Source organism: Variovorax sp. YR752 (genome assembly GCF_943372545.1).
In genome coordinates this window covers 1-55,719 of record NZ_CALRZC010000017.1, presented here as the reverse complement: position 1 = coordinate 55,719, position 55,719 = coordinate 1, and the positions used below count along the sequence as shown (strand labels likewise).

56 protein-coding genes (1 of these 56 only partly in view) are annotated in these 55,719 nt (G+C 67.9%); 32 read left to right on the top strand and 24 right to left on the bottom strand.

What is annotated here, in order from left to right; all coding sequences use genetic code 11:
• Together AAG801_RS06410 and AAG801_RS06405 are read left to right on the top strand one after the other, a co-directional pair.
• Positions 1-139: the 3' portion of a tripartite tricarboxylate transporter substrate binding protein gene (locus AAG801_RS06410; protein WP_341887666.1), read on the top strand. The gene continues 863 nt to the left of window position 1, outside the view; only the last 139 of its 1,002 coding nucleotides appear in the window; its start codon lies beyond the left edge, outside the window; it ends in the stop codon at positions 137-139.
• A 16-nt stretch (positions 140-155) separates the two neighbouring features.
• The gene (locus AAG801_RS06405) at positions 156-1,106 is read left to right on the top strand and encodes a succinylglutamate desuccinylase/aspartoacylase family protein (RefSeq protein ID WP_341887665.1); all 951 of its coding nucleotides are present in this window, start codon (positions 156-158) and stop codon (positions 1,104-1,106) included.
• A gap of 19 nt (positions 1,107-1,125) precedes the next feature.
• Here AAG801_RS06405 and kefC read toward each other — a convergent pair whose 3' ends face one another.
• Positions 1,126-2,985 (bottom strand): glutathione-regulated potassium-efflux system protein KefC, encoded by a 1,860-nt coding sequence (kefC, locus tag AAG801_RS06400; protein ID WP_341887664.1) that lies wholly within the window; start codon positions 2,983-2,985, stop codon positions 1,126-1,128.
• A 2-nt stretch (positions 2,986-2,987) separates the two neighbouring features.
• Positions 2,988-3,740: an NAD(P)H-dependent oxidoreductase gene (locus AAG801_RS06395; RefSeq protein WP_341887663.1), complete on the bottom strand. Its 753-nt coding sequence runs from the start codon at positions 3,738-3,740 to the stop codon at positions 2,988-2,990.
• A 92-nt stretch (positions 3,741-3,832) separates the two neighbouring features.
• Here AAG801_RS06395 and AAG801_RS06390 point away from each other — a divergent pair, with 92 nt between their 5' ends.
• The gene (locus tag AAG801_RS06390) at positions 3,833-4,453 is read left to right on the top strand and encodes a ParA family protein (protein ID WP_341887662.1); all 621 of its coding nucleotides are present in this window, start codon (positions 3,833-3,835) and stop codon (positions 4,451-4,453) included.
• Between the two features lie 72 nt (positions 4,454-4,525).
• Positions 4,526-4,996 (top strand): MaoC family dehydratase, encoded by a 471-nt coding sequence (locus AAG801_RS06385; RefSeq protein WP_099792714.1) that lies wholly within the window; start codon positions 4,526-4,528, stop codon positions 4,994-4,996.
• A 28-nt stretch (positions 4,997-5,024) separates the two neighbouring features.
• Here AAG801_RS06385 and AAG801_RS06380 read toward each other — a convergent pair whose 3' ends face one another.
• The 3 genes from AAG801_RS06380 to AAG801_RS06370 all read right to left on the bottom strand — a co-directional run bounded on the left by AAG801_RS06380 (position 5,025) and on the right by AAG801_RS06370 (position 6,649).
• On the bottom strand, positions 5,025-5,315 hold the full coding sequence (locus AAG801_RS06380; RefSeq protein ID WP_341887661.1) for a DUF4148 domain-containing protein: 291 nt from the start codon (positions 5,313-5,315) through the stop codon (positions 5,025-5,027).
• Positions 5,316-5,439: 124 nt separating this feature from the next.
• Positions 5,440-5,901 carry a tRNA (uridine(34)/cytosine(34)/5-carboxymethylaminomethyluridine(34)-2'-O)-methyltransferase TrmL gene (gene trmL / locus AAG801_RS06375; protein WP_341887660.1) on the bottom strand — a complete coding sequence of 154 codons (462 nt, stop codon included), beginning with the start codon at positions 5,899-5,901 and terminating at the stop codon, positions 5,440-5,442.
• A gap of 31 nt (positions 5,902-5,932) precedes the next feature.
• Entirely contained in the window at positions 5,933-6,649 is a 717-nt protein-coding gene (locus tag AAG801_RS06370; RefSeq protein ID WP_341887659.1) for a ComF family protein, read from the bottom strand.
• Between the two features lie 22 nt (positions 6,650-6,671).
• Between AAG801_RS06370 and AAG801_RS06365 the strand changes: the two genes are divergently transcribed.
• The 8 genes from AAG801_RS06365 (at position 6,672) to AAG801_RS06330 (ending at position 13,162) form a co-directional block, all read left to right on the top strand.
• A complete protein-coding gene (locus tag AAG801_RS06365) occupies positions 6,672-7,586 on the top strand; it encodes a biotin synthase (protein WP_101488726.1) in 915 nt (304 codons plus the stop codon).
• Between the two features lie 163 nt (positions 7,587-7,749).
• Positions 7,750-8,226 carry a DUF2244 domain-containing protein gene (locus AAG801_RS06360; RefSeq protein ID WP_099792703.1) on the top strand — a complete coding sequence of 159 codons (477 nt, stop codon included), beginning with the start codon at positions 7,750-7,752 and terminating at the stop codon, positions 8,224-8,226.
• Positions 8,227-8,285: 59 nt separating this feature from the next.
• Complete coding sequence (gene coxB / locus AAG801_RS06355; RefSeq protein ID WP_101490187.1) at positions 8,286-9,464, top strand: cytochrome c oxidase subunit II; 1,179 nt, start codon at positions 8,286-8,288, stop codon at positions 9,462-9,464.
• A 43-nt stretch (positions 9,465-9,507) separates the two neighbouring features.
• A complete protein-coding gene (ctaD, locus tag AAG801_RS06350; RefSeq protein ID WP_341887658.1) occupies positions 9,508-11,145 on the top strand; it encodes a cytochrome c oxidase subunit I in 1,638 nt (545 codons plus the stop codon).
• Between the two features lie 40 nt (positions 11,146-11,185).
• Positions 11,186-11,302: a cytochrome oxidase small assembly protein gene (locus tag AAG801_RS06345; protein ID WP_217493469.1), complete on the top strand. Its 117-nt coding sequence runs from the start codon at positions 11,186-11,188 to the stop codon at positions 11,300-11,302.
• 37 nt (positions 11,303-11,339) lie between these two features.
• The gene (locus AAG801_RS06340) at positions 11,340-11,969 is read left to right on the top strand and encodes a cytochrome c oxidase assembly protein (protein WP_095950886.1); all 630 of its coding nucleotides are present in this window, start codon (positions 11,340-11,342) and stop codon (positions 11,967-11,969) included.
• A 62-nt stretch (positions 11,970-12,031) separates the two neighbouring features.
• Positions 12,032-12,199 (top strand): DUF2970 domain-containing protein, encoded by a 168-nt coding sequence (locus AAG801_RS06335; RefSeq protein ID WP_099797201.1) that lies wholly within the window; start codon positions 12,032-12,034, stop codon positions 12,197-12,199.
• An 81-nt stretch (positions 12,200-12,280) separates the two neighbouring features.
• Complete coding sequence (locus AAG801_RS06330) at positions 12,281-13,162, top strand: cytochrome c oxidase subunit 3 (RefSeq protein WP_101488728.1); 882 nt, start codon at positions 12,281-12,283, stop codon at positions 13,160-13,162.
• Between the two features lie 80 nt (positions 13,163-13,242).
• Here AAG801_RS06330 and AAG801_RS06325 read toward each other — a convergent pair whose 3' ends face one another.
• Positions 13,243-13,473, bottom strand: coding sequence for a twin transmembrane helix small protein (locus tag AAG801_RS06325; RefSeq protein ID WP_062481367.1), 231 nt, complete (start codon positions 13,471-13,473; stop codon positions 13,243-13,245).
• A 27-nt stretch (positions 13,474-13,500) separates the two neighbouring features.
• Here AAG801_RS06325 and AAG801_RS06320 point away from each other — a divergent pair, with 27 nt between their 5' ends.
• From AAG801_RS06320 to AAG801_RS06295, 6 genes are read left to right on the top strand one after another with little or no spacing between them, the layout of a single operon-like run.
• Positions 13,501-14,379 (top strand): SURF1 family protein, encoded by an 879-nt coding sequence (locus AAG801_RS06320; RefSeq protein WP_341887657.1) that lies wholly within the window; start codon positions 13,501-13,503, stop codon positions 14,377-14,379.
• Positions 14,363-15,046 carry a hypothetical protein gene (locus AAG801_RS06315; protein WP_341887656.1) on the top strand — a complete coding sequence of 228 codons (684 nt, stop codon included), beginning with the start codon at positions 14,363-14,365 and terminating at the stop codon, positions 15,044-15,046. The genes AAG801_RS06320 and AAG801_RS06315 overlap by 17 nt, the downstream gene beginning before the upstream one ends.
• A gap of 22 nt (positions 15,047-15,068) precedes the next feature.
• Complete coding sequence (locus AAG801_RS06310; protein WP_341887655.1) at positions 15,069-16,292, top strand: COX15/CtaA family protein; 1,224 nt, start codon at positions 15,069-15,071, stop codon at positions 16,290-16,292.
• A complete protein-coding gene (gene cyoE / locus AAG801_RS06305) occupies positions 16,289-17,194 on the top strand; it encodes a heme o synthase (RefSeq protein WP_099792684.1) in 906 nt (301 codons plus the stop codon). The genes AAG801_RS06310 and cyoE overlap by 4 nt, the downstream gene beginning before the upstream one ends.
• Positions 17,195-17,209: 15 nt before the next feature.
• On the top strand, positions 17,210-17,833 hold the full coding sequence (locus AAG801_RS06300; protein ID WP_099792682.1) for an SCO family protein: 624 nt from the start codon (positions 17,210-17,212) through the stop codon (positions 17,831-17,833).
• Positions 17,834-17,849: 16 nt separating this feature from the next.
• The gene (locus tag AAG801_RS06295) at positions 17,850-18,680 is read left to right on the top strand and encodes a DNA alkylation repair protein (protein ID WP_341887654.1); all 831 of its coding nucleotides are present in this window, start codon (positions 17,850-17,852) and stop codon (positions 18,678-18,680) included.
• A gap of 71 nt (positions 18,681-18,751) precedes the next feature.
• Here the strand turns inward: AAG801_RS06295 and rpoH are convergent, their stop codons facing one another.
• Positions 18,752-19,693 (bottom strand): RNA polymerase sigma factor RpoH, encoded by a 942-nt coding sequence (gene rpoH / locus AAG801_RS06290; RefSeq protein ID WP_099792678.1) that lies wholly within the window; start codon positions 19,691-19,693, stop codon positions 18,752-18,754.
• A gap of 136 nt (positions 19,694-19,829) precedes the next feature.
• Positions 19,830-20,747, bottom strand: a complete 918-nt coding sequence (locus AAG801_RS06285) for a LysR substrate-binding domain-containing protein (protein WP_341887653.1) — start codon at positions 20,745-20,747, stop codon at positions 19,830-19,832.
• A gap of 124 nt (positions 20,748-20,871) precedes the next feature.
• On the opposite strand from AAG801_RS06285, the gene AAG801_RS06280 reads away from it, so the two are divergent.
• Complete coding sequence (locus AAG801_RS06280; protein ID WP_341887652.1) at positions 20,872-21,690, top strand: aminotransferase class IV family protein; 819 nt, start codon at positions 20,872-20,874, stop codon at positions 21,688-21,690.
• A 75-nt stretch (positions 21,691-21,765) separates the two neighbouring features.
• Here AAG801_RS06280 and AAG801_RS06275 read toward each other — a convergent pair whose 3' ends face one another.
• Positions 21,766-22,230 carry an Mpo1-like protein gene (locus tag AAG801_RS06275; RefSeq protein ID WP_341887651.1) on the bottom strand — a complete coding sequence of 155 codons (465 nt, stop codon included), beginning with the start codon at positions 22,228-22,230 and terminating at the stop codon, positions 21,766-21,768.
• Between the two features lie 136 nt (positions 22,231-22,366).
• Here AAG801_RS06275 and AAG801_RS06270 point away from each other — a divergent pair, with 136 nt between their 5' ends.
• Positions 22,367-23,086, top strand: a complete 720-nt coding sequence (locus AAG801_RS06270) for a response regulator transcription factor (RefSeq protein ID WP_341887650.1) — start codon at positions 22,367-22,369, stop codon at positions 23,084-23,086.
• Positions 23,083-24,882, top strand: coding sequence for an ATP-binding protein (locus AAG801_RS06265; RefSeq protein ID WP_341887649.1), 1,800 nt, complete (start codon positions 23,083-23,085; stop codon positions 24,880-24,882). Before AAG801_RS06270 ends, AAG801_RS06265 begins: the two co-directional genes overlap by 4 nt.
• 287 nt (positions 24,883-25,169) lie before the next feature.
• Here AAG801_RS06265 and AAG801_RS06260 read toward each other — a convergent pair whose 3' ends face one another.
• From AAG801_RS06260 to ftsY, 4 genes are all read right to left on the bottom strand, one after another.
• Positions 25,170-26,225 (bottom strand): DUF6708 domain-containing protein, encoded by a 1,056-nt coding sequence (locus tag AAG801_RS06260; RefSeq protein ID WP_341887648.1) that lies wholly within the window; start codon positions 26,223-26,225, stop codon positions 25,170-25,172.
• The gene (locus AAG801_RS06255; protein WP_341887647.1) at positions 26,222-29,254 is read right to left on the bottom strand and encodes a T6SS effector BTH_I2691 family protein; all 3,033 of its coding nucleotides are present in this window, start codon (positions 29,252-29,254) and stop codon (positions 26,222-26,224) included. The genes AAG801_RS06260 and AAG801_RS06255 overlap by 4 nt, the downstream gene beginning before the upstream one ends.
• Positions 29,251-30,237, bottom strand: a complete 987-nt coding sequence (locus tag AAG801_RS06250; RefSeq protein ID WP_341887646.1) for a hypothetical protein — start codon at positions 30,235-30,237, stop codon at positions 29,251-29,253. The genes AAG801_RS06255 and AAG801_RS06250 overlap by 4 nt, the downstream gene beginning before the upstream one ends.
• Before the next feature lie 457 nt (positions 30,238-30,694).
• The gene (gene ftsY / locus AAG801_RS06245) at positions 30,695-32,047 is read right to left on the bottom strand and encodes a signal recognition particle-docking protein FtsY (RefSeq protein ID WP_341887645.1); all 1,353 of its coding nucleotides are present in this window, start codon (positions 32,045-32,047) and stop codon (positions 30,695-30,697) included.
• Between the two features lie 29 nt (positions 32,048-32,076).
• Here ftsY and AAG801_RS06240 point away from each other — a divergent pair, with 29 nt between their 5' ends.
• Both AAG801_RS06240 and AAG801_RS06235 read left to right on the top strand, forming a co-directional pair.
• A complete protein-coding gene (locus AAG801_RS06240) occupies positions 32,077-33,522 on the top strand; it encodes a pitrilysin family protein (protein ID WP_341887644.1) in 1,446 nt (481 codons plus the stop codon).
• A gap of 19 nt (positions 33,523-33,541) precedes the next feature.
• Positions 33,542-34,900, top strand: coding sequence for a pitrilysin family protein (locus tag AAG801_RS06235; RefSeq protein ID WP_341887643.1), 1,359 nt, complete (start codon positions 33,542-33,544; stop codon positions 34,898-34,900).
• Between the two features lie 9 nt (positions 34,901-34,909).
• Here AAG801_RS06235 and AAG801_RS06230 read toward each other — a convergent pair whose 3' ends face one another.
• The gene (locus AAG801_RS06230; protein WP_341887642.1) at positions 34,910-35,821 is read right to left on the bottom strand and encodes a LysR family transcriptional regulator ArgP; all 912 of its coding nucleotides are present in this window, start codon (positions 35,819-35,821) and stop codon (positions 34,910-34,912) included.
• A 79-nt stretch (positions 35,822-35,900) separates the two neighbouring features.
• Here AAG801_RS06230 and AAG801_RS06225 point away from each other — a divergent pair, with 79 nt between their 5' ends.
• The 7 genes from AAG801_RS06225 to pcp are packed head-to-tail and all read left to right on the top strand — an operon-like array spanning position 35,901 to position 40,942.
• Positions 35,901-36,536 (top strand): LysE/ArgO family amino acid transporter, encoded by a 636-nt coding sequence (locus tag AAG801_RS06225; protein ID WP_341887641.1) that lies wholly within the window; start codon positions 35,901-35,903, stop codon positions 36,534-36,536.
• A gap of 36 nt (positions 36,537-36,572) precedes the next feature.
• On the top strand, positions 36,573-37,235 hold the full coding sequence (locus AAG801_RS06220) for an RsmD family RNA methyltransferase (RefSeq protein WP_192193554.1): 663 nt from the start codon (positions 36,573-36,575) through the stop codon (positions 37,233-37,235).
• A gap of 43 nt (positions 37,236-37,278) precedes the next feature.
• Positions 37,279-37,782: a pantetheine-phosphate adenylyltransferase gene (coaD, locus tag AAG801_RS06215; protein WP_062481439.1), complete on the top strand. Its 504-nt coding sequence runs from the start codon at positions 37,279-37,281 to the stop codon at positions 37,780-37,782.
• A gap of 40 nt (positions 37,783-37,822) precedes the next feature.
• Positions 37,823-38,470, top strand: a complete 648-nt coding sequence (pxpB, locus tag AAG801_RS06210; RefSeq protein ID WP_341887675.1) for a 5-oxoprolinase subunit PxpB — start codon at positions 37,823-37,825, stop codon at positions 38,468-38,470.
• Positions 38,467-39,465: a biotin-dependent carboxyltransferase family protein gene (locus AAG801_RS06205; protein ID WP_341887640.1), complete on the top strand. Its 999-nt coding sequence runs from the start codon at positions 38,467-38,469 to the stop codon at positions 39,463-39,465. The genes pxpB and AAG801_RS06205 overlap by 4 nt, the downstream gene beginning before the upstream one ends.
• A 56-nt stretch (positions 39,466-39,521) precedes the next feature.
• Complete coding sequence (gene pxpA, locus AAG801_RS06200) at positions 39,522-40,262, top strand: 5-oxoprolinase subunit PxpA (RefSeq protein WP_341887639.1); 741 nt, start codon at positions 39,522-39,524, stop codon at positions 40,260-40,262.
• 5 nt (positions 40,263-40,267) lie between these two features.
• On the top strand, positions 40,268-40,942 hold the full coding sequence (gene pcp / locus AAG801_RS06195) for a pyroglutamyl-peptidase I (RefSeq protein ID WP_341887638.1): 675 nt from the start codon (positions 40,268-40,270) through the stop codon (positions 40,940-40,942).
• A 9-nt stretch (positions 40,943-40,951) separates the two neighbouring features.
• Here pcp and AAG801_RS06190 read toward each other — a convergent pair whose 3' ends face one another.
• Positions 40,952-41,662, bottom strand: a complete 711-nt coding sequence (locus AAG801_RS06190) for an alpha/beta fold hydrolase (protein WP_341887637.1) — start codon at positions 41,660-41,662, stop codon at positions 40,952-40,954.
• A 103-nt stretch (positions 41,663-41,765) separates the two neighbouring features.
• Here AAG801_RS06190 and AAG801_RS06185 point away from each other — a divergent pair, with 103 nt between their 5' ends.
• A complete protein-coding gene (locus AAG801_RS06185; RefSeq protein WP_341887636.1) occupies positions 41,766-42,461 on the top strand; it encodes a histidine phosphatase family protein in 696 nt (231 codons plus the stop codon).
• 6 nt (positions 42,462-42,467) lie between these two features.
• On the opposite strand, the gene AAG801_RS06180 is transcribed toward AAG801_RS06185, so the two are convergent.
• The 3 genes from AAG801_RS06180 to AAG801_RS06170 form a co-directional block, all read right to left on the bottom strand.
• On the bottom strand, positions 42,468-44,066 hold the full coding sequence (locus AAG801_RS06180; protein ID WP_341887635.1) for an amidohydrolase family protein: 1,599 nt from the start codon (positions 44,064-44,066) through the stop codon (positions 42,468-42,470).
• A gap of 111 nt (positions 44,067-44,177) precedes the next feature.
• Positions 44,178-45,539: a tetratricopeptide repeat protein gene (locus AAG801_RS06175; protein ID WP_341887634.1), complete on the bottom strand. Its 1,362-nt coding sequence runs from the start codon at positions 45,537-45,539 to the stop codon at positions 44,178-44,180.
• Between the two features lie 61 nt (positions 45,540-45,600).
• Entirely contained in the window at positions 45,601-45,999 is a 399-nt protein-coding gene (locus AAG801_RS06170) for a 4-oxalocrotonate tautomerase family protein (RefSeq protein WP_341887633.1), read from the bottom strand.
• Between the two features lie 125 nt (positions 46,000-46,124).
• Between AAG801_RS06170 and AAG801_RS06165 the strand changes: the two genes are divergently transcribed.
• Positions 46,125-46,988 (top strand): LysR substrate-binding domain-containing protein, encoded by an 864-nt coding sequence (locus AAG801_RS06165; protein WP_341887632.1) that lies wholly within the window; start codon positions 46,125-46,127, stop codon positions 46,986-46,988.
• Positions 46,989-47,012: 24 nt separating this feature from the next.
• Here AAG801_RS06165 and AAG801_RS06160 read toward each other — a convergent pair whose 3' ends face one another.
• The 6 genes from AAG801_RS06160 to AAG801_RS06135 form a co-directional block, all read right to left on the bottom strand.
• The gene (locus AAG801_RS06160) at positions 47,013-48,257 is read right to left on the bottom strand and encodes a hypothetical protein (RefSeq protein WP_341887631.1); all 1,245 of its coding nucleotides are present in this window, start codon (positions 48,255-48,257) and stop codon (positions 47,013-47,015) included.
• A gap of 10 nt (positions 48,258-48,267) precedes the next feature.
• A complete protein-coding gene (locus AAG801_RS06155) occupies positions 48,268-51,768 on the bottom strand; it encodes a metallophosphoesterase (protein WP_341887630.1) in 3,501 nt (1,166 codons plus the stop codon).
• A 491-nt stretch (positions 51,769-52,259) separates the two neighbouring features.
• Complete coding sequence (locus AAG801_RS06150; protein ID WP_341887629.1) at positions 52,260-53,678, bottom strand: amidase; 1,419 nt, start codon at positions 53,676-53,678, stop codon at positions 52,260-52,262.
• 8 nt (positions 53,679-53,686) lie between these two features.
• Positions 53,687-55,174 (bottom strand): ABC transporter substrate-binding protein, encoded by a 1,488-nt coding sequence (locus AAG801_RS06145; protein WP_319357335.1) that lies wholly within the window; start codon positions 55,172-55,174, stop codon positions 53,687-53,689.
• Between the two features lie 23 nt (positions 55,175-55,197).
• The gene (locus tag AAG801_RS06140) at positions 55,198-55,416 is read right to left on the bottom strand and encodes a hypothetical protein (protein ID WP_341887628.1); all 219 of its coding nucleotides are present in this window, start codon (positions 55,414-55,416) and stop codon (positions 55,198-55,200) included.
• A 33-nt stretch (positions 55,417-55,449) separates the two neighbouring features.
• On the bottom strand, positions 55,450-55,719 hold a 270-nt coding region (locus tag AAG801_RS06135; protein ID WP_341887627.1), incomplete at its 5' end, for an ABC transporter ATP-binding protein.

The following is a 55,719-nucleotide window of genomic DNA, read 5'->3' as shown; positions in this document are numbered from 1 at the left end:
GGCGATGGTCGAGGGGCTGGTGGCGCGCGGTTCGCTCGCGCCCGAGGCGCAGTCGCCCGCGCAGTTCACGGCCATGATGTCGGAGCGGCTCGCGCTGTACGGCGAGATGGTCAAGCGCGCCGGCATCCGCGGCGAGTGAGCGGGCGGCTGGTTTCATGACGCAGACACTGCAGGCCTTCGCACCCGACACCGCCCCGCTGGAAGTGCTGCCGCGCGACCTCTCGGCCTACCGGCAGGGCAACACCGGCATCGACTACGTGCACCGCTTCGCGTCGGGCAAGCCCGGCCCGCACGTGCTCATCAACGCGCTCACGCACGGCAACGAGATCTGCGGCATGGTCGCGGCCACGCACCTGCTCGACCACGGCGTGCGCCCGAAGATCGGCACGCTGACCGTGAGCTTTGCGAACGTCGAGGCCTACGAGGCCTTCGACATCGCACGGCCCTACGAGAACCGCCAGCTGGTGCACAACCTGAACCGCATCTGGTCACCCGCGCTGCTCGACGGCACCGAGCACAGCCCCGAGCTGCGCCGTGCGCGCGAACTGCGGCCGGTGCTCGACGCGGCCGACTACGTGCTGGACATCCATTCCACGCGCGCGCCCGTGCAGCCCTTCTGGGTCTACCCGGAGTTCGAGCGCAATGCAGGCTTGGCGCAGGCCGTCGGCGGTCCGCCGGTGCACCTTGTGATGCCTGTCGGCGCCGCGCCCGGCACAGGCGTGACGGCGTACGGCCGCCACGGCGAGCCGGGCATCGACGGCGGTGCGGTGGTGGTCGAGTGCGGCCAGCACTTCGCACAGTCGGCGGCCGCCCTGGCCACCGACGTGTCACTGCGCTTTCTGGCGCACCTCGGGCTCATCGACCCGGTGCTGCGCGTGGCGGTGTCCGCACGCCGCTTCCGGCTGCTCGAGGTCCACATGGTGACCTCGGACGACTTCGCCTTCGTGCGGCCCGTGCTCGGTTTCGAGACCTTCGACAAGGACGCACTGATCGCGGTGCAGGCCGGGCGCGAGATCCGCTCGCCCTGCGACGGCTGCACGATCTTCATGCCGACCCGCGCGCCGGTGATCGGTCGCGAGGGCGTGTACCTGACCGTGCCGGTCTGACGCGGCCGGGAGGCTGACCTCAGGGCGCCTTCGCGTCGCCCGGCTCGTCTTCGCCGAGCCGGTCCCAGTCCTGCCCCGAGCGCAGCTTGCGCTCTTCGCGCTCGCGCGCCATCTGTTCCTCGAACTGCTGGCGGCCCGCCTTGTTGGCGGCGATCAGCTTGGCGCGGTCCTTGTAGTGCGGGTAGATCTCGTCGCTGAGCTTGAGGTTTCGCTGGCGGAAACGCATCGACGCCTCGCGCGCCTCGGCCGCCGGCCAGCCCAGCGCTTCCAGCGTCGAACGACCGCTGCGCAGCGACGACTCGAACACCTCGCGCTCGATGTCCTGCACGCCGCGGTCGCGCAGCTGGAACAGGTGGGTCACGTTGCGCGCACGCGCCACGATGCGCGCCTGCGGAAAGTTCTCGCGCACCAGGTCGACGATGTCCAGCGACTGCTCGATGTCGTCCACCGCCACCACGATGGCGCGCGCCGTGCCCGCGCCCGCGGTGCGCAGCAGGTCGAGCCGCGTGGCGTCGCCGTAGAACACGCGAAAGCCGAACTGGCGCAGGCCTTCGACGGTGTCGGCGTCGTGGTCGAGCACCGTCACCTGCAGGCCCTGCGACATCAGCAGGCGACCGACGATCTGGCCGTAGCGGCCGAAGCCGCAGATCAGCACCTTGGCGTCCTGCTGCTCCGAGATTTCGTCGAGTTGCGCCCCGCCCGTGCGGCTGTAGCGCGGCAGCACGAACTTGTCGAGCAGCACCAGCAGCAGCGGCGACAGCAGCATCGACAGCGCCACCGCGCCGATCAGCAGCGAGGTGGTCTGGGGCGGCAGCACGTCGGGCCCGGCGGCCTGGAACACCACGAAGGCGAACTCGCCGCCCTGCGCCAGCAGCAGCGTGAACACCGGCCGCTCCTGGTAGGCCAGGCCCATGGCCTTGGCCAGCGCATAGATCACGACCAGCTTGATCGCCAGGAAGCTCAGCACCAGCGCCGCCATGACCCAGGGGTTGGCCACCAGCACGCCGAAGTTGATCGACATGCCCACCGCGATGAAGAACAGCCCCAGCAGCAGGCCCTTGAAGGGTTCGATGTCGGTCTCGAGTTCGCGCCGGTATTCGCTTTCGGCCAGCAGCACGCCAGCCAGGAAGGCGCCCAGCGCCATCGACAGGCCGACGAACTGCATCAGCGCGGCGATGGCCACCACCAGCAGCAGCGCGGCGGCGGTGAAGATCTCGGGCGTGTCGCTGCGCGCGATCCAGCGCAGGATCGGGCGCAGCAGCAGCCGGCCGCCGAGGATGATGCCGGCGATCACGCCGACGATCTTCAGCGCCTCGAGCGCGCGGTCCAGCCCGCTGATGGACTGCTCGGCCGCCGTGGCACTGGCCAGCAGCGGCAGCAGCGCAAGGATTGGAATCGCGGCCACGTCCTGGAACAGCAGGATCGAGAAGCCGGCCTGGCCGCTGGGCGTCTTCAGCAGGTTGCGTTCGCCGAACACCTGCAGCGCGATGGCGGTGGACGACAGCGCCAGCCCGAGCGCGGCCACCAGCGCCACGCGCCACGGCGCGCCCACGGCGCAGCCGGCAGCGAACAGCACCGCCGCGCAGCTGAGCACCTGCGCCGAACCCCAGCCGAAGATCGGCCGGCGCAGGCTCCACAGGCGCTTGGGTTCGAGTTCCAGGCCCACCAGGAACAGCATCAGCACCACGCCGAACTCGGCGAAATGCAGCACGTCTTCCACGCTGGACACGAGGCCCAGGCCCCAGGGGCCGATGGCGATGCCGGCCACGAGGTAGCCGATGATCGAGCCGAGCCCGAGGAACTTCGACAGCGGCACCACCAGCACGGCGGCGCCCAAATAGATCAGGCTGCTGGTCAGCCAGGCGGGTGCGTGTTCCATGCTCAGGCCGCCTTGTTGCTGGTGCTGTGGGTGCTGCCGTTGGCGACGGCCAGGCCGTGCGTCATCGCGCTGTGGAAGGCGCCGGCCACCAGCTTGTTCACGTCGTCGGATTCGGCGGGGCGGTCGGTCTCGGGCACCGGGCAGGCGATGCAGGCATCGAGCTCGTCCATCTCCGGCCAGACCGGGTAGCTCTCCAGGCGCTGCACGAACATCTCGACATGCGCGGTCACCTCGGCCTCGCTGGCGCGGCGTGCGCCGTGCAGCAGCAGCGGCGGCAGGAAGCGCATGCCGCACAGCGCGGCGGTCTGCTCGTAGGGCGGCAGGAAGGCGTCGAAGAAATAGCGGTTGTAGCTTTGCGGGTGATAGCTCGGCTCGGGGCCGCCGGTGGTGGCGACCAGCCAGCAGTCCTTGCCCTGCAGGGCCGTGCCGCCGGGGCCGTAGGCCCAGCCGTAGCCGAGCACGTCGTCGAGCCAGAGCTTTTGCAGCGGCGGCATCGAGTACCACTGGATCGGGTGCAGCAACACCACGAGGTCCGCACGTGCCAAGCGCTCGCGTTCGACCTCGACGTCAATGGCGAAATCGGGGTAGCTGCCGTAGAGGTCGTTCGCGTCGACGCCGGGCACGCGCTGTGACGCGGCGAACAAGCGGCGGTTCACGCGCGAGTCGCGCCAGTGCGGGTGGGCGGCCAGCACATAGATGCTGCCGGCCGCTTTCGCGGCGCCAGCGGGGTTCTCCGAGGATGTTGTTGTCGTCATGTGGCGAACATAACGCAGACGGCCCTCTGCCGCCGACGCGCAACCCGGGGCGACTACCATCCAGCCCTGTCCCAGTTCTGGAGGAGATCCTCATGCCGGTGGTTCTGGTCGCCAATCCCAAGGGTGGCGTGGGCAAGTCGACGATTGCAACGAACATCGCGGGCTATTTCGCGAGCCGCGGCCATGCCGTGATGCTCGGCGACGTGGACCGTCAGCAGTCTTCGCGGCTGTGGCTCGGCCTGCGCCCGCCGCAGGTCCGCCCCATCGCCACCTGGGAAGCCACCGGCGACAGCACCGTAGTGCGCCCGCCGCGCGGCACCACGCATGCGGTGCTCGACACGCCGGCCGGCCTGCACGGCTGGCGCTTCAAGGAGGTGCTGGCGCTGGCCGACCGCGTGATCGTGCCGCTGCAGCCGAGCATCTTCGACATCTACGCCACGCGCGATTTTCTCGACCGCCTGATGGAAAGCCGCCGCGCCGAAAAGACCCGCATCGGCCTCGTCGGCATGCGCGTGAACGCCCGCACGCTGGCGGCCGACCGGCTGCACGAGTTCATTGCCGGCCTCGGCGTGCCCGTGCTGGGCGAGCTGCGCGACACGCAGAACTACGTGCAGCTGGCGGCGCGCGGGCTCACGCTGTTCGACATCGCGCCGGGCCGCGTGCAGCGGGACCTGGAGCAATGGCAGCCGATCTGCGAATGGCTCGACGCCTGAACGGACCCCCGGATTTCCCCGATTCCCGGTTGTCGCAAGTCCGACAGCCAGCCCCGTGCCCTTGGCACCAGAATGCCCCGCATGACCAAAAAGACATTCCAGACCCTTCAGGATCTCGCCGCCTGCGTCGGCCAGGAAGTCGCCGTGAGCGACTGGATTTCCGTGACGCAGCAGCAGGTGAACCAGTTCGCCGAGGCCACCGGCGACCACCAGTGGATCCACGTCGATGTGGAGCGGGCCAAGTCCGGCCCTTTCGGCGCGCCGATCGCGCATGGTTTTCTCACGCTGTCGCTGCTGCCGAAGTTCTTCGAGACGGCGATCGACGTGGTCGAGTCGCGCATGGGCGTGAACTACGGCCTCAACCGCGTGCGCTTCATGTCGCCGGTGCCGGTGGGCCAGCGCCTGCGCGCGCGCATGAAGCTGCTGAGCGCCGAGCCGATTCCCAACGACGGCCTGCAGATGACCTGGGAAACCACCATCGAACTCGAAGGCGCTGCCAAGCCGGCGTGCGTCGCCGAGTCGGTCGTGCGTCGTTTTCCCTGAGCGGTTTTTTCTTCTTCTCTGCTTCTCTTTACATCCGGCGGTCGGTGACCTCGCCGTAGGTGGCCGCGCCCTGTCGGGTGATGCCGACGGCGCTCGCGCGCACCGCGGCGCGGTCGACGTTGCCCGCGGTCGGGCGGGCCACGCCGGTGCCGCCGTTGCTGATCTGCAGCGGTTGCATGGCTTGCGCCTGCACCTGGGCGCGCGTCAGCGACGACTGGAAGGGCGCGGGCGGCAGCGGGTTCTGCTCGCCCTGGAAGGCGTGGGCGCCGCCGGTGAAGGCGAGGGCGGCGAGCGTGACGAGGCGCAAAGTGGTGTGCATGGCGGGACTCCTTGGCAGTCAGCGTTGAGGGGACGGATGCCGGTGCGAATCACCGGCATGTCTTCCCATACGCTGCGCAGCGCCGATCGGATGTGCCCCTGCCGTGTGAGGGGCTGAATGGCCGTCAGGCGAAACCGTTTTGCCGCCAGGCCTCGAACACCGTGACCGCCACCGCGTTCGACAAATTCAGGCTGCGCTGGCCGGCGCGCATCGGCAGCCGCAGGCGCTGCGGTTCTGCAAAGCCGTCGCGGATCGGCGGCGGCAGGCCGGCGGTTTCCGAACCGAACACCAGCCAGTCGCCGGGCTGAAAGCGCACGTCATGCACGGCGCGCGTGCCGCGCGTGGTCAGCGCGAACATGCGGTCGGGCGGCGGTTGCTGCGTGGCCAGCAGCGCGGCCCAGTCGGCGTGGCGCTTCACTTCGGCGTACTCGTGATAGTCGAGCCCGGCGCGGCGCAGCAGGCGGTCGTCCATCGAAAAGCCGAGCGGCTCCACCAGGTGCAGCGTGCAGCCGGTGTTGGCCGCGAGCCGGATCACGTTGCCGGTGTTCGGCGGAATTTCAGGGTGGACCAGGACGATATGGAACATGCGCCGATTGTCGCGGGCGCCGCCGGCGGGTTCAGCGCGGCGGATCGGTCCGCGCCAGCACCACGCCGGTGATGTGCGCCGCGCCGGCGAGGCGCAAGGTGGCGGCCGCGGCGAACAGCGAGGCGCCGCTGGTCATCACGTCGTCCACCAGCACCACGCGCCGGCCCTGCAGGCCATCGGCGCGCATCGGCTCCACGGCGAAGGCCCCGCGCAGGTTGCGCAGCCGGTCGGCGCGCGGCAGGCCGCTCTGTGCGGGCGTGTCGCGCGTGCGCAGCAGCAGGGTGGCGTCGGTCTTGGTGGGGGCCAGCCGGCGCGCGAGCTCGTGCGCCTGGTTGAAGCCGCGCTCGCCCAGTCGGCCGGGCGCCAGCGGCATCGGCAGCACGAGGTCGCACTGCTCCAGCGCCGGTTCCACCCACGGCGCGCTGCGCAGCAGGGTGGCCAGCGGACCGGCCCAGCCTGCCTCGCCGCGAAACTTGAACTGGGCGATGCAATCGGGCCACGGCCAGGCATAGGTGCAGGCCGCGAGGCAGGCGTCGAGCGGCGGCGGGTGCTTGATGCATTCGCCACAGCGGGCCACGCCCTCGGGCATCGGCAGGGCGCAGCCCCCACAGCGCGCGGTCGGCGGCGCAAAACGCGCCACGCAGGCGTCGCACACGCGCTGTGCGGGCCAGGCGCGGCAGACCTCGCACTGGCTGGGCAGCCGCGCAAGCAATGAGGTGAAAGGCCTCAGGGCCCGGCGGTTGTGCATGCCTCAATATACTCACGGCCCCATGGCCACCGACCCCGCAAGAAGACCGCCGACCATCGATCCCACGGCGGCCGACCGCTGGCGCCGGCTCGCGCCCGCCGAGGGCTCGCCCTGGCTGCACGAGGAAATCGGCCGCCGGATGGAAGACCGGCTGCAATGGATCAAGGCCCAGCCCCGCACCTGGGCCGACTGGTCGCCGCTGCGCGGCGGCCTCGAAGCCCACGCACTGCTGGCCCGCCGCTACCGCGACGCCGAAGCCTTCGTCATCGAACCCGAACCCGCATTGGCCGAACGGACCGGTGAGGCGCTGACCGCGCCCTGGTGGAGCGCGCGCCGCTGGCAGGGCGGCAAGGCCCGCTTCGACGCCACGCCCGAAGACGGCGTCGACCTGCTCTGGGCCAACATGTCGCTGCACATGGCGGCCGACCCCGAGGCGCTCATCGCGCAGTGGCACCGGCTGGTCGCGACCAACGGCTTCCTGATGTTTTCCTGCCTGGGCCCGGACACCGTGCGCGAGCTGCGGGCGCTGCATGCCCGCCTCGGCTGGCCCGCCGCCGGCCATGAATACACCGACATGCACGATTGGGGCGACATGCTCGTGCACGCCGGCTTCGCCGAGCCCGTGATGGACATGGAGCGCATCGTGCTCACCTGGGCCACGCCCGAGGCCGCGCTGGCCGAGCTGCGCACCCTGGGGCGCAACCTGCATCCGGCGCGCTTCCCCGCACTGCGCGGCAAGGCCTGGCACCGGTCGCTCAAGCAGGCCCTGCCCGAGCTGGCGCCGGCCGCGGAAGGCGAGGGCCGCATCGCGCTGACCTTCGAGGTCATCTACGGCCACGCCTTCAAGCCGACGCCGCGCGTCGCGCTGTCGCCCGAGAGCGCGGTGTCGTTGCGCGAGATGCGATCGATGCTCCAGCGCGGCCGCCCTGGCGCCTGAGCGACCCGGCAGCCCTCATTCGGTGCGCGGGGCCCGCGCTCTACCCGCTACAATCCGCCGTTGCGTGAAACTCGCGGGTATTGTCCCGTGATCGAGGGGTGTCGGATCCTGTTTGTACGAGGGGTTTGGCCACCATCGACGCACCGATTTGCTGAACTCGCCCGTGTCGAATTCCGTGTTTCGTTTTGCCACCGTCTCAGGCCAGAACATCCACTGGTTCCTGAAACGAAATTGCTCGGTGACGCCGAGCCAGCTGGCCTGGCTCTACGCCTCGCTGTGCGTGGTATCTCTGGGAACGGGCATGGTGTTCTGGCTGCACGGTGCGCCGCTGGTTTTGCCATTCGCCTGGCTCGAACTGGCCGCGGTGGGCTTTGCGTTCATGATGTACGCGCGGCATGCCACCGATGGCGAACGGATCGCGCTGCAAGGCGGACGCCTCGTCGTGGAGCTCGAGAACGGTGGGCACTACGAGCGCACAGAATTTCTTCCGCACCAGGTGCGGATCGAACCGCAGACCGGCGATCGTTCACTGATCGAGGTCTCGGGGCAGGGTCGATCGGTCAGGGTGGGGCGCTATGTACGCCCGGAGTTGCGAGCCGCATTGGCGCGCGAGATTCGCATGGCGTTGCGTGGCGCCTGAGGGGGCTCGCGCGGTGCTGCACGGTTGGGTTTTCGAAAAATTGAAGAAACGTGAACACGATGAAGAGCATTTGGCGCAATAAGTACAGGCCGGCGAATCTGTTGCTGGCGGCCGGCGCGGCGTTCAGCAACGCGGCGCACGCAGTCAACGATCTGCCCGGCGGCCCTTCGGTGCGCCAGCTGAATCTTCCGGTCGGCGTGACCAAGATCGCGCAGGAGCAGCATCTGCTCCACACGATCATGATGATCATCTGCACGGTCATCTTCATCGCCGTGTTCGCGGTGATGTTCTATTCCATCTGGAAGCACCGCAAGTCGGTCGGCCACAAGGCGGCCAACTTCCATGAATCGGTGGTGGTCGAGGTCATCTGGACCATCGTTCCCTTCCTCATCGTGATCGTGATGGCGCTGCCCGCCACCAAGGTGCTGGTGGCCCAGAAGGACACCACCAACGCCGACCTCACGATCAAGACCACCGGCTACCAGTGGAAGTGGGGCTACGACTACCTGAACGGCGAAGGCGAGGGCCTGGCCTTCATCTCCACGCTCGACAGCTCGCAGCGCGCAATGTCCGACGCAGGCGCCAAGGGCGCGATGCCAGACGACTACCTGTTCAAGGTCGACAACCCGATGGTCGTGCCGGTGCAGAAGAAGGTCCGCATCATCACCACCGCGAACGACGTGATCCACGCTTTCGCCGTGCCGCAGCTGGGCCTCAAGCAGGACGCCATTCCCGGCTTCGTGCGCGACACCTGGTTCCGCGCCGAGACCGTGGGCGACTACTACGGCCAGTGCCAGGAACTGTGCGGCAAGGAACACGCCTACATGCCGATCCACGTGAAGGTGGTCTCCTCGGCCGACTACACGGCCTGGGTCGCTACCAAGCGCAAGGAAGCCGCCGCCAAGCTCGACGACCCGACCAAGGTCTGGACGCTGCCCGACATGCTGGCACGCGGCGAGAAGGTCTACGCCTCCAACTGCGCAGCCTGCCACCAGGCCAACGGCAAGGGCGCAGGCCCGATCAAGCCGCTCGACGGCGCAGCCAAGGTGACCGACTCCGACCACAAGGTGCAGCTGCTGGTGCTGCTCAACGGCCAGAACAACGGTGCCATGCCTGCCTGGAAACAGCTGAGCGACACCGATCTCGCGGCCGTGGCCACCTACACCAAGAACAGCTGGTCGAACAAGACCGGCCAGCTGGTGCAACCGGCTGAAGTGCTGGCCCTGCGCGGCAAGTGATCCGACGGCGCCCCGCGAAGAAGAAATTGCAAGGAACAACGACATGAGCGCAGTCCTCGACCCCCACGGTCACGCCCCAGGCGGCCACGCACACGACGAGCATCACGACCACCACGCGCCCACCGGCTGGCGCCGTTGGGTGTTCGCGACCAACCACAAGGACATCGGCACGCTCTACCTGCTGTTCAGCTTCACGATGCTGATGATCGGCGGCGTGCTCGCATTGCTGATCCGCGCCGAGCTGTTCCAGCCCGGTCTGCAACTGGTGAACCCCGAGCTGTTCAACCAGTTCACCACCATGCACGGCCTGATCATGGTGTTCGGCGCGATCATGCCGGCCTTCGTGGGCTTCGCGAACTGGATGATCCCGCTGCAGATCGGCGCATCCGACATGGCGTTCGCGCGCATGAACAACTTCAGCTTCTGGCTGCTGATCCCGGCGGCCATCATGCTGGCGGGTTCGTTCTTCATGCCCGGCGGCGCGCCCGCAGCCGGCTGGACGCTGTACGCACCGCTCACGCTGCAGATGGGCCCCTCGATGGACGCCGGCATCTTCGCGATGCACATCATGGGCGCCTCGTCGATCATGGGTTCGATCAACATCATCGTCACCATCCTGAACATGCGCGCCCCCGGCATGACGCTGATGAAGATGCCGATGTTCTGCTGGACCTGGCTCATCACCGCCTACCTGCTGATCGCCGTGATGCCCGTGCTCGCAGGCGCCATCACGATGACGCTGACCGACCGCCACTTCGGCACCAGCTTCTTCAACCCCGCCGGCGGCGGCGACCCGGTGATGTACCAGCACATCTTCTGGTTCTTCGGCCACCCCGAGGTCTACATCATGATCTTGCCGGCCTTCGGCATCATCAGCCAGGTGGTCCCGGCCTTCGCCCGCAAGAAGCTCTTCGGCTACGCCTCGATGGTGTACGCCACCTCGTCGATCGCCATTCTGTCGTTCATCGTGTGGGCCCACCACATGTTCACGACCGGCATGCCGCTCACGGGCCAGCTGTTCTTCATGTACGCGACCATGCTGATCGCCGTGCCCACGGCCGTGAAGATCTTCAACTGGATCGCCACCATGTGGCAGGGCTCGATGACCTTCGAGACGCCCATGCTGTTCGCGGTCGGCTTCATCTTCGTGTTCACGATGGGCGGCTTCACCGGCCTGATCCTCGCGGTCGCACCGATCGACACGCAGCTGCAGGACACGTATTACGTGGTGGCCCACTTCCACTACGTGCTGGTGGCCGGCTCGCTGTTCGCCATGTTCTCGGGCTTCTACTACTGGGTGCCCAAGTGGACCGGCGTGATGTACAACGAAACGCGCGGCAAGGTGCACTTCTGGTGGTCGCTGATCTCGTTCAACGTGACCTTCTTCCCGATGCACTTCCTGGGCTTGGCCGGCATGCCGCGACGCTATGCCGACTACCCGATGCAGTTCGCCGACTTCAACGCACTTGCGTCGGTCGGTGCCTTCTTCTTCGGCTTCGCGCAGGTGTACTTCTTCCTCTTCATCGTGCTGCCCACCATGCGCGGCAAGGGTGAGAAGGCTTCGCAGAAGCCCTGGGAAGCGGCCGAAGGCCTCGAGTGGGAAGTGCCGTCGCCGGCCCCGTTCCACACCTTCGAGAACCCGCCCAAGCTCGACGTGACCGCCACCAAGGTGATCGGCTGATCACCCGCGCACGCCGAACAAGCACAGCAATTGCACGACGATGACAACGCCCGAACAAAGAAAGAACAACCGACGCATGGGGCTCACGCTGGCCTCCATCGCGGTGATCTTCTTCATCGGCTTCATCGTCCGCATGGTCTGGTTCAGCGGACGCTGACCGCGCCGCATCGCACGCCCTGAACGGAAGCAACAGCATGAGCCTCGGCCAACGCATCCGCCGCGCCAACGTCCGCATGGTCGGCAAGCTGGCCGTGGTGACCTGCGGCATGTTCGCCTTCGGCTATGCGCTGGTGCCGATGTACCGCGCGATCTGCGAAATGACCGGCATCAACATCCTCGCGCTCTCCGAGCTCCAGGTGCCGGGCGGCGCCAGCGGTGCCAAGAACGTGCGCGTCCCGGACAACACGCAGGTCGACATGACCCGCACGATCAAGGTCGAGTTCGACTCCAACGTGCGCGGCGGCCTCTGGGACTTCAAGCCGGCCGAGCGCTTCATCGAAGTGCACCCGGGCCAGCTGAACACGGTGATGTACGAGTTCCAGAACACGCAGAACCGCCGCATGGCCGCGCAGGCCATCCCGAGCTACGCGCCGCAGCAGGCCGCGGCGCATTTCAACAAGCTCGAGTGCTTCTGCTTCAACCAGTACACGCTCGATGCGGGCGAGAAGAAGCAGTGGCCGGTCGCCTTCGTGATCGATCCGAAGATCTCGAAGGACGTCAAGACCATCACGCTGTCGTACACCTTCTTCGAGGTGGGCGGCAAGACGCCTCCGGCCCCGGTGGCCGCTGTTTCGCATGTTGTCGCCGATGAGCCGCGCTCGTGAGTTCCCCACCTCCATCGCCCGCGCCCGAAGCGTCGCGTCGCAAGCCCACGCTGTGGGACACGATGAAGGCGGTGGGCTGGTCGTTCTTCGGGGTGCGCCGCAACAGCGCCTACAAGGAAGACCTGGGCAAGCTCAATCCGCTGCACGTCATCGTGGTGGCGTTTGCCGCAGTGATCGTCTTCGTGGTCGGGCTGGTGCTGCTGGTGCGGCATGTGGTCGCGACCGCCTGAGCGCTGCCTGCTGAGCCGAAGATAAAAACCACGATCTCCAGAATCATTGAATCGAGAGAAGAAAGAAAGCCAGGAGCTGATATGAGTTCAACCACCCACGGCACCACGCCCTACTACTTCGTGCCCGGACCCTCGGCCTACCCGGTCGTGTCCGCGATCGGCTTGTTCTTCGTGATCCTCGGCGCGGGGCAATGGATCAACAGCCACCAGTGGGGCGCCTGGTCGCTGCTGCTGGGCATGGTGATCTGGCTCGGCACGCTCTTCGTGTGGTTCCGTGCCGCCGTCGGCGAGAGCGAGAGCGGCCAGTACGGCCACAAGATCGACCTCTCGTACCGCTGGAGCATGAGCTGGTTCATCTTCTCGGAAGTGATGTTCTTCGGCGCCTTCTTCACGGCGCTGTGGTGGGCCCGCACCCACGCGCTGCCGACGCTCGGCAGCCTGGACAACGCGATCCTCTGGCCCGACTTCAAGGCCGTGTGGCCTAGCGTTGCGGCCGGTGTCACCGGTTCACCGGCCGGCATCATCGAGCCGTTCCAGACCGTCGGCCCGTTCTGGCTGCCGACCATCAACACCGCGCTGCTGCTGAGCTCGGGCGTGACGCTGACCATCGCCCACCACGCGTTGCGCGCCGACCACCGCGCACAGTGCATCCGTTTCATGTGGCTCACCGTGCTGCTGGGCGTGATCTTCCTGACCGTGCAGGGCTACGAGTACTTCCACCTGTACACCGAGTTGAACCTCAAGCTCACGTCGGGCACCTACGGTTCGACCTTCTTCATGCTGACCGGCTTCCACGGCCTGCACGTGTTCATCGGCATGCTGATGCTGCTGTTCATCACGCTGCGCCTGCAGAAGGGCCACTTCACCGCCGAGCGTCACTTCGGCTTCGAAGGCGCCGCCTGGTACTGGCACTTCGTGGACGTGGTCTGGCTGGGCCTGTACGTGCTGGTCTATTGGCTTTGAGCGACAAACCTCACGGCATTCCAGAAAAAAGGCGCCGTAAGGCGCCTTTTTCATGGTTCTCGTGGAACGAGCACCATCTGCTACTTCCCGAGCGGGAGCCCGGTGGGCTGGATGTAGCCGAGTTTCCAGGCCAGCAGCATGCACAGGAACAAAAAGACCGACAGGCCGATCCGAAAGGTGAGCGCGCGGGCCATGCCCCCGCGTTTGTTTTGCCCGTCGCGACCGTCCTTCAGCATGAAGTAGAGCGCGAAGGCGAGGCTCGCGAAGATGCCCAGAAAGATCAGGGCGACGAAGTATTTCATGACCCGCATTATCGGCCGCACGCCCCGTCCGCTCCAGTGACCTCCGAGCCTCCCGAGCCCCTTGTCTCCTCTGCCACGCCGCGCCGCCGCGCAGGCCGGGGCCGTTTCCTGGTCGTTACGCTGGCGGCCGTGCTGGCGCTGGCGGCCACCGTGTCGCTGGGCCGCTGGCAGCTCTCGCGCGCCGCGCAGAAAGAAGCGCTGCAGGCCCGCATCGATGCGCAGAAGCAAAAGCCCCCGCTGTCGCAGGCGGAGTTCCTGGCACTGAGCGAAGCGGTCGGCGAGCTGCACCGGCCGGTGCAGCTGCGCGGCCTGTGGCTCACGGCGCAGACGGTCTACCTGGACAACCGCCAGATGCACGGCACGCCGGGCTTCTACGTGCTGACGCCGTTCGCACTCGAAGGCAGCGAGCAGACCGTGATGGTCCAGCGCGGCTGGGTGCAGCGCAATTTCGTCGACCGCACGCAGCTCGGTGTGGTCGAGACGCCGCCCGGTATCGTCGAACTCACGGCGCTGATCGAGCCGCCGCCGAGCCACCTGTTCGAACTCGGCTCAAAGGCCGCACCGGCGCCCGTTGCATCGGCCCCTGCGCCGGCCCCGGCCGCTTCCGGCCCCACCGCTCCGGCACCGGGCATTCAGGGGTCTTCCCCCATCCGGCAAAATCTCGACCTGGAGGCATTCCGTGCCGAGACCCAGCTGCCGCTGCGCACCGACGTGTCGCTGCAGCAGAGCGGGCCGGCGTCCGAGGGCCTGCAGCGCGACTGGCCGGCCCCGGCGTTGGGCCTCGAGAGGCACTACGGTTACGCATTCCAGTGGTTCGGCCTGTCGGCCCTCGTTGTCATCCTCTATGTCTGGTTCCAATTCATCTCCCCCTTCCGGCGCGCGCGGCGCCGCGCACGCGATGGCCGCGGCCTCTGACGAGCCGCTGGGCCTGACCGTGCACTCGATGCCGTCGCCAGGCCAGGCGCTCGACGAAGCCGAGAACCGCCGCACTGTCCACGGGCGCTGGAAGATGATCGCCGTGCTGCTGATGTGCGCGGCACCCGTCATCGCCTCGTACTTCACCTACTACGTGATCCGGCCCGAGGGCCGCAGCGTGTACGGCGAGCTGATCGATCCACAGCACGAGATGCCCCGCCTGACCGTGACCGACCGCAACGGTGCGCCGGTCGAGCTGGCCACGCTCAAGGGCCAGTGGCTGCTGGTGGCGGTGGCCGATGCGGCCTGCGACGCGCTGTGCGAGCAGCAGCTGTACCTGCAGCGCCAGCTGCGCGAGAGCCTGGGCCGCGAAAAAGACCGCCTCGACCGCGTCTGGCTCGTGAGCGACGCGGCGCCCGTGCCCGAGCGCCTGACCAACGGCCTGCACGGCGCGACCGTGCTGCGCGTGCCGGCCGAGCAACTCGCCCGCTGGCTCGCGCCCGTGAAGGGCCACACGCTGCCCGAGCACCTCTACGTGGTTGATCCGATGGGCAACTGGATGATGCGTTTCCCGGCCCGCATGGACGCCGCCGGCGCGAGCCGCGCCAAGCGCGACATCGACCGCCTGCTGCGCGCCTCGTCCTCGTGGGACGAAGCGGGGCGCTGAGCCCCGCACGAACAATCGCCCGATGGACACGAGCTCCCTCTACGACCTCACGCCGATCGCCTGGATGATGGCCGCCGGCGTGCTGCTCGCGCTCGGCCCGCTGCTCTGGGTGTGGCGCCGCAACGCCGGCTCCGGCCCGGCGCGGCGGCTGCACGCGCTGACCGTGCTCACGCTGTTCCTTACCTTCGACCTCACGCTGTTCGGCGCCTTCACGCGGCTCACCGATTCGGGCCTGGGTTGCCCCGACTGGCCCGGCTGCTACGGCAACGCCAGCCCGGCCGGCGCGCGCCACGAGATCGCCATGGCGCAGGCGGCCCAGCCGACCGGCCCGGTGACGCACAGCAAGGCCTGGATCGAGATGGTCCACCGCTACCTCGCGACTGGCGTCGGGGTGCTGATCCTCACGCTCGCGGGCGCGACCTGGATCGTGCGCCGCCGCCAGCGGCGCCAGCCCGCGCCGCCGGTCGACAGCGCGCACCACCACGTCGTGCTCAGCGCCTGGTGGCCCGCGGCCACGCTGGTCTGGGTCTGCCTGCAGGGTGCCTTCGGCGCCATGACCGTCACCTGGAAGCTGTTCCCCGCCATCGTCACGATGCACCTGATGGGCGCCATCGTGCTGCTCGCGCTGCTGTGCATCCAGGCCGTGCGCTACCGCCAGGTGGCGGCACAGCGTCTGCCCACGGTCGTGTCGCCGGCCCTGCGCAACGGGTTGATCGCCACGGCGGTGCTGCTGGTGCTGCAGATCGCGCTCGGCGGCTGGGTCAGCACCAACTACGCGGTGCTGGCCTGCACGCAGTTCCCGACCTGCCAGGACAGCTGGTGGCCGCCGATGAATTTCGTGCAGGGCTTCGAGATCTGGCGCCACCTCGGCGTGACCGGCGACGGCCAGCCGCTCGACTTTTCCGCGCTCACCGCCATCCACTACGCGCACCGCCTCATGGCGTACGCCGTGTTCGTGGCGCTCGGCCTGCTGGCCTGGCGCCTGCGCCGCCTCGAGGCGCTGCGCGCGCAGGCGCACTGGCTGGCCGGCCTGGCGCTGCTGCAGCTCGCCACCGGCCTGGGCAACGTGCTGCTCGGCTGGCCGCTGGCCGCGGCCGTGCTCCACACCGGCGGCGCCGCGGCGTTGGCGGTAGCCCTGACCTGGGCGCTGTGCGAAAGCCGCCGCGAAAGCGCCGCCGCTGCACCGATTCCTCGCGCCGTCGACAATGCGCGCGGCACCCCCCAACCGAAGAAAGCCACCGCGTGAGCACCCCGATCCCCGTTCAGCACACCAGCACCGCCAACGTGCTGCGCCAGTTCTACGCGCTCACCAAGCCGCGCGTGGTGCAGCTGATCGTGTTCTGCGCGCTCATCGGCATGGTGCTGGCCGTGCCCGGCCTGCCGTCGTGGGCCGACGTGCAACGCGGCGTGCTGGCCTGCATCGGCATCTGGCTCGTGGCCGGCGCGGCCGCGGCGTTCAACTGCCTGGTCGAGAAGGGCATCGACGCCAAGATGAAGCGCACCGCCTGGCGCCCCACGGCGCGCGGGCAGCTCAGCGACATGCAGGCGCTGGTGTTCTCGGCCCTGCTGTGCGCGGCGGGCTCGGCGCTGCTGTGGTTCACGGTCAACCCGCTGACCATGTGGCTCACCTTCGCCACCTTCGTCGGCTACGCGGTGATCTACACCGTTATCCTGAAGCCGCTGACGCCGCAGAACATCGTGATCGGCGGCGCCTCGGGCGCCATGCCGCCGGTGCTGGGCTGGTCGGCGATGACGGGCGACGTCGGCCCCGAGGCGCTGATCCTGTTCCTGATCATCTTCCTGTGGACCCCGCCGCACTTCTGGGCGCTGGCGCTGTACCGCGTCGAGGACTACCGCAAGGCCGGCCTGCCGATGCTGCCCGTGACGCACGGCAACGAGTTCACGCGGCTGCAGGTGCTGCTGTACACCTTCATTCTGTTCGCCGCCTGCCTGATGCCTTTCATCTACGGCATGAGCGGCTGGCTCTACCTCGCGGTGGCCATCGGCGTGAGCATCGGCTTCACCGGCTATGCCTTCGCGCTGTGGCGCAACTACTCCGACGCGTTGGCGCGCAAGACCTTCCGGTTTTCGCTCATCCACCTGAGCGTGCTGTTCGCGGCGCTGCTCGTCGACCATTACCTCCGCTGACCGGACCGTCTGCCCATGAACAAGCGCAATGCCCTGAAATCGATCGCCGCCACCGCCGGATGGGTGGCCGCCTCGGCCACTTTGGGCTTGGGCCTGTCGGCCTGCAGCGAGCAGCAACCGAAGCAGAGCTTCCAGGCGGTTGACATCACCGGCGCCGACTACGCGAAAGACTTCTCGCTCACCGACGCCGACGGCAAGGTGCGCACGCTGGCCGACTTCAAGGGCAAGGCGGTCGTGCTGTTCTTCGGCTACGTGCAGTGCCCCGACGTCTGCCCGACCACCATGACCGAGATGGCACAGGTCAAGCAGCAGCTCGGCGCCGATGGCAGCAAGCTGCAGGTGTTGTTCGTCACCGTCGATCCGGCGCGCGACACGCCCGAGGTGCTCAAGGCCTACATGGGCGCGTTCGACCCGAGCTTCGTGGCCCTCATCCCCACGCCCGAGCAACTCGTCGCCCTCGCGAAAGACTTCAAGGTCTATTACAAGAAGGTCGATGGCAAGACGCCGACCAGCTACGCGATGGACCACTCGGCCGCGAGCTACATCTACGACCCGCAGGGCCGGCTGCGGCTCTACGCGCGCTACGGCGCGGGCGTGCCGGCCATGGTGTCGGACCTGAAGACGCTGCTCGCCTCCTGAGCCAGGCGCCCAGGGCATGGATACCGCATCGGTCGAGCACCTGAAGTCGCGCAAGGGCGCGTTCCGCATCGCGCTCATTCCACCCGAGGTGCTGGGCGCGCTGAACGGCGGGCTGCTCGAGACCGTCAACCTCAACGAATTTCTTGCACTCGAACTGCCGCTGCTCGCACGCAGCGTGGCGGGCCATGTCGGCCTCGACGCGGCGCACGAACGGCTGGACGACACGCTCGCCATGCTGGCCGCGTTCAAGCCCATGCAGCGCCACAGCCACATCGCGCGGGCGCTGTACGACATGACGGCCGCGCACGCCGAGCGCGATGCCGTGGCGCACCGGCTGGCCACGCACGCGAGCGACGTCGCGCGCTGCTGGGCGGTGCAGTGGATCACGCTGTCGGACCTGCCGCTCGCCGAGCAGCTCGTCGCCGTGCGCCGTTTCGCCGCCGACCCGCACTTCGGCGTGCGCGAGTTCGCGTGGATGGCGGTGCGCGACAGTGTCATCGGCTCGCTCGACGAAGCGCTGGCGCTGCTGCAGCCCTGGGTAACCGATGCCGACCCGAACGTGCGCCGCTTCGCCAGTGAACTCACGCGCCCGCGCGGTGTGTGGTGCGCGCAGATCGAAGCGCTGAAGGCCGAGCCCTGGCTGGCGCTGCCGCTGCTGGAGCCGCTGCGCGCGGACGGCCATCGCTACGTGCAGAACTCGGTGGCCAACTGGCTCAACGACGCGAGCAAGACGCAGCCCGAATGGGTCGAGACGCTGTGCACGCGCTGGGTGGCCGAGTCGCCCACCGCCGAGACCCGCTACATCGCGAAGCGGGCGTTGCGCACGTTGACCAAATCGATACCCTGACCTGACGCCCCCTGAACGAAAAAAAGCCCGGCACTGCCGGGCTTTTTCGTGGAGGAGGGCGGTCGCAACGCTTACGCGTACTCGGCCAGCGCCTTCTTCATCTTCTTCATCGCCGCCACTTCGATCTGGCGGATGCGTTCGGCGCTCACGCCATACACCGCGGCCAGGTCGTGCAGCGTCATGCCGCCCGAGCCGTCGTCGTTCACCTTGAGCCAGCGCTCTTCGACGATGCGGCGGCTGCGGTCGTCCAGCGCCTCGAGAGCGGTGGCGATGCCGTCGCTCGACAGGCGGTCGCGCTGCTGCGATTCGAGCAAGGCGGTCGGTTCCTGCGTGGCGTCGGCCAGGTAGGCGATCGGGCCGAAGCCTTCGTCGCCGTCATCGGACGGACCCGGATCGAGCAGCACGTCGCCGCCCGACAGGCGGGTTTCCATCTCGAGCACTTCCTCGGGCTTCACGTTCAGGCGCGTGGCCATCTGCGAGACCTCGTCGGGGCTCAGCGTTTCCCGGTGCGTGCCGTTGTCGGCCGCGGCCGAGTCGGCCTTGAAACTCTGCTTCATCGAGCGCAGATTGAAGAACAGCTTGCGCTGGGCCTTGGTCGTCGCGACCTTGACCATGCGCCAGTTCTTCAGGATGTACTCGTGGATCTCGGCCTTGATCCAGTGCATGGCGTAGCTCACCAGCCGCACGCCCTGGTCGGGGTCGAAACGCTTCACGGCCTTCATGAGACCGACGTTGCCTTCCTGGATCAGGTCGCCGTGCGGCAGCCCGTAGCCCAGGTACTGGCGGGAAATGGAGACGACCAGGCGCAGGTGCGACAGGATCAGCGCGCCGGCGGCTTCGAGGTCGTTCTGGTCGCGCAACTTGCGTGCGAAGCCCTGCTCTTCTTCGAGCGTGAGCAGCGGCAGGCGGTTGGCGGCCGAAATGTAGGCATCCAGGTTGCCCAGCGGGGGGACCATCGACCATGGGTTGGCGACGGCCAGCTGGTTGGCAGAGACTCCAGACAGCGTTGTCATCAGGGGAAACTCCTTTGTGGCGGTCATATTAGCACTCGGTTAGAGGGAGTGCTAAGCCAAGGGTTCCCTTGCATTTCTATCGTTGCGATAGCTTTTGTCGCGATTTGCTGGATATTTGTATGCCATTTGGCGTTTTTCAAGTCCGTGCCGCTTGTCCGAGCAGCCAGTCCTGGAACGCCAGGATGCGCGGGTCCCGGGCGCTGCCTTCCGGGTAGACCAGGTGGTAGGCGTAGCCCGCCGCCATGGGCACGCCGAGGTCGAACAGCCGCACCAGCCGGCCCTGGGCGAGGTCGGCGGTGATCATGTCCAGGTCGGCCAGGCCGACCATGCCGCTCTCGGTGACGGCGCGCACCACGTCGCTCGAGTCGGCGAAGCCGATGCAGCGGCTGTCGTCGAAGCCGTCGATGCCTGCGGCGGCCATCCACATCGGCCAGTTCGGCCAGACCATGCCGTCGGTCTTCCAGTCGACGTAGCACAGCGTGTGCTGGCGCAGGTCGCGCGGCGTTGCCAGCGGGGGCCCGCTGGTGAGCAGCTTGGGGCTGCAGACCGGCACGATCACGGTGTCGAACAGGCGCTGCGCGCGCGTGCCCGCGTCGTGCCCCCTGCCGAAACGGATCGCCACGTCGATGTCATCGGCGTCGAAATCCCGCAGGGCATCGGAGATGTCGAAACCCAGTTCCAGCCCCGGGTTCGCGGCCCGGAACTGCGGCAGCCGGGGCAGCAGCCAGTTGGTCGCGAAGCGGGCGCTGGTCGACACGCGCAGCGTCGCCGCCCCGCGCGCCATGCGCCGGGCGCGGCCGGCGGCGCGGCGCAGGGTGTCGAGCGCATCGGCGGTGGCTTCGAACCACACGGCGCCGGCCGGCGTCAGGCGGATGCTGCGGCTGGTGCGCGTGAACAGCAGCACGCCCAGCTGGTCCTCGATCTCCTTGATCTGGTGGCTCACGGCGGCCGGCGTCAGCCCGACTTCTTCGGCGGCTCGCGTGAAGTTCAGGTGCCGCCCGGCAGCCTCGAAGGTGCGCAGGGCGCGGGTGCCGGGGATCAGTTGGGGGTGCATCGATCTTCAAATGATTTTTGATGATTTCTCAAAAACTATTCGTTTCTCAGAGAGAAGTCAACGCGAGATAGTTCGGGAACTTGATGGTCCATCCGCAACGGTCCCCTCCTGGAGCAACGAAACCATGTCCGCCAGCGCCCCTTCTTCTTCCTCTTTCGTCGTGCGGCGCAACGGCCAGCCCGCACCCGCCGAGACCCTGGCGTCGCTGGCCTTCGCCGGCCACGCCCATTTCACGGCCATGCAGGTGCGCGGTGGCCGGGTGCGGGGCCTCGACCTCCATCTGGCACGGCTGCGCTTCGCCTCGCAGACCCTGTTCGGCCAGGCGCTGCCCGACGACGCAGTGCGCGCGCACCTGCGGGCCGCGTTGGCGGCCGGCCCGGCGGACCTGTCGCTGACCGCCACCGTCTACTCCCCGGTCGGCGAGTTCACCGTGGCCGACGCGGTGCCAGAGCTGCTGATCCGCACCGGCCCGCCTTCCAACGGCCCCGCAAGCCCGCTGACCCTGGCCGCGATCGAACACGAGCGCTTCCTGCCGTCGGTGAAGCACGTCGGCGAAGGTGCCAAGACACAGCTGTTGCGCCAGGCCGCCGCGCAGGGCTTCGACGACGCGGCCTTTCTCGACCGGCATGGCCGGCTCGGCGAGGCGTCGATCTGGAACCTGGCTTTCTGGGACGGCAAGGCGGTGGTGTGGCCCGAGGCCGAGATCCTTATCGGCACCACGATGGGCATCGTGCGCCGGCAGCTCGATCGCCTCGGCGTTGCGCAGCGCAGCCAGGTGCTGCGGATGGCCGACCTGCCTGCGATGGCCGGCGCCGTGGTCATGAACTCGTGGACGCCGGGCGTGGCGGGGCATCGCATCGGCGACGTGGCGTTGCCGGCCGCGCCGGCTTTCGTGGAACTGCTGCACCGGGCCTATGAGGCAGAGGCGCTCGTGTCGCCTTGAATGGACCCTTGTGCGCGGACGTTGCGCGCCACATCAGAGAACGTGAGGGGCGCCATCCCTCTCAGAGGCCGCCGGCTACCAGCGGATGCCGAGCTTCAGGAACAGCTTCGACAGCACGAACAGCGGACCGACCCAGAGGTACTGGATGTCCTCGAAGAACGAAGGCTTCTTGCCTTCCATCTTGTGGCCGACGAACTGGAAGATCCACGCCACCACGAAGATCGCCGCCGACACCGGCGCGACCGCGGCACCCATCGCATGCACCGCCACCAGCGCCAGCACCGTGAGCGCCAGCATGGTGATGAGGAAGGCCGGCGAGCGCAGCAATGCGTAGTACACGAGGCTGGCCGCCACGAAGGCGTAGGCCACCCACGGGTGGATCGCGAACAGCAGCCCGACGATGCTCAGCATGATCGCGGGAATGGCCACGAAGTGGATCAGCTCGTTGGTCGGATGGCGGTGGCTCTCCTCGTAGTGGGCGAGCAGGCGGTCGACCTTGCGCTCGCTGGTGGCGAGCGGGGCGGCGGCGGTGTGGGTCATGGCAGGTCTCCGGGGCGCCGTGCGTTGCGGCAGGACTTCCATGGTGCCCACGGCGCGGCACCATGGCAAGAGTGCGGTCCCGGCGCCATGACTAAGGGCACTGTCGCCCGGGGCTTGCGCCGCTAAGATCAAATCCGTGGCCTCTTTCGACTCCCCCTCCGCACCCCCGCTGCCCCTCACCGACAACGGTGCGCCCGCAGGCGTGTCCGGCGCGATCCTGGTGGTGGACGATCACGACCTGCTGCGCCTGGGCGTGAGCGCGCTGGTGCAGGCCCAGGCCGCCACCTCGGGCGCGCGCATCTCGGTGTTCGAGGCCGGCAACATCGCCGACGCGCTCGCGCTCTACGCAGCGAACGAGGCGGCCATCGGCCTCGTGCTGCTCGACCTCGCGCTGCCCGACACGCACGGGCTCAGCGGCCTGGCCGAGTTCCGGCTGCGCTTTCCGACGGCGCGCGTCGTGGTGCTCTCGGGCACCGCCAACAGCACGTTGGCGCAGGGCGCGCTCGCGCTCGGTGCCAGCGCCTTCCTGCCGAAGTCCGCCGACCTGAAGGAGATGGTGGGCTTCATCCGCGCCTGCGGCCTGTTCGAGGCCGACGGCACGCCGCAGCAGCCGCTGCCGCCCGCGGCGCTGCCCAAGTCGTTGTCGGGGTATGCGGAGTTCGCGCACGCCAGCGCCTGGCAGGAGCTCACGCCGCGCCAGACGCAGGTGCTGCAGTGGGTGCTCGAAGGCAAGGCGAACAAGGAGATCGCGCAACTGGCCAACCTCAGCGAGGGCACGGTGAAGAACCATGTCTCGACCATCCTCCTGCTGTTCGGCATGCGCTCGCGCGCCCAGCTGATCAGCATGCTGCGTTGAGCGGCGCCACGCTGGCGGGCCGCGGCGATGCCGCCGCCGGCCAGCTGCTGAGCCAGCGCGTGCTGCGCGAGCACGTCGGTTCGGTCTACGACACCTACGGCATTTCCACGCTGACCCACCTGGGCTTCGTGATCGTGTTCGGCTGCATCATCTACTCGCAGCTCAGCGACGCGCGCCTGCTGTTCTGGATGGCGGCGCTGGCGGCGGTCGACATCTACATCTTCTTCACGCCGCGCTGGACGCCCGCCCGCCCGCCCTCGGAGAGCCCGTACTGGGCGCGCAAGATCTCGCGCATGGTCACGCTGGTGAGCATGATCACGGCGGTGGTGCCCTGGTTCATCGTGCCGCACGAGAACATGCCCATGACCTCGCTGCTGATGGCTGTGATCGTCGGCAGCTGCGCGCGCGCCGCGCAGTCGCTGTGGCCGCTCAAGCCCGCGCTGTTCGGCTACACGCTGCCCATGTCGCTGGGCATGATCATCGCGCTGGCCTGGCAGGGCGACGGCCTGCACTTGTTCCTGGCCGCGGCTGGCTCGGCCTATTTGATGCTCACGCTGCACGCCGGCGTGCGCCAGCACCGGCTGCTGACCGACTCGCTCATGCTGCGTTTCGAGAACGAGGCGCTGGCCGCGCGCCTGGGCGAGCAGATCGCCGCCACCGAGCGCGCCAGCGAAGAAAAGACCCGCTTCCTCGGCGCAGCCAGCCACGACCTGCGCCAGCCGCTGCACGCCATCGCGCTGTTCGGCGCCGCGCTCGAGAACGAACTGCGCGGCCGTCCCGAGAGCCGCAACGCCGAGCGCCTGATGCGCGCCGTGAACGCGCTGGGCGCCTCGCTCGACACCATGCTCGACGTCTCCCGGCTCGACGCGGGCGTCATCACGCCATCGCCGCAGCCGGTGGAGCTCGACGCGCTCTTCCTGCCGCTCAACCACACCTTCTCGGCGCAGGCCGAGCAGAAAGAACTGCAGCTGCGCGTGCGCGCCAGCGGCCTGTGGGTGCGCAGCGATCCGCAGCTGCTGCACCGCATGCTGTCCAACCTGATGGACAACGCGCTGAAGTACACCGTGCAGGGCGGCGTGACCGTCACGGCGCGCGACCGCGGCGACGCTGTGTGGATCGAGGTGCGCGACACCGGCATCGGCATCGCGCCCGAGCAGTCGCACCGCATCTTCGAAGAGTTCTATCAAATCGATAACCCGGGCCGCGACCGTGCGCGCGGCTTGGGCATCGGCCTGTCGATCGTGCGTCGCCTGTCGCGGCTCCTGGGCCATCCGGTGCAGATGCATTCGCGCCCGGGCCGGGGCACGCACTTCCGCGTCGTGCTGCCGACCATGCCGCCGCAGGTCAGCGCGCTCGTGGGGCCATTCCCGGCCGGCAGCGTCGAACTGGCCGCACGTCGCCGCGCTGCCACGCTGCCCGGTCGCGTGCTGCTGATGGACGACGAACTCGAAATCCGCGAAGCCATGACCGGCCTGCTGCGCTCGCACGCGATCGACGCACACGCCGTCGCCGACGAGGCCGCCGCAGCCGATGCGCTGCACCAGGCCCGCGCCGAGGGCCGGCCCTTCGGCCTTCTGATGTGCGACTACCGCCTGGCCGACGGCGTCGACGGCCTCGACGCCGGCCTGCGCCTGAGCCGGCACGCGGGCACCGAACTGCCGCTGTTGCTGATCACCGGCGAGACCTCGCCCGACCGCCTGCAGCGCGTGCGCGAGTCGGGCGTGCCGGTGCTGTTCAAGCCCGTGGCGCCCGATGCGCTGCTGCAGGCCATGGCCGAGCTTGCGCCGGCACCGTAGCGTTTCGCACACAGCCTGCGGCTGAAAGTGAATACGTTGTAGTTCATTGCGTGCCGATCCCATCGGTTGGGTGCGTATGCAATGACTTTTGGCACTGCCGGGCCTTCGCCTCCCGTCGTAATTTCGGGTCTCAGGGAAGCGAAATCAGGGGGTATTGCAGGCGTCGACCACCGGTGCCTTCGCACACGAAGAGCGACGCCGCACAGGCCACACGCAGGGGGAATACAAGGGAGAAATAAGAAAGACAGGGAGCTGACGGCCTCCGGCGAAAGCCGGGGGCCGTTTTTTTATCCTTTGGCACGCATGGGCTGCAGCGCACCGCCCTTGCCTGCTTCAATGCTCCGCGCATTCAGCGGTGGGCCGAGCGCATCGAGCACGTCTTGCGGCCAGTGGACTTTCTGTTCAGTGGCATAGGTCAGCCAGTTCAACGTGCCCCAGGCCAGATAGATGGGCAGGCTCATCGGCAGCAATACGTGGGCGGCCAGTGTGAGGCCGGGTTGCTTCCTCCACCATTGGATGTACTTCGGTCCGAAGGGGCCGACCAGTCCCATGCTCTGCCACCAGTTGTGCGGCTTGGATACCGTGGGGCTGGGTTCCGTGATGCCCGGCGGCAGGGGTGGGCCGTCTTCTTCCATGTAGCGGCGGATGTGCTCCCACAGGGCGGGCACGGTGGTCTCACCCAGCAGCATGCTCGGGGCGATGCCGAATTCGTCAACGACGGTGGCGTCCGTGGCGCTCTTGCGCACAACGAATGCGAGGTCATGGTCGCGGCTCGCACTGGCGGTGTTGACCTTGACGATGACGCGGTGCTCGGCATCGACAAGATCCCAATCGACGCTGCGGACTTCGACAACGGGGCGCTTCAGTGCTGCACGGCGGGTCTTGCCTGCGAGTTGCATGCTGACCCAGTGCACCTTGCGGTTGCCACGGTCGAAGATGACGCTGTCATCGGAGGGGAAGAAGAAGGTGGCGGTGTAGACCCAGAGAAGAAAAAGGAAAGCACTAACTGCAAAAAAGAAGAGAGCGATGCCATATATGACGATTGGATATGTCTTCCCGACTTCAAACGGATCCGGGTAGAGAAGTCCTCTCAGCGCAAGACTAGCTGTCCAGAGACTAAGGAAAAAACCTAGAGCGGCGAATGATGCTGGCATCCCACGCCAACCCTCCCCTCCCACCCCTCCAAACTGGAAGGCTCGGGCGTAGACGCGCTTGAGCAATCCCAAGTCTGTAACCTCAATGCTTGCGACCTCGGTTTTTCCAAAGCTGCGCAATACGTCGATGCGCTTCTTTGTGGGGTGCTTGTTGGCTGTTCGCGGTGCCTCCGCTTCCGGTGTACTCAAGAACTCGTCCTTCGTGTCGGGCTTCGCTGCCGCGGGTCATACGCGGGTGTTGGGTATGGCGCTGGTTCTGGTGTCGCTACCGGCTTGGGAGGTGCAAGCGCTTCATCGAGTTTGAGCTGCTCTTCATGGCCATCGGTAAATTTCACACCTCGATTGCCCTTCCCAAAAAAGCTGCGGTTGGCCCATTTTTCCAGTGGCGTGAGTTCTTGCATGGCAATGAGTGTGGCCACGATGCCTGCGCCCAGCAAGACAAGGCCCACGCCCGAAATGATGGAGGCGACTGCAAATCCGGCGACCGACGCTTCCATGCCGCCGACGATGGAGCCCGCGATGATCACGAGCACGCGCTGGCTTGCAAAGCGCTTGAGGGCCGCTTGTGCGCCCGCTTCAGTAGCAAGCGCCGTGCTTGTTATTGCAGTTCCCATGAAGGCGAAACCTGCAACTGTGTAGGCACCATATGCAACGTCATTGGCATTCTCTTTCGCAACATCCGCCTTATCCCAAGAAATCCACGCATTGATCACCCCACCTCCCACACCCGCCAGCGCAGCCCCAAGCCTGAGCGCCGGAAGCACCGCACTGGCCTGCATCGCTGCCGCACCGCCTTGCCCCACCAGCCGCATGCTGTGGCCCGCATGGGCGAGTTCGAAGAAGGCTGTCGCCAGCCCCGAGGCGCTGTCGCCCACGCTCAGCCATGCATCGTGGCGCTTCTTCTCGGCCGCGGGGCCGTCCCCTGAATAGGCCTCCATCAAGGCCTTGATGCCCCAGTACATGCCCAGACCCTGCACGAACAGGCTGCCGAGGGCCAGGCGGGCGTCGGTGCCGCTCTTGAAGTTCTCCGCCTTGATCTCCCGGGCCGCACCGATCGCACGCTCATTCTGGTATTGGAGGACGCGTGTCGCGCTGTTGGGGGTCAACTCGATGGCGCCCAAGCTGGCGGCCCTGACCTTGAGTTCGGCCAGCGGATCACCGCCTGCGTTGGGCATTTTTGCCGGAGCACGCCCGGGATCGATGGAGGTCGGGTCGCGCAACTGCTGGAGAGCATCCAACGAGGTCAGGGCCCACATCTTCACTTCGCCTTTGCTGGCGCTGACGACCCACTCGGTGGCCTTGGCCGCCGCGCTCTTGCCGGCCAGGATGGCCACGGCGTCGCGCGCGTTGAGCTTGAGCTCGAGCAGCACCGGCATGTCGAGTCTCCGGCCGCCATTCAGGGCCGCCTCCAGCGCCGCCTCGAAGCCTCGGTGGGCCAGGCACACCTTGGGCAGCTTGCGCAGGTACGGCTCCACGACCGGCGCGGTCTTCGGCGAGTTGAGCATCTGGGTCGCGGCGGCCGTGAACGCGGCGATCTGGCCTATCGAGAAGGTTGCCACCACGTTGGTCAGCCAGCTGTACTTGCGACCGGCCTCGGTGGTGAGCAATCCCTTGATGAGGTCGTAGGTCTTGTCGCGCATGTTCTCGCCGGCGCGGTCCCATTCGCCGACGAGGACGGCATGCGCCTGCTCGATGACGTTTTTCTGGTTGCCGAACATGGCGCGCAGTGCAATGGCCTGCGCATCGGTGATGGGCTTGTCCAGTGTGTGAGCCAGATAGTCCTTGAAGCACTGCGGCGTGCTCAGTGGCTGCGGAAAGTGGATCAGGTGGCTTTCGCTTGCGTAGATGGCACCGGGGCAGTTTCGTGTCTGTTCCGTCAGTTTGTTCGGGCTGTTCTCGTCGAAGTGGCGCTTGAAGTAGTCGAGCGTGGCTGGGTGTTTCGTCGCGTGCAGCCAGTCGAGCTCGTAGGCGGACAGCAGCTCGGCTTCCTTGCCAAGTGCGGTATCGCGTGTTTTCTGCCACTCCTTGCGCTTGAGCGCGTCGATCTCGTTCGCAATGCCGTGCCACTCGGACTCGCCGATGCGTTCGCCGCGCTGACCGATGCGTCGCGTGCGGCGGATGTTCCCCGGCTCGACGATGCGCCCGTTGCGGCTGCCATCGGCTGCGAGTGAGCCATCGGCGGCCGGTTCCCATGCAAAGCCCACTTGAAAGTATGGCTGTCCGCGCAGTTGTTCCCATTGCTCGCGGGAGGTGCTGCCGTAGGCCTCGCTTTCGGCGCGGGCCATGCCTGCGGTCTTCATTGCCGCCTGCAGCGCGTTCAACGTCGCATGGCTTGCGGTGGGCCACGCCTCGGGCGATTGGAGTGTGGCGTCCTTGAACGCCTTGTCCCTGGCAAGACGAATACCGTTCAGATCGGCGGCAAGCCCCACGGGGTCGGGGATGGCGAGCACGAACGCCTTGCCCCGCGTCGTCGCGTGCTGCTCGGCCTGCCGCCGCATGGCAGCGGCCATGCCATTGGCCAACCGGTAGGTCTTGTCTTGCGACGCGCCGTAGAAGGGCGTGGCGGACTCGGTGCCGCCTTGGGTGACGTTGATCCCTTCCTTGATGCCACCATGCTTCATCGAGCGCAGCGCGAAGTCGGCGACATGCTTCTGGATCAGCGCCTCTTCGGCCTTGAAGGCATGCGACACGCCGCCCAGATCGGCCCGCGAGTCGATGCACACCATGCCGGCTGCAGCGGGGTTGGCCTGCACCTGCGCGCGCATGGTGTCGTCCCACCAGTTCATGCTGAAGCCGATCCACACAGGGCCGGCGCTGCCCGGTTCTTTTTCGGGCAGCTGGATGCAGAGGGTGCGCACGTCGTTCGGGTGCGTGGGCTTGACGCTGCATGCGAAGCTGGCTTCCCGATCGGCCCAGACGATCTGGCTTTCGGGGACGAGTGCGCCGCTGCCTTGCACCCGGTACGCCTGCCAGGATTTGATGAGCTGCGGAGGGCATTTGGTGTAGTACACGTACACGAAGCCGCCCTGGCGCAGCATGCGCAGGACATGGCGCGATTTTTTCAGCGCGGGCAGGCTCAGCGCTTTGACGCTGGGTTCGTGGGTCAGTAGCCGCGGAGCTTCAGCGGGTGCGAAATCCGCATCGGTCGCGATGGCGCCGGGACGCACCAGAAGGATTGAAAGGCCGGCCTTGTTGTCGCAGATTCTGCAGTCGCTCATACGTACTTTCCGACGGTTCGGGTGGCGGCGTTCGTGCCGGTCCAGTTGTGACGTTGGTCGTCGAGCGCATCGCGCAGCACCAAACGGTTGCGCACGACGTTGTTCAGAAGCACCTGTTGCTTCGGCCAATGGCCGAATGCGGGCTCGGTCAAAGTTTCCACGGCATAGGCCGCCTGGTCCGCGGGATGGACAAGCCCGCGTTGCTCGGCGTCGTACAGCTGACGCATGGCTTTGTCGAATGCGTCATCCGGCAATGGAAACGTGGTGTGCAGCCACGCGGATTGGGTCAGGTGAAGGGCATGGCAGCGGGCGAGCAACTCGCGGTGCGCGTCGCTGTCGATCAACGGCTTGGCAGTGAATGCGCCGCGATGGCCTTGCAGCGTGTGCAGTGCGAGGTTGTGATCGAGGTAGCTCCAGCAGGCGATGCCTTGGAGCGCGGACGCCCAATCGATCCGGGTTCCCCGTTGCAGCGTGTGCAGGACACGCCGGTCGAACAGGCGAACCATCCGGCGCGCACCGTCGGCGTCCGCAAACTCGAGGAGGCAAGCGAGTTGAGCCGCCAACGCCCGCCCTTCGTGATCGATGCCAGACGACAGCGACTCCAGCACACGGGGGGTGTCGACGCTGTGAGGCTGAAGCCAGCCGCCGATGCGGCAAGAACCGTTGCCGAGTGCACAAGCATCCAGGTGCTCCTGCGCAGCCCATTCGATGCTTTTCTCGAGCCAGGGATCAGCGTCGCCTTCCAGGCAGACGAGGTACGGAAAGCGAGCTTCCGTGAAGCGGGGGAGGTCGCTGGAGTGCAGCGTGTGGACCTGGCGTTTCCATGCAGCTTCGCGTGCCCGCCGTGTGCCGCCGGGGACCGCGCCGGTCGCTGCTTTTTCAAGCGCTACCCCGGGGGGATCGTCAAAGCACGGATCGACGAGGAGATAGACGGGGCCGGGCCCGAATTGGGCGGCAAGGCGTTTGCCAAGGGCTGTCGTCAACGCGCGTGGCGGACTGTCCCAAGGCCAGGGTGGAAGGGGAATCTCTGACATGGCGGCCGGTGTATGAATGCAGCAAGAACACAGGCAGCTTGACGCTTGGATGCAATCTTCGTTGCCGCGCTTGACCACCCTCCCTGGCCTCCCCGAAGACGACGATGCGGGTTGGAGTCACCGCGCGGTGTTCGAGAGAAGCCGCGCGGAGTGTAGGAGTGGCACTGCCCCGCTGGGCAGCCGAGTCGTGATCGAATTCACGAATATCTGCCCCTTGAATGGAGGGGCAGACAGGTGCGTGGAACGGCAAGAACTATCTCTCTACGCCATCGCTCGGACTTTGAGCCGTCCGCGATGACCATCGTCGACAAATGTTCGCCATTGAGGCGTTTCGCTGCCCCATCGCAGCGATGCGGCGCGGGGAAGGACCGCGCCCGCTCGTTGGACTCGAAGCGAGGCGCGCGCCTCAGCCCAGCAGCGCCTGCGCGAACTCGCGGGCGTTGAAGGTCTCGAGGTCTTCGAGCCTCTCGCCCACGCCGATGAAGTACACCGGAATGGGCCGCTCGCGCGCAATGGCGCACAGCACGCCGCCCTTGGCGGTGCCGTCGAGCTTGGTGACGATGAGGCCCGTGAGGCCCAGCGTTTCGTCGAAGGACCTGACCTGCGCGAGCGCGTTCTGGCCGGTGTTGCCGTCGATCACCAGCAGCACCTCGTGCGGCGCGGTGGCGTCGGCCTTGGTGACGACGCGCTTGATCTTCTTCAGCTCGTCCATCAGGTGCAGCTGCGTCGGCAGGCGGCCGGCCGTGTCGACCAGCACCACGTCCTTGCCGCGCGCCTTGCCGGCGTTCACGGCGTCGAAGCTCACGGCCGACGGGTCACCGCCTTCGTTGCTGACGATCTCGACGGTGTTGCGGTCGGCCCAGACCAGCAGCTGCTCGCGCGCCGCGGCACGGAAGGTGTCGGCCGCGGCCAGCAGCACGGAAGCGCCTTCGGTGGCTAGGTGCTTGGTGAGCTTGCCGATGGAGGTGGTCTTGCCCGCGCCGTTGACGCCGGCCACCATGATCACGGTGGGCGTGTACTCGCCGATGACCAGCGGCTTCTCGAGTGGCTTGAGCAGGTCGGTGACGGCATCGGCCAGCAGCAGCTTGACCTGCGCGGCGTCGGTGGCCATCTGGCGCTTGACGCGCACCTTCAGGTCGTCGAGCAGGTACTCGGTGGCCTTGACGCCGGTGTCGGCCATCAAGAGCGCCGACTCGAGTTCTTCATACAGCGCGTCGTCGATCTGCGCATTGACGAACACGGCCTGGATGCCGGTGCCGGTCTTGCGCAGGCCGGTCTTGAGCTTGTCGAACCAGCTCTTGCGCTCGGTGGCGATGGCGGGTGGTTCAACGACGGCGACGGGTGCGGGAGGCGGTGGGGGCACGGGCGCCGGAGGGGGCGGCGGTGCGATGACGGGTGCGGGCGCCGGTACTGGCGCAGGGATCGGTGCTGGTGCGGCGACCGGTACTGGCGCGGGCATCGGCGCAGGCAGCGGTGCGGGCGCTGGTGCCACCACCGGCGCCGGAGCAACCACAGGCGCGGCAGGCGTCGGCTCGGGAGCCGGGGCAGGCGCGGGTGCGGGTGCAGGCGGCGGTGCAGGAACGGGCGCAGGCGCAGGCGCTTCCGCCGCAGGCTTTGACCCGAACCAGCTCGACGGCGAGAACACCGAGCGTGCCGGTGCGGGTTCCGCGGCCGGGGAGGGCGCGGGTTCGGTGGTCGGCGGCGGGGCCGGTGTCACCGGGGCATCGGCAGGTGGTTTTTTCTTGAAGAAACTGAACATCGGGAGCTTTTTACAATCCGACCCATTCTATGAAACACCTCTCGCCACGCCGCGCTGCGTCTGGTGCGGTGCTGGCCCTGGCGCTTTCGGCGCTGTGGACCGTGCCCGCGCAGGCCCAGTCCACCCCCGCTTCCGCCGCGTCGGCCTCCGCCGCCGCGGCCCCGGGCCCCCAGCAATTCACCCTCGCCAACGGCATGACCGTGATCGTGCAGCCCGACCGGCGCTCGCCGACCGCGGTGCAGATGGTCTGGGTGCGGGTCGGCTCCATGGACGAGGTCGACGGTGTCTCGGGCGTGGCGCACGTGCTGGAGCACATGCTGTTCAAGGGCACGAAGACCGTGCCGGCCGGCGAGTTCTCGCGCCGCGTGGCGGCGCTGGGCGGGCAGGAAAACGCCTTCACCATGCGCGACGCCACGGGCTACTACCAGCAGATCCCGGTCGGCAGCCTCGAGCAGGTGATGAAACTCGAATCGGACCGCTTCGCCAACAACCAGTGGCCCGACGACGAGTTCAAGCGCGAGATCGAGGTGGTCAAGGAAGAGCGCCGCCTGCGCACCGACGACCAGCCGCGCGCCCTGCTCGGCGAGCAGCAGAATGCGGCCGTCTTCACCTCGTCGCCCTACCGCCGCCCGGTGGTGGGCTGGATGAGCGACCTCGAGTCGATGACGCCTGCCGATGCGCGCGCCTTCTTCCAGCGCTGGTACGTGCCGGCCAACGCCGTGCTCGTGGTGGCCGGCGACGTCGACGTGGCGCGCGTGCGCGCGCTGGCCGAGAAGTACTACGGCAGCATCCCCGCGCGCGCCGTGCCGGAGCGCAAGCCGCGCACCGAGCCAACGCAGCGCGGCATCCGCCGCCTCGAATTCAAGGCCCCGGCCGAGCAGGCGTATGTGTCGCTCGCCTTCCGCGTGCCGCAGCTCACCAACATCGACGACGCCAACAGCGACGCGTGGGCGCTGGTGGTGCTCTCGGCCGTGCTCGACGGCTACGCCGGTGCGCGGCTTGACCGCGCGCTCACGCAAGGCCCCGGCCGCGTGGCCGATTCGGCCGGCGCGTATGCGGGCTTCGTCGGTCGCGGTCCGCAGCTCTTCATGCTCGACGGCGTGCCGGCCGCCGGCAAGACCGCCGAGACGGTCGAGGCCGCGCTGCGTGCCCAGGTGGCGCGCGTGGCGAAAGAAGGTGTCGGCGAGGCCGAGCTGGCCCGCGTCAAGACGCAGTGGGTGGCGAGCGAAACCTACAAGCGCGATTCGGTGATGGCGCAGGCGCGCGAACTCGGCAGCAACTGGATTCAAGGCCTGCCGCTCGACGCCAGCGAGCGCATCGTCGCCCGGCTGCAGGCCGTGACGGCGGCGCAGGTGCAGGCCGTGGCCGCCAAGTATTTCGGCGATGACCAGCTCACGGTCGCCACGCTGCGGCCCCTGCCGCCCGAACCCAAGCGCGGCCGCGGCTTCGCAGCCCCCGCTGGCGAGATGCGCTGAAAGGCACCGGACTCCCTCCATGAAGAACCTCCACAAATTTGCAAGCACCGCCCTCCTGGCGGGCATCACCGCGCTGTTCGGCATGGGCAGTGCGCAGGCCGCGCTGCCCATCGAGCACTGGACGCTGGCCAACGGCGCCAAGGTGTACCTGGTGTCGACCAACGCGCTGCCGATCGTCGACGTGCAGATCGATTTCGACGCCGGCAGCCGGCGCGACCCTGCGGCGCAGGCCGGGCTGGCCAGCACCAGCGCCGCGATGGTCGAGAAGGGCGTGCGTGCCGGCCGCAACGGCGAGCCCGCGCTCGACCAGAACGCGCTGGGCGAGGCCTGGGCCGATCTGGGCGCCAGCTTCGACGTGAGCGCCGGTACCGACCGCACCAGCTTCACGCTGCGCACGCTGTCCGACCCCGCGCTGCTGACCAAGTCCGTGGCCCTGGCCGCACGCGAGATCGGCGAGCCCGCGTTCCCCGACGACATCTGGCCGCGCGAACGCGAGCGCATCAACGCCGCCATCAAGGAAGCCAACACCAAGCCCGCGACCGTCGTCGGCCGCGCCTTCGCGCAGGCCGTGTACGGCACGCATCCGTACGGCCAGGAAGTGACCGAAGAGACGCTGGCGCGCATCGACACCGCCGCCATGCGCCAGCGCTACGAGCAGCTGATCCTGCCGTGCCGCGCCAAGCTCAGCATCGTGGGCGCGGTCACGCGCGCCGAGGCCGAGGCGCTGGCGACCACGCTGCTGTCGCGCCTGCCCAGCCCCACCGCCTGCGCACCGCTGCCGGGCATCGCGCCCGTGGCGGCGCTCACGGCGCCAAAGGACGAGCGCATTGCGTTCGATTCGGCGCAGGCCCACGTCTTCATCGGCCAGCCCGGCTACCCGCGCCAGGACCCGGACCACTTCGCGCTCACGCTCGGCAACTACGTGCTCGGCGGCGGTGGTTTTGTCTCGCGGCTGACCGAAGAGGTGCGCGAGAAGCGCGGCCTGGCCTACAGCGTCTACAGCGGCTTTGCGCCGGGGCTCGACGCGGGCGCCTTCCGCATCGGCTTCCAGACCCGGCCCGACCAGGCCGACGCAGCGACCAAGGTCTCGCGCGAGGTGCTCGCGAAGTTCGTGGCCGAAGGCCCGACCGAGAAGGAACTGAAGGCCGCGAAGGACAACCTGATCGGCGGCTTCCCGCTGCTGCTGGACAGCAACCGCAAGCTGATCGGCAACGTCGCCAACATCGCCTGGTACGGCCTGCCGCTGGACTACCTCGACACCTGGACCGCGCGCATGAACGCCGTCACGGCCGCCGACATCAAGGCCGCGTTCGGTCGCAAGCTGCAGCCGCAGCGCATGGTGACGGTGGTGGTGGGCGGCAAGCAGGCCGCGCCCTAAAACAAGCGATCAGGCCAGCGCGTGCGGCCCGCTGCGCGCGGCGGCGCGCACCGCAGCGCCGAGCTGCTCCAGCAGACGGGGCGCCGCGCGCGCCTGCTGCCAGTACAGCGGCACCGGCAGCGTCTCGCCGGGCACCAACTCCACCAGCGTGCCGTCGCGCAAGGCGTCGGCCACCATGCTGGTCGGGTGCATGCCCCAGCCCATGCCGCGGCAGGCCGCCTCGACGAAGGCGGCGGGTGAGGGCACCCAGTGGCGCGGCGTTTCCACGTTGCGATGGCAGATGCGGCGCACCCAGCGCGCCTGCAGCCGGTCCTTGCGGTCGAACACCAGGTTCGGCGCGGCGGCCAGCGTGCGCGCTCCCACGCCCTTGGCGAAATACCGTTCCACAAAACCGGGGCTCGCGGCGGCCACGTAGTGCACCGTGCCCAGTGCCTCGCTGTTGCAGCCCGTGACCGGCTGGGCCAGCGCGGTCACGGCCGCGAGCACGGCGCCGCTGCGCAGCCGCTCGGCCGTGTGGTCCTGGTCGTCGGCCGTGAGGTCGAGCAGGGCGTCCGGTGCCTGCGCGGCAAAGGCCGCGGCCCCCGCCATGAACCACGTCGCGAGGCTGTCGGCATTGACCGCCACGCGCACCGTGACGCGTTCGTGCGCCTCGCCGCTGCCCATGCCGAGCGCGGGCAGGGCTTCGCGCAGCTCGTGCTCCAGCATGCCCACGCGCTCGACGTGCCGGCACAGCTGCAGGCCGGCCTCGGTCGCCACGCAGGGCTGGCCGCGTACCAGCAGCGCGCCGCCGGTGCGCTCCTCGAGCAGTTTCACGCGCTGCGACACCGCCGAGGGCGTGACGTGCAGCGCGCGGGCGGCGCGTTCGAAACTGCCTTCGCGCACCACGGCGGCGAGGGCGTGCAGGGCGGCGTAGTCGAGCATCGTGGTGAATGAAGTAAAACTGAATTGAAGTTAGAAAGTTTAGTTTGATTTAACGATGTGCGGGCGGCAAGCTCGGACCATGACCGCCGTCCTCACCTCCACCGCTTTTCTCAACGGGCTCTTCATGAGCCTGGTGCTCATCGTCGCCATCGGCGCCCAGAACGCGTACGTGCTGCGCCAGGGCTTGCGCCGCGAGCACGTGAGCGCGGTGGTGCTGTTCTGCGCGGCCTGCGACGCGGTGCTGGTCGCCGCCGGCGTGGCCGGCATGGCGCAGGCCTTGAAGGGCCGGCCGATGCTGGCGACGCTGCTCGCGGGCTTCGGCGCGGCCTTTCTCTGCGGCTACGGCCTGCGCGCGCTGTGGCGCTCGCGCCAGCCGGGCGCGCTGCAGACGGTGTCGCAGGGCGCTTCGCGCTCGCGCGCCGCGGTGGTCGCGCAGGCCGCCGGCTTCACGCTGCTGAACCCGCACGTCTACCTTGACACCGTGCTGCTCGTGGGCAGCGCCGGGGCGCAGTACCCGGGCGCGCTCAAGCTCTGGTTCGTGGCCGGATCGACACTCGCCAGCGTGCTGTGGTTCACGGCGCTGGGCTTCGGCGCGCGGCTGCTGGCACCGGTGTTCGCACGGCCGCGCGCCTGGCAGATGCTCGATGCGCTCATCGGCGGCACCATGCTCGTGCTGGCGGCCTTGCTGGCCCGTCGCGCGTTCATGGGCTACTGAGTGAAGTGGGGCCAGCTGCGGCGTTAAGCTCGCCGCATGCCCCAGAAGCCCACAAAAAAGAACGCAGCCGCGCCTGCCTCGCGCGCCCCCGCCGCCAAGCGCCCGTCGCGGCCCAACGAGGTCCGCATCATCGGCGGCGAGTGGAAACGCACCCGCCTCGCCGTGGCCGACAAGCCCGGCCTGCGCCCCACGCCCGACCGCGTGCGCGAAACGCTGTTCAACTGGCTCGCGAGCCTGGCCGGCGTGGGCGGTGGTGGGCTGCCGGGCTGGCACTGCATCGACGCCTTCGCGGGCACCGGCGCGCTCGGCCTCGAAGCCGCCTCGCGCGGCGCGGCCAACGTGCTGCTGTGTGAACAAGACGGCGCGCTGGTCGCCCAGCTGGAAGCCGCCAAGACCAAGCTCTCGGCCAAGGCCGTGCGCGTGGAACGCGGCAACGGCGTCACCGCACTCGAACGTGCGGCGGCGGGCAGCCTGCAGGCGGTGTTTCTCGATCCGCCCTTCGAGACCGTCGCGCTGTACGAGCCGGCCCTGCGCGCCGCCGCGCGCGCGCTGCATGCCGACGGCGCGATCTACCTCGAGGCGCCGCGCCGCTGGGCCGCCGAGGAACTCGCCGCGCTCGGCCTCGTGGAATTCCGCTACCTGAAGGCCGGCGCCGTGCATGCCCATCTGCTGCGGCGCGCCGTGTCCGTGCCTGCATAATCCGCCGGACAAGCCGCACCGGCAGCATGAGGAAGAACCAACCATGGCCAGCAACGTGATCGCGGTTTATCCCGGCACTTTCGACCCCATCACCCTCGGTCACGAGGACGTGGTGCGGCGTGCAACCCAACTCTTCTCCAAGGTGATCGTCGCCGTCGCGGCGGGCCACCACAAGAAGGCGCTGTTCACGCTCTCCGAGCGCATGGACATGGCCCGCGAGGCGGTGAAGCCCTACAGCGACCAGGTCACTGTCGAGAGCTTCTCGGGCCTGCTGCGCGACTTTGTCGTCGCGCGCGGCGGCAAGGCCATGGTGCGCGGCCTGCGCGCCGTGACCGACTTCGACTACGAGTTCCAGCTCGCCGGCATGAACCGCTCGCTGATGCCCGACGTCGAGACCGTGTTCCTCACCCCAAGCGACAAGTACCAGTTCATCTCCAGCACCTTCGTGCGCGAGATCGCCATGCTCGGCGGCGAGGTCAACAAGTTCGTCTCGCCGAACGTCGAGCAGCAGCTCACGGCCAAAGTCCGCAGCCTCGGCAGGGAATGAACCCGCTCCCAGGCTTCGCGCGGAGGTGAGCAACACCCCCTTGCCCCGCCTGCATCCGCTGGGCGATGCGGCGCTGGTGTGCGACCTGCCCGCGCCCGCCACGCTGGCGCAGCAGCAGCGCATCTGGGCGCTGGCCGCCGAGGTGCTGGTCTGGCCCGGCGTCGGCGAAGCCCTGCCGGGCATGAACAACCTCACGCTGACCTTCGACCCGACCGCCGTGGCGTTCGAGGAACTCGCAGCGCGCGTGCTCCAGGCCTGGCCGGGGCTCGCGGCCCATGCCGCCGAAGGGCGGCGCATCGAGATTCCCGTGGCCTACGGTGGCGAGCACGGTCCTGATCTCGCCGACGTGGCGGCCCACACCGGGTTGTCGGCGGCCGAGGTGGTGCGCCGCCACAGCGGCGGCGACTACGTGGTCTACCTGCTCGGCTTCCTGCCGGGCTTCGCCTTCATGGGCGGGCTGTCGCCCGAACTCGCGACACCGCGCCGCGCCGAACCGCGCACGGCCGTGCCCGCGCGCTCGGTCGGCATCGGCGGCGAACAGACCGGCATCTACCCGCTGGTGTCGCCGGGCGGCTGGCAGCTCATCGGCCGCACGCCGCTCGAGCTGTTCGACCCCGCGGCCGAGTCGCCCACCTTGCTGCGGCCGGGCGACCGCGTGCGCTTCGTCGTCGAAAGCCTGCAGACATGATCCTCGTGCGCAAACCCGGCGTGCATGCCTCGGTGCAGGACCTCGGGCGGCCCGGCCTGCGCCAGCTCGGCATCTGCCCGGGCGGCGCGCTCGACATGCTCGCGCTCACGCTGGCGAATCGGCTGGCCGGCAACGCCGACGCGGCGGCCGGCATCGAATTCACCCTGGGCGGCTGCGAGCTGCAGTTCGAGACCGACACCCGCATCGCGCTCACCGGCGACGACTTCGGTGCCACGCTCGACGGCATGCCGCTGTGGCCCTGCTGGAGCGTGCCCGTGCGCGCCGGCCAGACGCTGCGGCTCGCCGGCGCCAACGCGCCCGGCACGCCGAAGGCCGGCCTGCGCAGCTGGCTCGCGGTGGCGGGCGGCATCGACGTGGCACCCGTGCTCGGCTCGCGCAGCACCGACCTCAAGGCCGGCTTCGGCGGTCACGAAGGCCGTGCGTTGCGCAAGGGCGACCGGCTCGCGCTGGGCGCTTCGCGCCTCGATGCCAACCAAAGTGCGCGCCGGCCTTTCGGCTTGCGCGCGCCCGACTGGGGCACGGCCGAGCCCGACGGCGCGCTCGCGCTGCGCGTGCTGCCCGGCCCCGAGTTCGATCTGTTCACACCCGACGCGCAGGCACTGCTGTGGCACGAGCGCTGGCGCATCACGCCGCAGAGCAACCGCATGGGCAGCCGGCTCGCCGGTGCCGAGCTGCAGCGCAAGGCGGTCGGCGACATGCTCTCGTCGGGCGTGATTCCCGGCACGATCCAGGTGCCGCCCTCGGGCCAGCCGATCATCCTCATGGGCGACGCCCAGACCACCGGCGGCTACCCGCGCATCGGCGTGGTGATTCGCGCGGACCTCTGGAAGCTCGCGCAGGCGCCGCTCGGCGGCCGGCTGCGGCTCGTGCGCACCGACCTGCCGCATGCGCTCGCGGCCTGGGCCGGGCAGCAGCGCTACCTGGCGCAAGTGGCGCAAGGGCTCGCCGCTGCGGGCTGGCCCGGCGCGGCCTAGACTGTCAGGCAGCGCAGGTCGTTTTCGCACCTGCCCCACGAGACGGAGAACCTCCCATGCAGATCGACCTGAACGCCGACCTCGGCGAAGGCGCCGGCAGCGACGAAGCGCTGCTCGGCCTCGTGAGTTCCGCCAACATTGCCTGCGGCTGGCACGCGGGGGACGCCAAGACGATGCAGCAGTGCGTGCGCTGGGCCATGGCGCACGGCGTGGCGATCGGCGCGCACCCGAGCTTTCCCGACCGCGAGAATTTCGGTCGCAGCACCATGCATCTGCCGCCCGAGGAGATCGTCGCGAACGTGCTCTACCAGGTCGGCGCGCTGGCTGCGATCGTCAAGGCTGAGGGCGGCCGGCTTGCGCACGTGAAGCCGCACGGCCAGCTCTACAACCAGGCGGTGAAAGAACCCGAGCTGGCCGAGGCGCTGTGCGAAGCGGTGCGCCGCTTCGATCCCTCGCTCAAGTTCTTCGGCCTCGCGGGCAGCAACATGATCGACGCGGCCCGCCGTGCCGGCCTGCAGCCCGTCGAAGAAGTGTTTGCCGACCGCGGCTACATGCCCGATGGCAGCCTCGTGCCGCGCAGCCAGCCCGGCGCGCTCATCGAGAGCGAAGAGCAGTCGCTGGCGCAGACCCTGTCGCTGGTGCGCGACCACCGCGTGGTCGCCATCGACGGCAGCACCGTGCCCGTCAACGCCCAGAGCGTGTGCCTGCACGGCGACGGCGCGCATGCACTGGCCTTTGCGCGGCGCATCCGCGAGCGGTTGCAGCAGGAAGGCATCACCGTCCGCGCAATGGCCTGAATGCAATGCCGGCGAAGCGCGCTTCTCCCTCGGTTTTGCTGACGGGCTTCGAGCCCTTCGAGCAGGAGCTGCTCAACCCGTCGTGGGAGGCTGTGCGCACGCTCGACGGCTGGAAGTGCGGCCGCGCCACGGTGCATGCGCGCCTCGTGCCCTGCGTCTTCGGCGAGGCGCTCGACGCGCTCGACCGCGCGATGGACGAGCTTCAGCCGACGCTGGTGATCTGCATCGGCCAGGCCGGTGGCCGCGCCGAGTTCACGCCGGAGCGCATCGCCATCAACGTCGACGACGCCCGCGTGCCCGACAACCTCGGCCGCCAGCCGATCGACGTGCCGGTGGTGCCCGGCGCACCCGCCGCTTACTTCTCGACCTTGCCCGTGAAGGCCATCGTGCGCGAACTGCGCGCGGGCGGCGTGCCGGCCTCGGTGTCGAACAGCGCGGGCACCTTCGTGTGCAACCACCTCTTCTACGGGCTGATGCACCGCATCGCAACGCATGCGGCGGCGGCGAAGGGCGTGCGCGGCGGCTTCATCCATATTCCCTACCTGCCGGCGCAGGCGGCGCGCTTTCCGGGCGCGCCGAGCATGGCGCTCGAGACGCTGGTCGATGCATTGCGCATCACCGTGAAGACCGCGCTCGCGGTGAAGCAGGACGTCGCGGAAACCGGCGGCCAGTTGCACTGAGCGGGGCTCTCAAGCGTTCGGGAAGTGCTTGCCCAGCCAGGCGTTGAGCGCCGTGTTGACGAACGCAGGCTTCTCCATCGTCAGCATGTGGCCGCACTGCGGCACCCATACCACCTCGGCGCGCGGCAGCAGCGCGGCCATCTCGCGGGTGCATTCGGGCGGCGCGAGGCGGTCGTCGTCGCCGCACATCAGCAGCACCGGTGCGCGTAGCAGAGCCAGGTGCGTGCGTGCGTCGGGGCGGCGCATCACGGCGTGGTTCTGTCGGATGAGCTGGGCCGCGCCGGCGCCGAGCACGATGTCGAGATAGCGCTGCACCAGCGCCGGGTTGGCGGCCTGCGCGGCATGGAAGGCGAAGGCGACGTTGGGCTCGATGATCTCGCGCACCTCGCCGCGCTCGAACCATTCGATGGCGCCTTCGCGCAGCGTGAACATGTCGGGCGTCTCGGGCCGCGCGCTGGTGCCCAGCAGCATCAACCCGGCGATGCGCTCGGGCGCCTGGCGCGCCGCTTCCATCGCGACCATGCCGCCCATCGACGCACCGCACAACACCAGCGGGCCGTCGTGTTCGCGCAGCACGGCACTGGCCATGCCTTCGATGGTGTCGTGGCGCGTCTGGACGTCGCTCACGCGGGTGCCGAAGGCGGCGGGCAGGGCGGGCAACTGGGCCTCCCAGAGGCGTTCGTCGCAGGCAAGGCCGGGCAGCAGGACAAGATGAGGCATGGGCTGATTCTGCGCGATCGGACGGCGTGTGCGAGGTGGCAGTCGTGCAACAGCGGGTTGGCACGAAGCCGGCATGTCATGCACTCGGGGGACAATGCATGCAATGTCCACCAGCACCCCTGACTCCGCCCCCACCGACCTCATCCTGATCCGCCATGGCGAGACCGCCTGGAACCGCGAACTGCGTTTCCAGGGCCACGCGGACGTCCCGCTCAACGACATCGGCCACGAGCAGGCACGCCGCCTGGGCTTGCGTCTGGCGGGCGAGACGGCACAGCACCTCATCAGCAGCGACCTCATGCGCGCCCAGCAGACCGCGGCGCCCGCGGCGCAGCAGCTCGCGCTGCAGGTGGTCACGTCAGCGGCGCTGCGCGAGCAGCACTTCGGCGTGGTCGAGGGCATGCGGGCCGACGAGATCCAGAGCCAGCATCCGCGCGCCTGGGAAGAGTGGCTGGAGTTCCGCGAAGACCACGCCATGCCGCAGGGCGAGAGCGCGCGCGAGTTCCATGCGCGCGTGATCGGCGCGCTCGGCACGGTCGCCGCCGCGCACCGCGGCCAGCGCCTGATCGTCGTCACGCACGGCGGCGTGCTCGACATGGTGTGGCGCACCGCACGCGGCCTGAGCCTCAGCGGCCCGCGCCAGAGCGAGATTCCGAACGCCGGCTTCAACCGCATCCGCATCGCCGACCCGGCCGCGCCGGACGCCATCGAGATCGTCGAGTGGGCCGACACGCGCCACCTGGTCGATATGCCGCCGCAGCCGACCTACGACCAGCGGCGGCACCTCAAGAACGACTGATCCTTGTCAGGCCGGGCAACTGCCCGGCTTCGGCCTGCGCAGCAGCGGCACGCCGGCGCCCACGCCCGTGGGCTGGCCGCCGTCCACCGCGAGGCGGCCGTTCACCAGCACCGTGACCACGCCTTCGGACAGCAGCGTGGGCTGCGTGTAGGTGGCCTTGGCCGCAAAGCGCTTCGGGTCGAACACCACCACGTCGGCGTGGTAGCCGGGGCGCAGGTGGCCGCGCTGCACCAGCCCCAGCGTGTCGGCCGTGAGCGAGGTGCTGCTTCGGATGAACTGCGCCAGCGAAATCGCGCGCTCCTTCACCACGTACTGGTCGTACTTGCGCGCGAAGGTGCCGTAGGCGCGCGGATGGCCCAGCGACGAGTCGGACGAGGTCATGACCCAGGGCCGCTTCATGAAGGCGCGCACGTCGTCGTCGCTCATGTTGAACGAGGCGATCATGAGGTCGCCGTCGCGCAGCACGGCGATGGCGGCGTCGACCGGGTCGGCGTTGGAGGCCTTGGCCACGTCGGCCAGCGTCTTGCCCACGTACTTCGTGCTGCCGGCCGAGAACAGGATGGCCTCGGGCCCGCCGCGCAGCCGCAGGTTCTCGCGCACGTCCTTGCGCAGGCGCTCCTGCTGCGCCGCGTCGTCGAAGCGCTGCAGCGTCGCGGCGCGGCCGCCTTCGTTGGCCCAGGGCGGCAGCAGCGCGGCCGAGAAGCGCGTGCTCGACGCGGTCCAGGGGTAGTGGTCGGCCGTGATGTCCAGGCCCGCGGCGCGCTCCTTCTCGATGCGTCGGATGATGTCGCCGCTCTGGCCCTGCACGGCCACGCCCAGCGCCTTGATGTGCGCCACATGCACCGGCAGCTTGGCTTCGTGGCCGATGCGGATCACCTCGTCGATCGAGCCCTTCAGCCCGACGTTGTACATGGCCTCGTCGCGGATGTGGCTGTCGTACAGGCCGCCGTGCGCGGCCGCCACCTTCGCGAGTTCGATGACCTCCTCGGTCTTCGAGAAATTCTGCGGTGGGTAGAACAGGCCGGTCGACAGCCCGAGCGCGCCGTCGCACATCGCGCGGCTCAGGTGCTGCTTCATCGTGTCCATCTGCGCGGGCGTGGGTGCGCGGTTGGCCTCGCCGAGCTGGCTGATGCGCAGCGGCCCGAAGCCCGCGTACATCGCGACGTTGGTGCCGACCGGCACGGCGCGCAGCTTCTGCGTCTGCGCCGCGATGTCGTAGCCGCCGAAGCCGTCGTTGCCGATCACGGCCGTGGTCACGCCCTGCATGAGGAACGGCGTGTTCAGGCGCTTGCGCGCGTCGTTCGAGAGCAGGTCCGCGTCAGCGTGCGTGTGGGCGTCGATGAAACCGGGCGCTACCACGAGGCCGGTGGCGTCGATGGTGCGGCGCGCGCGGAACTGCGTCGGCATGGCGCGGCCGGCGAACACGATGCGGTCTCCCGCGATGCCGACGTCGCCGACCACGGGCGTGTCGCTGTCGCCCGTGTAGATGGTGCCGCCGCGCAGCAGCAGGTCGAGCTCGACCGGTGCTTCAGCGGCTGTGGTGGGGGTGTGGAACGGCGAGGCGAAGGCCGCGAGAACGGCCAGCGTGACGAGGGAGCGCTGCATGGGCGAACAGGAGGAGAGGGGAGGAGCGGCCAGTTTAGGAGTCGCTCCCGCGCGGCCGTTAATTCCTTTTGTGCCACGCCCCATGACCGGAAGGCATGGGTGGCGAACCGCTCACGCTCCGGTGAGCTGCCCGAGCCCCAGCCGCGCGTAGACCGCGTCTGCTTGCCGCCGCAGCCGCAGCGATTCGGGCTGGCCGTTGAGTTGTTGCTGCAGCAGGCCCTGCGCGCCTGCGAGCGCGGCTTCGGTGCCGGTGCGCACGAGCGCGTCAAGATAGAGCTGCTCGAACAGGTCGCGCTGCGCATGGCTGCCGCCGATCTCGATCATGCGCGGCAGCGCGACGCCCAGGCCCTCGACCGCACCCGCGACATCGCCGCGCGCATGGGCCACGAGGCCGCGCGCGGCCGGCACGCACACGCGCTGCCACGCGGCGCGCGTGGACGCCGGCGCGACGGGCGCGAAGGCCTCGATGTTGTGCAGCAGCACCTCGGCTTCGGGCCGGCCGGCGCGCGCCAGGCCGTAGAGGTACTGGAGGTCGAGAAAGGGCAGCACATGGTCGGCCTGGCGCTGCCGCACGTGGTCGGCCACGTCATCCCAGCGCGCGCCGACGTCGATGCCCGCCAGCTCGAGCCGCGCGAGCAGCGACACAGCGCCGATCTGGTCCTGCGAGTAGTCCTTCACCACGCCCCAGGCGTGTTCGTCGTACACGGCGAGCGCTTCGGCGTCGCGCCCCAGGTCGATGAGGAACAGCGCCACGTGCCACCAGTTGTGCGTGACCATGAAGGAGTTGAGCCCGGTCCAGGTGTCGCTCACGCTGTGCATGAACGCCAGCCCCTCGGCCAGCCGGCCTTCGGTGAGCATCACGTGCGCCAGCGCATGGTGCGCCCAGGGCTCCTTGCGGCACAGGCCGATCGCGCGGCGCGCGCTGGCTTCGGCCTCGCGCAGCAGGTGGCACTGCTCGTAGCCGAAGGCCGCCATGCCGTGCACGTAGGGTACCTCGGCCGCGGCCGGCAGTGCCGCGAGCGCGAGCCGCAGCATGCCGGGGCAGTCGCCGGTGTTGAAGCAGTGGTACTGGCCGAGCTTGACCGACACCAGGTCGCGTGGATGCTCGCGGGCCTGCTCGGCATGCAGCGCGATGGCGCGCGCGATGTCGCCGTCGGCCCAGGCTTCGACCGCGGCGATATAGCGCCGTTCGCGCGGCGTGGCGCGCGCAGCGCCGGCGCGGGCCTTGTCGAGGAAGGGCCGCGCGTTGGCCGCGGCCTCGCGTGATTCGGCGAACAGGTGCAGCGTCGCGCAGTAGGCCTGCACGATCGGGCTGGCATCGCTCTCAGCCAGCGCCAGCAGGTTCACGGCGCGCGCCTCGGTCGAAATGAAGCCCATCACGAAGTCGTCGACCAGCGCAATGCTGGCGGCGTCGTCGAGCGTGAGCGGATTGCCGAGGCTGTCGGCGGCGAGCGGGGTTCCATGGGAGGGCATGGCGGCATGGTGCCACGCCCGCTCGGCGTCTTTCAAGTCCCTGTGAGATGCCCTAGACGCCCTAGACACCTGCTTGCTGGTGGCGGTACTCCTGCGTCTTGCCGCCATAGCCGTAGGCCGCGCCACGCGCATCGATCACGTGGATGTACGAGACCTCGTGCAGGTTGGGCCGCAGCACCGCCATGGCCGCGTACACCTCGCGCAGGTAGCGCGCCTTCTCGGCCTTGGTGTTGGTCTCGTCGGTCACGCTGATGTCCAGGTGGAAGGCCGACTTGCCGAGTTCGGCCAGCGACTGCCCGCCGATGAACCAGCTGTCGGCGGCGATGTACTGCACCGTGACGGCGATGACCGGCAGCGCCTTGCCGAGCACGCTCTGCGTGAGCTCGGCGACCGTGTCGACGGTCTTGCGGGTGAGGGCGGCGTCAGGCTGGCCGGAGAGGTGGACGACGATGTGGGGCATGGTGAACTCCTTTGAGGGGTGAAGAACGGGTGGTCGATGGGGTGATTGTGGGCAACGCCTTGTCATGGGAAAAGCAGGAAGATATGATGGAATCCATCGGATCAGCGAATGGATAGGCAGGCACCATGCAAGGCTTCGACCTCGAACAGTTGCGCACCCTGGTGGCGGTGGCCGACGCCGGCAGCCTCACGGCCGCGGCGCCGCGCGTGTACCTGTCGCAGTCCTCGGTGAGCGAGCAGATCCGCAAGCTCGAGGAGCGCGCCGGCCAGTCGCTGCTGACCCGCAGCAAGGCCGGCGTGGCGCCCACCGAAGCGGGCATGCGGCTGCTGGGCCATGCACGGCGCCTCCTCGCGCTGAGCGACGAGGCCTTTCGCGACCTGCGCGGCGAAACCCTGCAGGGCGAGTTGCGGCTGGCCGTGACCGACTACTTCCGCCCCGGCGACCTCACCCGGCTGCTGGGTCGGCTCGGCGAGCGCTATCCACAGGTGCGGCTGCACGTGACCATCCTGAAGAGCGACGCGCTGCGTGCCGCCTATGCGCACGGCGATTTCGACGTGGGGCTGGCCATGAACATCGCGGGTGCCAATGCAGCAGCGAGCGGCACCGGCGCCGTGCTGCGGCGCGAATCGCTGGCGTGGCTCGGCGCGACCGGCCTGCGCGTGGTGCGCGGCGAGCCGTTGCGGCTGCTGGCGCTGCCCGACACCTGCTCGCTGCACCAGTTCACCGTGGCCCTGCTGCGCCGCCGCCGCGTGCCCTACGTGCTGGCGCACGTCGCGTCGGGCGTGGCAGGCCTGCAGTCGGCCCTGGCCGCGGGCCTGGGCGTGGCCTGCCTCAACGAATCGGCGATCGGCGAGGGCCTTGCGCGGCTCGCGCCGCCTCACGGCCTGCCGGCGCTGCCCCGCGTGGCGTTCCAGTGGTTGCCCGCGCGGCGGGGCGAGACCGCGTTCGTGACGCGGGCGCGGGAGATGCTGTCGTCGCAGCTGGCCTGAGGCGACAGGAAGGGGGCGAGGAAATCAGCTCAGCTTGATGTTGGAACCGTCGAGCTTGGCTTGATCTTTGGCGAGGCGTTGTACCTTGCTTTTCTTGGCTTGAGTGCCGGTGAAGTTCACCGAGCGGGTGATCGTGTTGCCAGCGATTTCCAATGAATCGAGGCGGCCCTGCTGAACGTCAAGCGACTCGATGGTGTTGCCCTCGATCACGACATCACCTGCATTGAGATATCCCGAGCAGAGAAAGGGAATCCTGTTGTCGCGTAGCGTGAGGCGTCGTGTCATCACCGGCTGAGTTTCCTTGTTGTCCGGGTCGAAGCCGCCTGCGATGATCACTGGCTTGGTGACGTCGCCGCCGAAGATGCAACGTTCTATGAGAACGGAGTCAAAGGCTCCGGCATAGACATAGCAGACGGAGATCCCGTTGCCGTGAATCTGACTGTCCTTCATGGAAAAGGCACGCGCGGCTTCCTTGATGCCGACTTGAATGGCGCCACCCCTGACTCGCTCGATCACCAGATCGTCTTTGATCGTGGCATTGGTGAGGTCGAGATGGTCTAGCACGGTGTCACGGATGGTCAGAGACTGAAGGTCGGCTGAGACCATGTTGAATCTGCCGCGCAGCTTGCAGCGCTCCAAAAGAACGGGTGCATAGAGTCCTTCGCCGCCGCCGGCGGGCTGACAACCGACCTCATCGAACTCGCAGGACACGAGAGTGAGTCCTGCATAGCCGCTGATATCGAACCATTTCCCGCGACAGTCGATAAATGTGGCTTCGCCGTAGGTCCCCACGCTCCCCCAGCTGTTGGGCTCGCTGTCCGCTCCTTCGAAAATGCATCTCTCAAAGACAGTGGAGCGACTTCCGGTGTCTCCAACCAAGTGGGTTCCGCCGACCAGTTGGCAGTCTAGGAATCGAACCTCTTTGAGAACGCCGAGGTTGAAGACGCCAGTGAAGCGGCAGTTCTCAAAGATCACTTTTTCAAGGCTTTTTGGTCTGATCTGATGCGAGCCAACAAACTCGCAGTTGATGAATCGAATGTTGTTCCAGCTCTGTCCGATGAACTCCACATTGCTGACGTAGGCGCTATCGAGCGTCAGCGTGACGTCCCCTGCTTCCCGCTTGCGCAGATCGGGGTCTTTCAAATAGTTGAATTGCTTGCCGAAGTTTTGAATCTTTTCTTTTTTCATCAGATCACATCCCGTCAAAAAAATTGCGCCGTAACCGCCTGCGATTCGTATCGCAATTGATAGAAATCCCCGACGTTTCATGCGCCGACACTCATTTGACAGCCCGACCCGTAATGACTTCGTGGGCAGCGATGTATCCCTTGTCCCTGTATTGCTCCGCCAAGAATCGCCAATCCGGCACTTGTCCGTGCTCCCCACTTCTGCGCTGCATGAAGTCGAACGCGTTCGACCCCACCAGAGACGTCCCGATCTCCAGCGGAAATATCCACGAATCGTTCTCCCATTTCATGTCTGCACTCCAATCGGGTGTGGCTTTTCCCTTCTCGGGACCCATGGTGTACAGCGCGATCGTGGGCTTCTTCAGGATGACCTCGCAGAAGGCTTGCGTCACTCGCTGCATGAAGAGAACCCCTGCACCTTTGGACAGGTCTGCGGCGCCACCCACAGCGGGGCGTGTGGAGGTCGTCACCATGGCTTCTGCCAGTTTCTTCAGGTCTGCCGAGGTGAAGCGCAATGCGCCACCGGTCTCTGCGCGCTTGAACTCCGGAGTCAGGCAGTGCCAGGTTGAGGGCTTTGGTTTTTTCTTCTCGTCCACACGACCACCCTCAAAAATCCATACCTTCATTGCCGCGATGCAGTCGAGCTTCTTCATTTGATCGTTCAACAGAACTTTCACCGTGTCAGCGCGTCCTTTGTTCAGCAGGCCCGTCCGAGATTCCCACGCGAAATGCACGGGGGCGTTGTCCGGTTGCAGTACGTGCAGGTAGTCCAGGGCAACCGCCAGGCGTGGCACCTCGTTGTAACGGGTGCCTGTGTCGCGACCGGTGCGTTGGGTCTTGATCTGACGGAGCTTGCGCTCGCCGCAATCGAGCAGGCTGCCTGCGGGCGGGCGCAGCGTGTGGCCGTTGAGTTCGCCGGCAAGGTTCTGGACACCGATGGGGCCGCCGCATGAGCTCACGACGAATTGCGTGCCGCTCCGGGCGTACGCTGTGAGGCCGTCCTTGTACATGCCGGGATCGCGCCGGGACGCGACGGTGACCGTGCCAGCGCCGAGGGTGCTGCGACCTTGGCTGATGGTGTACAGCGCGCTGCGGTGGCTGTGGCCGCTGAGGTGCCAGTCGACGCGTGTCGGCTGCCCAGGTACGCTGGCGCAATGCGCGAAGTACCACTTGAGATTGCGCTCGCAGGTGCCGAAGTTGGCGTTGTTGAAGCCGGCCGAGGTCAGTCCGCGCGGCCCGTCGTGGGGAACGAAGCTCAGCTCTTCCTGGAGGGCCGCAGCGTTGTAGTTGATCATCGTGAAGTGGCTGGCGACCACGAGCGGGGCGTTTGTGCTGCCCTTCAGTGCCAAAGCCTGGCGCAGCACAGCCTGCTGGGCTGCATCGATGCTCGCGCTGGCGCGCGGCAGGATCATCGCGCCATGGCGGTCGGTACCAAGCTTCGCGACGCCCTCGACGTTCATGAAGTTCTCTGTTTCGCCCCACGCAAGACCGACGAGAACCTGCTGGGGAGGTCGCGTCGCATCGGGCTCTGTGGGCATTGCGATGCAAAAATCGGACAGCGGTGTGAAGAGCACGCTGAACCAGTCGAAGTTGGCGGTGGTGAAGTTCAGGCTGGTCCACGTCTGCCCATAGGTCGGTCCGTAGGCCAGCGTGGCTTCGAACACCGTCATGTTGTGATCTGCCGAGATGCCCGGATTGGCTCGCAGGCCCGCGAACTTGCTGGCGCCTTCCACGTCTTTCCTGTGCGCGTCGATTGACGCATCCAGCATGGTGAGCATTTCCTTGTTGGCTTGCAGTGCAGCTTGCACGCTGACGCGAGCGGCGCTGACCGCCAGATGCGATGACGTCGCCATGTGCGCAATCACCGTCTGCGCCTGCACCACGCCAGCGCTTACGCCGAGGTCCATCGCGCGCGTCCTCAGGTCGTCTGCGAGATCAGCAAGTTGAATGCCCAGATTTCCGGCGCTCTGACTGAGGCCGATCGCACCATGACCGACCGCGCCGACGGCGCTTGTGTACGTGCCCCAGAGTGCACTGATACCGGCGTTGGTTGCGTCGACCACAGTCTGCTTGGCACTCTGGAGCGCTGCGTGATAGACGCCCCACGCCTGTGCGGCAAGTCCGTTGCCAGACGACTTCAGGGCAGGCTCAGGCGACGCGACCTTGGGTTGCCCTGCCCGGGTCTGGCGCAGGTAGTCGTCGAGCGCGGCCTTGGCATTGGCGGCGGCGGTGTTGCTGCTGACCCGAAGCCCTTCGAGTGCGGCCTGATTCTGCTGGCGGGCCGATCGCAGCGCAGCGTGTGTGTCCTCGCCCCGTTGCTGAGCCGACCGATCGAATGTGCTCTGAATGCTGTCGATCTGGCGGTCGCAGGCATCATGCGCTGCCAGCAGCTGTGCCCACTGCGCGAGCGTCTTGCGCATCTCGGCCTGCAGGATTTCCATGGCGCCGAGCGTCATGCCCCAGACGCCGACGCGCGGATAGACCCCATAGGCGATGTCGTAGGCCTCGTGGTTGCCCGTCGTCATGAACACAGGCAACTTGAGCTCGTTGTACGCATAGCGCACCAGACTGTAGGCCAGCATGTCGTCTTGGCCGCGCGGGTACAGCTCGGGGTTCGCGGGATCATTGAGCCGGTTCAGGACGTTGAAGAGTTTCCATTGCTCCCCGATGCGCCGGTCCGGCACCTTGGCAGGGTCGATGTTGCGATTGAAGTCGATCAGGTCGCCCGTGAGTAGCAAGACGGTATCGGGGCGCTTGCTGACACCCACCTGATCGAACAAGGCCTTGAGGGCGTTGAAGGTGTTGCACACGAGTTCACCCACTGCAGGTCGTTGGCCTTTGGTGAACTGGCTGTCTTCGATCACATGCGCAGGCGACTTGGCCAGCGCGTTGTGCCGCACGTTGATATGCACATCGCTCAGGTGCCCGACTTTCAAGGGTGCGTCGCTGGCGAGGCGGATGACCGGATGCCATGCGGCGAGGCGCGCATCGGTTTCGGTGAACAGCGATTGTGCGGAACGGGCGGTTCGTGGAACGTCATATTCCATCAAGGCCGCTTCCTTGCCGCGCCGCATCACGGCGGGCGCGTTGGTGGCTTGGTGACGATGCGATCGACTCGTGATTTGCCGAGAGAGAAAGGTTTCGACCAGCAAGTCCTGCGCGTGGACCGTGCCGCCCGTGCACAGTGATGGGTAGTCGTTCTTCTGGGCCTGTGTGGGCTTCACCATCCAGGCGAAGCTCTTGAACTCAGCGCTCTCTGGCTTGATGGCTAATCGGGCGAGGTCGAGTTCCACTTCGTAGATATCGCCTGCCGGGAAGCCGGCGGCACCGAACGCCTTGACGGCCTGCGGACTGACGGTGGCGAACACTTCGCCTTTCTGGTTGTAGATGATGGCGCCAGGCTCGAACTTGGCGACCCGCCAGACCTTGATGGCTGTTTTCGCGATAGCGCAGTCTCGGCCGTCGCCGGTCAGTGCGCCGACTTGAATGTCAGTGTCAGGCTTCGCCCCTTTCATTGCCACGAGTCGAAGATGGCGCGCGACGGTCGCTGATGCGTCGCTGGGCAGGAGGCTCACCCGTCCACGTTTGTCCAACGTGGTTCTCCCATCGCTGCTCGTGGCGAGACCAAGCGATTCCGCTGCAATGAAGAGACTGCACTTCTTCTGGTGCGGTCCGATCAGCAGAGGAGTCCCCAGGCTGGGGTAAAGGATCAACGCCAGCTTTGGCGAGGGCTCGCTGCAGTCGCAGACTCGGGGAAGGAGGGCCATCGACTAGCCTCCCGGCGTGGTCACGGCCAATCGATGGCGCGCGGGGTCTGAAGCAGAAGCCGCGAACGCGGCAAAGCGACGCATGAACATTGCGTTTTCCTCCCTGTTGTTTGACTGACCGGCGCTGTGCGCTCTTGTGGTCTCAACCTGTGACAAGGTGTGAGACGAGGGCGCATTGTGCGGGGAGCATGTGCTCCCTGCGCAGGCAGTTCTTCACGAAGGCGAGGGGATTCGACGATGGCGTTTGCCGCGAGGCGCGGTCGGGCGCGCTGTGGGTCGAGTCGGAGCAGCGTCGAACTCGACCTGGACCGATTCGATCAGTCTGGAGCAACTCGCGGCCAGGGCCGCTGCATTTCCCGGATCTGCTCGAACGCACGCGCCACGCGCAGCACGCCGAGGTCGTCGAAGCGCTGTCCCGCAATCTGCAGCCCGATCGGCAAGCCGCCGGCCGAGTACCCGCAGTTCACCGACGCGGCCGGCTGCTCCGACATGTTGAACGGCACCGTGAAGCCGATGTGCTCCAGCGGCCGCAGCGGGTCGTTGGTGGGCGAGGGCGCCTCGGCCGCCGCGGGCATGTTGGGCGACACCGGCGAGATCACGTAGTCGAAGCGGGCGCAGGCGTTCACCGTGGTGACGCGCGTCGCGTGGAATTGGCTGAAGCTGCGGAACACATGCTCGCCGCTGAACTCGGCGGCGCTCTCGGCCCATTCGCGGATGTAGGGCAGCACCTTGGCGCGCTGGTCGGGGCGCAGGGCCTTCAGGTCCACGAGCGAGCGCATGCGCCACAGGTGGTCCATGCCGTCGAGCAGGGCCTGCGACATGAAGGGCTGCATCGGCTCGACGATGGCGCCGGCCTTTTCGAACAGGCGCGCGGCCAGCTCGACCGCGGCCTGGATCTCGGGCTCGACCGCGAGGCCGCAGCCGGCGTCGAGCAGCAGCCCGATGCGCAGGCCGCGCAGGTGGTCGGGCGCGACGTCGAACGCGGCCCAGTCGATGTCCTGCGCAGGCAGGCTCATGCTGTCGCGCGCGTCGGGCCGGGCCAGCGCCTGCATCATGAGCGCGGCGTCGCCGACGGTGCGCGTCATGGGGCCGGCGGCGCGGCCCATGTAGGGCGGATCGATCGGGATGCGTCCCAGGCTGGGCTTGAGCGTGAAGATGCCGCACCAGCTCGCGGGCAGCCGCAGCGAGCCGCCGATGTCGGTGCCCAGGTGCAGCGGGCCGTAGCCCGCGGCCGCGGCGGCACCGGCACCGGCGCTCGAACCGCCCGGCGTGCGGCTCAGGTCCCAGGGGTTGCGCGCGAGCGTGTGAAAGCTCGACAGCCCCGACGACAGCATGCCGTAGTCGGGCATGGTGGTCTTGCTGACGATGACGGCACCGGCCTCCTTCAGGCGCGCGGCCGGCGGGGCGTCGGCGGCGGCGGGCATGAGGTCGACGGCGGCGGTGCCCGCGGGCAGCGGGTCACCGCGCGTGGCGATGTTTTCCTTGATGGTGGTCGGCACGCCGTCGAGCGGGCCGCGCGCATCGCCTCGCTGCCAGCGCTGCTCCGAGGCGCGCGCCTGCTCCAGCGCAGCCTCGGGCCGGAACAGCCACGTGGCCTGCAGCCGGGGCTCGCAGTGCTCGATGCGCGCGATGACGGCGCGCGTCACCTCGACCGGCGACAGGCGCTTCTCGCGGTAGGCCGCGGACAGCTCCTGCGCCGACAGGTCGCTCAACGAAGGCAGGGAAGGGTCGGACACTGCGGGGCTCATCCCCACGACAGCGCGGACAGGTCGTTCACGAAGATCGGGTTCTCTTTCCAGAGGCCCTTGACGTTCTTCTTGGCCACGGTCGGGAACTGCGGCTGGTAGAGGAAGCCGTTGGCCGCGTCGGTGGCGAGCAGCTTCTGCGCCTCGCCCAGCAGCTTGTTGCGCTCGGCCGCGTTGCCGGTGGACTTGATCTTGTCGAACAGCGTGTCGAAGGCCTTCGACTGGTAGCCCCAGTAGTAGTCGGGCTTGGCGTAGTTGCCGAGGTCGAAGGGCTCGACGTGCGAAATGATCGACAGGTCGTAGTCCTTGTTGCCGTAGGTGCCGCTGAGCCACTGCGCCCACTCGACGTTCTGGATCTTCACGTTGATGCCGATCTTGGCGAGCTGCGCCACGATGACTTCGCCGCCCTGGCGCGCGTATGGCGGCGGGGGCAGGGTCATGCGCAGTTCGAGCGGGGTCTTCACGCCGGCCTCGGCGAGCAGCTTCTTGGCCTTCTCGATGTCGAAGGGGTTGATGCCCGTGGTGTCGACATAGCCCGCGGCGCCCGGCACGTAGTGGCTGCCGATCGGCACGCCCAGGCCGTCGGCCGCGCCTTCGATGAAGGCCTTGCGGTCGATGGCCGCGAGGATCGCGCGGCGCACGCGCACGTCGTCGAGCGGCTTCTTCTTGTTGTTGATCGAGAGGATGGTCTTGGCGCGCGAACCGGCCAGGATGGTCTGGAACTGCGGGTTGTTGCGGAACTGCGGCACGGCGCGCGTGCCGATGCGCGTGAACACGTCGACGTCGCCCGAGAGCACGGCGGCGGCCTGCGCGGCGGTGTCCGAGATGAAGCGGAAGGTGACCTTGTTGATCTTCGCGACGGCGGGCGCACGGAAGCCTTCCCACTTGCTCAGCGTGATCGACGAGCCCTTGGCCCAGCTGTCCAGCTTGTAGGGGCCGGTGCCGATCGGCTTGGTGGCGTTGGTGTCGACGCTTTTGGGCTCGACGATGGCGGCCGTGGCCTGGCCCAGCACGAAGGGCAGGTCGGGGTCGATCTCCTTGTTGATGACCACGACCGTGTGCTCGTCGACCACCTGCGTGGCGAGGTTGGCGAAGGTGCGCTTGTCCTTGTTGGTGCTCTTCTCGCCGCCGGCGCGGTCGAAGGCGAACTTGACGGTGGACGCGTTGAAGGGCTCGCCGTTCTGGAACTTGACGCCCTTGCGCAGCTTGAAGGTGTAGGTCTTCAGGTCGGGCGAGATTTCCCAGCTCTCGGCCAAGAGCGGCGTGACGCTGCCGTCGACGTTGATCTTGGTCAGCGTTTCCAGGATGTTGTATTGCACGACCTCGGCAATGGCGGCGGCGGCACCGGTGGTCGGGTCCAGGCCCGGCGGCTCCAGGGCCATGCCGATCACGATGGCGTCCTTCCGGCCTTGCGCCATGCCGGCCAGCGGAGTGGCCAGGGCGACAGTGGCGCCGGCGGTGGTAAGGAGGGTGCGACGGTTCAACATACGGGGTGATCTCCGGAAAACGGTCAGTGTCGAATGACTGCTTCGGCGCGCACCGTGCCCCAGAGGGAAGCGCAGCGCCACGAAAGAAAGACACACAGCACGAAAGATGCCACGTGCAGCGGATCATTCTCTCGCAGCAGGCCCTCCGGTGCGCGCCGGCGCGGGCGGTATTTCCTCGGGACGTTCCCGGATGGGCGAGCGATCTTGCGCGAAGCCGAGGCCTCGCGCCACCAGATGCTCATGACCGATTTGTCCGAGGGGCAAGGCCCCCGTGTTCAGGCCGCGCGCAACGCGCCGCCGGGCGGCGTGTGCAGCACCGCCGACAGCAAGGTGCGGGTGTACGGGTGCTGCGCGTGGTGGAACAGATCGGCCGGCGGTCCCTGCTCCACGATCTGGCCCTTGAACACCACGCACACGTCGTCGCACAGGTGGTTGACCACCGCGAGGTCGTGGCTGATGAGCAGGTAGCTGATGCCGAACTGCTGCTGCAGGTCCTGCATGAGGTTGAGCACCTGGGCCTGCACCGAGACGTCGAGTGCGCTCAC

Coding starts and splice junctions, on each gene's coding strand:
- AAG801_RS06405 (WP_341887665.1), top strand. CDS start 156: ATGACGCAGACACTGCAGGCCTTCGCACCCGACACCGCCCCGCTGGAA.
- kefC (WP_341887664.1), bottom strand. CDS start 2,985: ATGGAACACGCACCCGCCTGGCTGACCAGCAGCCTGATCTATTTGGGC.
- AAG801_RS06395 (WP_341887663.1), bottom strand. CDS start 3,740: ATGACGACAACAACATCCTCGGAGAACCCCGCTGGCGCCGCGAAAGCG.
- AAG801_RS06390 (WP_341887662.1), top strand. CDS start 3,833: ATGCCGGTGGTTCTGGTCGCCAATCCCAAGGGTGGCGTGGGCAAGTCG.
- AAG801_RS06385 (WP_099792714.1), top strand. CDS start 4,526: ATGCCCCGCATGACCAAAAAGACATTCCAGACCCTTCAGGATCTCGCC.
- AAG801_RS06380 (WP_341887661.1), bottom strand. CDS start 5,315: ATGCACACCACTTTGCGCCTCGTCACGCTCGCCGCCCTCGCCTTCACC.
- trmL (WP_341887660.1), bottom strand. CDS start 5,901: ATGTTCCATATCGTCCTGGTCCACCCTGAAATTCCGCCGAACACCGGC.
- AAG801_RS06370 (WP_341887659.1), bottom strand. CDS start 6,649: ATGCACAACCGCCGGGCCCTGAGGCCTTTCACCTCATTGCTTGCGCGG.
- AAG801_RS06365 (WP_101488726.1), top strand. CDS start 6,672: ATGGCCACCGACCCCGCAAGAAGACCGCCGACCATCGATCCCACGGCG.
- coxB (WP_101490187.1), top strand. CDS start 8,286: ATGAAGAGCATTTGGCGCAATAAGTACAGGCCGGCGAATCTGTTGCTG.
- ctaD (WP_341887658.1), top strand. CDS start 9,508: ATGAGCGCAGTCCTCGACCCCCACGGTCACGCCCCAGGCGGCCACGCA.
- AAG801_RS06345 (WP_217493469.1), top strand. CDS start 11,186: ATGACAACGCCCGAACAAAGAAAGAACAACCGACGCATGGGGCTCACG.
- AAG801_RS06340 (WP_095950886.1), top strand. CDS start 11,340: ATGAGCCTCGGCCAACGCATCCGCCGCGCCAACGTCCGCATGGTCGGC.
- AAG801_RS06335 (WP_099797201.1), top strand. CDS start 12,032: ATGAAGGCGGTGGGCTGGTCGTTCTTCGGGGTGCGCCGCAACAGCGCC.
- AAG801_RS06330 (WP_101488728.1), top strand. CDS start 12,281: ATGAGTTCAACCACCCACGGCACCACGCCCTACTACTTCGTGCCCGGA.
- AAG801_RS06325 (WP_062481367.1), bottom strand. CDS start 13,473: ATGCGGGTCATGAAATACTTCGTCGCCCTGATCTTTCTGGGCATCTTC.
- AAG801_RS06315 (WP_341887656.1), top strand. CDS start 14,363: ATGGCCGCGGCCTCTGACGAGCCGCTGGGCCTGACCGTGCACTCGATG.
- AAG801_RS06310 (WP_341887655.1), top strand. CDS start 15,069: ATGGACACGAGCTCCCTCTACGACCTCACGCCGATCGCCTGGATGATG.
- AAG801_RS06300 (WP_099792682.1), top strand. CDS start 17,210: ATGAACAAGCGCAATGCCCTGAAATCGATCGCCGCCACCGCCGGATGG.
- AAG801_RS06295 (WP_341887654.1), top strand. CDS start 17,850: ATGGATACCGCATCGGTCGAGCACCTGAAGTCGCGCAAGGGCGCGTTC.
- rpoH (WP_099792678.1), bottom strand. CDS start 19,693: ATGACAACGCTGTCTGGAGTCTCTGCCAACCAGCTGGCCGTCGCCAAC.
- AAG801_RS06285 (WP_341887653.1), bottom strand. CDS start 20,747: ATGCACCCCCAACTGATCCCCGGCACCCGCGCCCTGCGCACCTTCGAG.
- AAG801_RS06280 (WP_341887652.1), top strand. CDS start 20,872: ATGTCCGCCAGCGCCCCTTCTTCTTCCTCTTTCGTCGTGCGGCGCAAC.
- AAG801_RS06275 (WP_341887651.1), bottom strand. CDS start 22,230: ATGACCCACACCGCCGCCGCCCCGCTCGCCACCAGCGAGCGCAAGGTC.
- AAG801_RS06255 (WP_341887647.1), bottom strand. CDS start 29,254: ATGAGCGACTGCAGAATCTGCGACAACAAGGCCGGCCTTTCAATCCTT.
- ftsY (WP_341887645.1), bottom strand. CDS start 32,047: ATGTTCAGTTTCTTCAAGAAAAAACCACCTGCCGATGCCCCGGTGACA.
- AAG801_RS06240 (WP_341887644.1), top strand. CDS start 32,077: ATGAAACACCTCTCGCCACGCCGCGCTGCGTCTGGTGCGGTGCTGGCC.
- AAG801_RS06235 (WP_341887643.1), top strand. CDS start 33,542: ATGAAGAACCTCCACAAATTTGCAAGCACCGCCCTCCTGGCGGGCATC.
- AAG801_RS06230 (WP_341887642.1), bottom strand. CDS start 35,821: ATGCTCGACTACGCCGCCCTGCACGCCCTCGCCGCCGTGGTGCGCGAA.
- AAG801_RS06225 (WP_341887641.1), top strand. CDS start 35,901: ATGACCGCCGTCCTCACCTCCACCGCTTTTCTCAACGGGCTCTTCATG.
- AAG801_RS06220 (WP_192193554.1), top strand. CDS start 36,573: ATGCCCCAGAAGCCCACAAAAAAGAACGCAGCCGCGCCTGCCTCGCGC.
- coaD (WP_062481439.1), top strand. CDS start 37,279: ATGGCCAGCAACGTGATCGCGGTTTATCCCGGCACTTTCGACCCCATC.
- AAG801_RS06205 (WP_341887640.1), top strand. CDS start 38,467: ATGATCCTCGTGCGCAAACCCGGCGTGCATGCCTCGGTGCAGGACCTC.
- pxpA (WP_341887639.1), top strand. CDS start 39,522: ATGCAGATCGACCTGAACGCCGACCTCGGCGAAGGCGCCGGCAGCGAC.
- pcp (WP_341887638.1), top strand. CDS start 40,268: ATGCCGGCGAAGCGCGCTTCTCCCTCGGTTTTGCTGACGGGCTTCGAG.
- AAG801_RS06190 (WP_341887637.1), bottom strand. CDS start 41,662: ATGCCTCATCTTGTCCTGCTGCCCGGCCTTGCCTGCGACGAACGCCTC.
- AAG801_RS06185 (WP_341887636.1), top strand. CDS start 41,766: ATGTCCACCAGCACCCCTGACTCCGCCCCCACCGACCTCATCCTGATC.
- AAG801_RS06180 (WP_341887635.1), bottom strand. CDS start 44,066: ATGCAGCGCTCCCTCGTCACGCTGGCCGTTCTCGCGGCCTTCGCCTCG.
- AAG801_RS06175 (WP_341887634.1), bottom strand. CDS start 45,539: ATGCCCTCCCATGGAACCCCGCTCGCCGCCGACAGCCTCGGCAATCCG.
- AAG801_RS06170 (WP_341887633.1), bottom strand. CDS start 45,999: ATGCCCCACATCGTCGTCCACCTCTCCGGCCAGCCTGACGCCGCCCTC.
- AAG801_RS06165 (WP_341887632.1), top strand. CDS start 46,125: ATGCAAGGCTTCGACCTCGAACAGTTGCGCACCCTGGTGGCGGTGGCC.
- AAG801_RS06160 (WP_341887631.1), bottom strand. CDS start 48,257: ATGAAACGTCGGGGATTTCTATCAATTGCGATACGAATCGCAGGCGGT.
- AAG801_RS06145 (WP_319357335.1), bottom strand. CDS start 55,174: ATGTTGAACCGTCGCACCCTCCTTACCACCGCCGGCGCCACTGTCGCC.
- AAG801_RS06140 (WP_341887628.1), bottom strand. CDS start 55,416: ATGAGCATCTGGTGGCGCGAGGCCTCGGCTTCGCGCAAGATCGCTCGC.